General features: G+C 72.4%; 54 protein-coding genes and 1 riboswitch (1 of these 55 only partly in view). Of the genes, 22 read left to right on the top strand and 32 right to left on the bottom strand.

Annotation, left to right across the window (positions count from 1 at the left end; genetic code table 11):
- Positions 1-1038, bottom strand: the 5' portion of a protein-coding gene (locus AC1DQF_RS03440) for an MFS transporter (RefSeq protein WP_477523811.1). Its footprint begins 171 nt before the window's first position; only the first 1038 of its 1209 coding nucleotides appear in the window; it begins with the start codon at positions 1036-1038; its stop codon lies beyond the left edge, outside the window.
- Positions 1039-1195: 157 nt separating this feature from the next.
- The gene (locus tag AC1DQF_RS03435; protein ID WP_477523810.1) at positions 1196-3406 is read right to left on the bottom strand and encodes an NADP-dependent isocitrate dehydrogenase; all 2211 of its coding nucleotides are present in this window, start codon (positions 3404-3406) and stop codon (positions 1196-1198) included.
- 194 nt (positions 3407-3600) lie between these two features.
- Between AC1DQF_RS03435 and AC1DQF_RS03430 the strand changes: the two genes are divergently transcribed.
- Complete coding sequence (locus tag AC1DQF_RS03430; protein ID WP_477523809.1) at positions 3601-4680, top strand: MIP/aquaporin family protein; 1080 nt, start codon at positions 3601-3603, stop codon at positions 4678-4680.
- Positions 4681-4683: 3 nt separating this feature from the next.
- Here the strand turns inward: AC1DQF_RS03430 and AC1DQF_RS03425 are convergent, their stop codons facing one another.
- Entirely contained in the window at positions 4684-5406 is a 723-nt protein-coding gene (locus tag AC1DQF_RS03425; protein WP_477523808.1) for a hypothetical protein, read from the bottom strand.
- Between the two features lie 106 nt (positions 5407-5512).
- Here AC1DQF_RS03425 and AC1DQF_RS03420 point away from each other — a divergent pair, with 106 nt between their 5' ends.
- Positions 5513-6499 (top strand): malate dehydrogenase, encoded by a 987-nt coding sequence (locus tag AC1DQF_RS03420; protein ID WP_477523807.1) that lies wholly within the window; start codon positions 5513-5515, stop codon positions 6497-6499.
- Positions 6500-6566: 67 nt separating this feature from the next.
- On the opposite strand, the gene AC1DQF_RS03415 is transcribed toward AC1DQF_RS03420, so the two are convergent.
- The 5 genes from AC1DQF_RS03415 to AC1DQF_RS03395 all read right to left on the bottom strand — a co-directional run bounded on the left by AC1DQF_RS03415 (position 6567) and on the right by AC1DQF_RS03395 (position 11465).
- Entirely contained in the window at positions 6567-6974 is a 408-nt protein-coding gene (locus tag AC1DQF_RS03415) for a DUF3017 domain-containing protein (protein ID WP_477523806.1), read from the bottom strand.
- 1 nt (position 6975) lies between these two features.
- Positions 6976-7824 carry a bifunctional methylenetetrahydrofolate dehydrogenase/methenyltetrahydrofolate cyclohydrolase gene (locus AC1DQF_RS03410; RefSeq protein WP_477523805.1) on the bottom strand — a complete coding sequence of 283 codons (849 nt, stop codon included), beginning with the start codon at positions 7822-7824 and terminating at the stop codon, positions 6976-6978.
- 16 nt (positions 7825-7840) lie between these two features.
- On the bottom strand, positions 7841-9451 hold the full coding sequence (purH, locus tag AC1DQF_RS03405) for a bifunctional phosphoribosylaminoimidazolecarboxamide formyltransferase/IMP cyclohydrolase (RefSeq protein ID WP_477523804.1): 1611 nt from the start codon (positions 9449-9451) through the stop codon (positions 7841-7843).
- A 27-nt stretch (positions 9452-9478) separates the two neighbouring features.
- Positions 9479-9557, bottom strand: a riboswitch (ZMP/ZTP riboswitch).
- 22 nt (positions 9558-9579) lie between these two features.
- Positions 9580-10185, bottom strand: a complete 606-nt coding sequence (gene purN / locus AC1DQF_RS03400; RefSeq protein ID WP_477523803.1) for a phosphoribosylglycinamide formyltransferase — start codon at positions 10183-10185, stop codon at positions 9580-9582.
- Entirely contained in the window at positions 10182-11465 is a 1284-nt protein-coding gene (locus AC1DQF_RS03395) for a cell division protein PerM (protein WP_477523802.1), read from the bottom strand. The genes purN and AC1DQF_RS03395 overlap by 4 nt, the downstream gene beginning before the upstream one ends.
- Before the next feature lie 93 nt (positions 11466-11558).
- On the opposite strand from AC1DQF_RS03395, the gene AC1DQF_RS03390 reads away from it, so the two are divergent.
- Complete coding sequence (locus AC1DQF_RS03390; RefSeq protein ID WP_477523801.1) at positions 11559-13451, top strand: SigE family RNA polymerase sigma factor; 1893 nt, start codon at positions 11559-11561, stop codon at positions 13449-13451.
- Positions 13452-13542: 91 nt separating this feature from the next.
- A complete protein-coding gene (locus AC1DQF_RS03385; RefSeq protein ID WP_477523800.1) occupies positions 13543-14199 on the top strand; it encodes a hypothetical protein in 657 nt (218 codons plus the stop codon).
- Between the two features lie 72 nt (positions 14200-14271).
- Here the strand turns inward: AC1DQF_RS03385 and sucD are convergent, their stop codons facing one another.
- Both sucD and sucC read right to left on the bottom strand, forming a co-directional pair.
- The gene (sucD, locus tag AC1DQF_RS03380) at positions 14272-15153 is read right to left on the bottom strand and encodes a succinate--CoA ligase subunit alpha (RefSeq protein WP_477523799.1); all 882 of its coding nucleotides are present in this window, start codon (positions 15151-15153) and stop codon (positions 14272-14274) included.
- A 20-nt stretch (positions 15154-15173) separates the two neighbouring features.
- Positions 15174-16340 (bottom strand): ADP-forming succinate--CoA ligase subunit beta, encoded by a 1167-nt coding sequence (gene sucC / locus AC1DQF_RS03375; RefSeq protein WP_477523798.1) that lies wholly within the window; start codon positions 16338-16340, stop codon positions 15174-15176.
- A 126-nt stretch (positions 16341-16466) separates the two neighbouring features.
- Here sucC and AC1DQF_RS03370 point away from each other — a divergent pair, with 126 nt between their 5' ends.
- Both AC1DQF_RS03370 and AC1DQF_RS03365 read left to right on the top strand, forming a co-directional pair.
- Positions 16467-17816: a cryptochrome/photolyase family protein gene (locus tag AC1DQF_RS03370; protein WP_477523797.1), complete on the top strand. Its 1350-nt coding sequence runs from the start codon at positions 16467-16469 to the stop codon at positions 17814-17816.
- A gap of 213 nt (positions 17817-18029) precedes the next feature.
- Positions 18030-18878 carry a M23 family metallopeptidase gene (locus AC1DQF_RS03365; protein ID WP_477523796.1) on the top strand — a complete coding sequence of 283 codons (849 nt, stop codon included), beginning with the start codon at positions 18030-18032 and terminating at the stop codon, positions 18876-18878.
- Positions 18879-18887: 9 nt separating this feature from the next.
- On the opposite strand, the gene pcrA is transcribed toward AC1DQF_RS03365, so the two are convergent.
- The 6 genes from pcrA to AC1DQF_RS03335 all read right to left on the bottom strand — a co-directional run bounded on the left by pcrA (position 18888) and on the right by AC1DQF_RS03335 (position 25671).
- Entirely contained in the window at positions 18888-21317 is a 2430-nt protein-coding gene (gene pcrA / locus AC1DQF_RS03360) for a DNA helicase PcrA (protein WP_477523795.1), read from the bottom strand.
- 69 nt (positions 21318-21386) lie between these two features.
- Positions 21387-21746, bottom strand: a complete 360-nt coding sequence (locus tag AC1DQF_RS03355; RefSeq protein WP_477523794.1) for a hypothetical protein — start codon at positions 21744-21746, stop codon at positions 21387-21389.
- Between the two features lie 25 nt (positions 21747-21771).
- Entirely contained in the window at positions 21772-22227 is a 456-nt protein-coding gene (locus AC1DQF_RS03350; RefSeq protein ID WP_477523793.1) for a universal stress protein, read from the bottom strand.
- Position 22228: 1 nt separating this feature from the next.
- Complete coding sequence (locus AC1DQF_RS03345; RefSeq protein WP_477523792.1) at positions 22229-23665, bottom strand: APC family permease; 1437 nt, start codon at positions 23663-23665, stop codon at positions 22229-22231.
- A gap of 66 nt (positions 23666-23731) precedes the next feature.
- Positions 23732-24400, bottom strand: coding sequence for a LuxR C-terminal-related transcriptional regulator (locus AC1DQF_RS03340; RefSeq protein ID WP_477523791.1), 669 nt, complete (start codon positions 24398-24400; stop codon positions 23732-23734).
- Entirely contained in the window at positions 24397-25671 is a 1275-nt protein-coding gene (locus tag AC1DQF_RS03335) for an ATP-binding protein (protein ID WP_477523790.1), read from the bottom strand. Before AC1DQF_RS03335 ends, AC1DQF_RS03340 begins: the two co-directional genes overlap by 4 nt.
- 144 nt (positions 25672-25815) lie before the next feature.
- On the opposite strand from AC1DQF_RS03335, the gene AC1DQF_RS03330 reads away from it, so the two are divergent.
- Both AC1DQF_RS03330 and AC1DQF_RS03325 read left to right on the top strand, forming a co-directional pair.
- Positions 25816-27066, top strand: coding sequence for a PspC domain-containing protein (locus tag AC1DQF_RS03330; protein ID WP_477523789.1), 1251 nt, complete (start codon positions 25816-25818; stop codon positions 27064-27066).
- A gap of 10 nt (positions 27067-27076) precedes the next feature.
- A complete protein-coding gene (locus tag AC1DQF_RS03325) occupies positions 27077-27382 on the top strand; it encodes a hypothetical protein (RefSeq protein ID WP_477523788.1) in 306 nt (101 codons plus the stop codon).
- A gap of 1 nt (position 27383) precedes the next feature.
- On the opposite strand, the gene AC1DQF_RS03320 is transcribed toward AC1DQF_RS03325, so the two are convergent.
- A complete protein-coding gene (locus AC1DQF_RS03320; protein WP_477523787.1) occupies positions 27384-28433 on the bottom strand; it encodes a glycerophosphodiester phosphodiesterase family protein in 1050 nt (349 codons plus the stop codon).
- Between the two features lie 77 nt (positions 28434-28510).
- Here AC1DQF_RS03320 and AC1DQF_RS03315 point away from each other — a divergent pair, with 77 nt between their 5' ends.
- Genes AC1DQF_RS03315 through AC1DQF_RS03280 form a run of 8 tightly spaced genes read left to right on the top strand, consistent with a single transcriptional unit; the run spans position 28511 to position 37166 of the window.
- Complete coding sequence (locus AC1DQF_RS03315) at positions 28511-29053, top strand: YbaK/EbsC family protein (protein ID WP_477523786.1); 543 nt, start codon at positions 28511-28513, stop codon at positions 29051-29053.
- Position 29054: 1 nt separating this feature from the next.
- Complete coding sequence (locus AC1DQF_RS03310) at positions 29055-29774, top strand: alpha/beta hydrolase (RefSeq protein WP_477523785.1); 720 nt, start codon at positions 29055-29057, stop codon at positions 29772-29774.
- Between the two features lie 10 nt (positions 29775-29784).
- Positions 29785-31500: an ABC transporter ATP-binding protein gene (locus tag AC1DQF_RS03305; protein WP_477523784.1), complete on the top strand. Its 1716-nt coding sequence runs from the start codon at positions 29785-29787 to the stop codon at positions 31498-31500.
- Positions 31497-33245, top strand: coding sequence for an ABC transporter ATP-binding protein (locus AC1DQF_RS03300; protein ID WP_477523783.1), 1749 nt, complete (start codon positions 31497-31499; stop codon positions 33243-33245). Before AC1DQF_RS03305 ends, AC1DQF_RS03300 begins: the two co-directional genes overlap by 4 nt.
- 2 nt (positions 33246-33247) lie before the next feature.
- Positions 33248-33982 carry a YqjF family protein gene (locus tag AC1DQF_RS03295; protein ID WP_477523782.1) on the top strand — a complete coding sequence of 245 codons (735 nt, stop codon included), beginning with the start codon at positions 33248-33250 and terminating at the stop codon, positions 33980-33982.
- Positions 33983-34037: 55 nt separating this feature from the next.
- Positions 34038-35078, top strand: a complete 1041-nt coding sequence (locus tag AC1DQF_RS03290; protein WP_477523781.1) for an LLM class F420-dependent oxidoreductase — start codon at positions 34038-34040, stop codon at positions 35076-35078.
- Positions 35066-36025 (top strand): oxygenase MpaB family protein, encoded by a 960-nt coding sequence (locus AC1DQF_RS03285; protein WP_477523780.1) that lies wholly within the window; start codon positions 35066-35068, stop codon positions 36023-36025. Before AC1DQF_RS03290 ends, AC1DQF_RS03285 begins: the two co-directional genes overlap by 13 nt.
- Positions 36018-37166, top strand: coding sequence for an acyl-CoA dehydrogenase family protein (locus AC1DQF_RS03280; protein WP_477523779.1), 1149 nt, complete (start codon positions 36018-36020; stop codon positions 37164-37166). Before AC1DQF_RS03285 ends, AC1DQF_RS03280 begins: the two co-directional genes overlap by 8 nt.
- A gap of 13 nt (positions 37167-37179) precedes the next feature.
- Here AC1DQF_RS03280 and AC1DQF_RS03275 read toward each other — a convergent pair whose 3' ends face one another.
- Positions 37180-37455, bottom strand: a complete 276-nt coding sequence (locus tag AC1DQF_RS03275; RefSeq protein WP_477523778.1) for a hypothetical protein — start codon at positions 37453-37455, stop codon at positions 37180-37182.
- A 116-nt stretch (positions 37456-37571) separates the two neighbouring features.
- Between AC1DQF_RS03275 and AC1DQF_RS03270 the strand changes: the two genes are divergently transcribed.
- A complete protein-coding gene (locus AC1DQF_RS03270; RefSeq protein ID WP_477523777.1) occupies positions 37572-39032 on the top strand; it encodes a protein adenylyltransferase SelO in 1461 nt (486 codons plus the stop codon).
- 12 nt (positions 39033-39044) lie between these two features.
- On the opposite strand, the gene AC1DQF_RS03265 is transcribed toward AC1DQF_RS03270, so the two are convergent.
- The 10 genes from AC1DQF_RS03265 to AC1DQF_RS03220 form a co-directional block, all read right to left on the bottom strand.
- A complete protein-coding gene (locus tag AC1DQF_RS03265) occupies positions 39045-39653 on the bottom strand; it encodes a GDSL-type esterase/lipase family protein (RefSeq protein ID WP_477523776.1) in 609 nt (202 codons plus the stop codon).
- A gap of 48 nt (positions 39654-39701) precedes the next feature.
- On the bottom strand, positions 39702-41135 hold the full coding sequence (locus AC1DQF_RS03260; protein ID WP_477523775.1) for a DUF222 domain-containing protein: 1434 nt from the start codon (positions 41133-41135) through the stop codon (positions 39702-39704).
- Between the two features lie 51 nt (positions 41136-41186).
- A complete protein-coding gene (locus AC1DQF_RS03255) occupies positions 41187-41450 on the bottom strand; it encodes a hypothetical protein (RefSeq protein ID WP_477523774.1) in 264 nt (87 codons plus the stop codon).
- Between the two features lie 196 nt (positions 41451-41646).
- Positions 41647-42111 (bottom strand): SGNH/GDSL hydrolase family protein, encoded by a 465-nt coding sequence (locus tag AC1DQF_RS03250; protein ID WP_477523823.1) that lies wholly within the window; start codon positions 42109-42111, stop codon positions 41647-41649.
- 36 nt (positions 42112-42147) lie between these two features.
- Positions 42148-42993: a polyphosphate kinase 2 gene (gene ppk2, locus AC1DQF_RS03245; protein ID WP_477523773.1), complete on the bottom strand. Its 846-nt coding sequence runs from the start codon at positions 42991-42993 to the stop codon at positions 42148-42150.
- Positions 42994-43054: 61 nt separating this feature from the next.
- On the bottom strand, positions 43055-43291 hold the full coding sequence (locus AC1DQF_RS03240) for a hypothetical protein (protein ID WP_477523772.1): 237 nt from the start codon (positions 43289-43291) through the stop codon (positions 43055-43057).
- A gap of 77 nt (positions 43292-43368) precedes the next feature.
- Positions 43369-43605: a DUF3099 domain-containing protein gene (locus tag AC1DQF_RS03235; protein WP_477523771.1), complete on the bottom strand. Its 237-nt coding sequence runs from the start codon at positions 43603-43605 to the stop codon at positions 43369-43371.
- A 32-nt stretch (positions 43606-43637) separates the two neighbouring features.
- Positions 43638-44399, bottom strand: coding sequence for an alpha/beta hydrolase family protein (locus AC1DQF_RS03230; protein ID WP_477523770.1), 762 nt, complete (start codon positions 44397-44399; stop codon positions 43638-43640).
- Positions 44396-45358 carry an NAD(P)/FAD-dependent oxidoreductase gene (locus AC1DQF_RS03225; RefSeq protein ID WP_477523769.1) on the bottom strand — a complete coding sequence of 321 codons (963 nt, stop codon included), beginning with the start codon at positions 45356-45358 and terminating at the stop codon, positions 44396-44398. The genes AC1DQF_RS03230 and AC1DQF_RS03225 overlap by 4 nt, the downstream gene beginning before the upstream one ends.
- A gap of 107 nt (positions 45359-45465) precedes the next feature.
- Positions 45466-46701 (bottom strand): NAD(P)/FAD-dependent oxidoreductase, encoded by a 1236-nt coding sequence (locus tag AC1DQF_RS03220; RefSeq protein WP_477523768.1) that lies wholly within the window; start codon positions 46699-46701, stop codon positions 45466-45468.
- Between the two features lie 82 nt (positions 46702-46783).
- Here AC1DQF_RS03220 and AC1DQF_RS03215 point away from each other — a divergent pair, with 82 nt between their 5' ends.
- On the top strand, positions 46784-47119 hold the full coding sequence (locus AC1DQF_RS03215; RefSeq protein WP_477523767.1) for an antibiotic biosynthesis monooxygenase family protein: 336 nt from the start codon (positions 46784-46786) through the stop codon (positions 47117-47119).
- Between the two features lie 4 nt (positions 47120-47123).
- Here the strand turns inward: AC1DQF_RS03215 and AC1DQF_RS03210 are convergent, their stop codons facing one another.
- Together AC1DQF_RS03210 and AC1DQF_RS03205 are read right to left on the bottom strand one after the other, a co-directional pair.
- Complete coding sequence (locus AC1DQF_RS03210; protein WP_477523766.1) at positions 47124-47468, bottom strand: hypothetical protein; 345 nt, start codon at positions 47466-47468, stop codon at positions 47124-47126.
- Positions 47465-47785, bottom strand: coding sequence for a hypothetical protein (locus tag AC1DQF_RS03205; RefSeq protein ID WP_477523765.1), 321 nt, complete (start codon positions 47783-47785; stop codon positions 47465-47467). Before AC1DQF_RS03205 ends, AC1DQF_RS03210 begins: the two co-directional genes overlap by 4 nt.
- Before the next feature lie 144 nt (positions 47786-47929).
- Between AC1DQF_RS03205 and AC1DQF_RS03200 the strand changes: the two genes are divergently transcribed.
- The 4 genes from AC1DQF_RS03200 to AC1DQF_RS03185 all read left to right on the top strand — a co-directional run bounded on the left by AC1DQF_RS03200 (position 47930) and on the right by AC1DQF_RS03185 (position 53954).
- A complete protein-coding gene (locus AC1DQF_RS03200) occupies positions 47930-49792 on the top strand; it encodes an AMP-dependent synthetase/ligase (RefSeq protein ID WP_477523764.1) in 1863 nt (620 codons plus the stop codon).
- Positions 49789-50643 carry a glycerophosphodiester phosphodiesterase family protein gene (locus tag AC1DQF_RS03195; RefSeq protein ID WP_477523763.1) on the top strand — a complete coding sequence of 285 codons (855 nt, stop codon included), beginning with the start codon at positions 49789-49791 and terminating at the stop codon, positions 50641-50643. Before AC1DQF_RS03200 ends, AC1DQF_RS03195 begins: the two co-directional genes overlap by 4 nt.
- 44 nt (positions 50644-50687) lie before the next feature.
- Positions 50688-51728: a hypothetical protein gene (locus AC1DQF_RS03190; protein ID WP_477523762.1), complete on the top strand. Its 1041-nt coding sequence runs from the start codon at positions 50688-50690 to the stop codon at positions 51726-51728.
- A gap of 75 nt (positions 51729-51803) precedes the next feature.
- Positions 51804-53954, top strand: coding sequence for an MMPL family transporter (locus AC1DQF_RS03185; protein ID WP_477523761.1), 2151 nt, complete (start codon positions 51804-51806; stop codon positions 53952-53954).
- Between the two features lie 7 nt (positions 53955-53961).
- On the opposite strand, the gene AC1DQF_RS03180 is transcribed toward AC1DQF_RS03185, so the two are convergent.
- Both AC1DQF_RS03180 and AC1DQF_RS03175 read right to left on the bottom strand, forming a co-directional pair.
- Positions 53962-55263 (bottom strand): endonuclease/exonuclease/phosphatase family protein, encoded by a 1302-nt coding sequence (locus AC1DQF_RS03180; RefSeq protein WP_477523760.1) that lies wholly within the window; start codon positions 55261-55263, stop codon positions 53962-53964.
- A 75-nt stretch (positions 55264-55338) separates the two neighbouring features.
- Positions 55339-56616 (bottom strand): arylsulfotransferase family protein (locus AC1DQF_RS03175; protein WP_477523759.1); only part of this gene is annotated, 1278 nt, incomplete at its 5' end.

Raw genomic sequence — 56616 nt, 5'->3', positions numbered from 1 at the left:
CATCGCCGCCCCCAGCGTCTGGGCCTCGCCGGCCACGTCCATCAACCGGAGTTGGAGGTTGACGACCAGCACCGAGCCGAGCGCGGTGATCAGGAAGACCACGGGCAGCGAGGCGAAGCCGTAGGGCACCACCAGCCAGAACAGCAGCAGCGACAGCGCCATCCCGACCGAGCCGATCAGCAGCGAGCGGAAGATCGACCAGTCGGCCATCACCCCGGCCAGCCAGGTGCCCGCGACCATGCCCAGCCCGAAGGAGAGCAGGAAGAGCGGCACCGCGGCCTCGGACAGGCCGCCCACCTCGGTGACGGTGGGGGCGATGTAGGAGTAGACGGCGAACATCCCGCCGAAGCCGATGGCCCCGGCCAGCAGCGTCAGCCACACCTGCGGCAGCGCGAAGGCACGCAGCTCACGGCGACCCGACGCGTCCTTGTCACCGGCGACCGATGGCACGTAGAGCGCGACCAGCGCCAGGGTCACGACGCCGAGCGCGGTCACGGCCCAGAAGGCCGAGCGCCAGCCGAGGTGCTGGCCCATCCAGGTCGCGGCCGGCACGCCGACCACGTTGGCCACGCTCAGGCCGAGCATGACCGAGGCCACCGCGCGACCCTTGCGGGCGGGGCTCGCCAGGCTGGCCGCCACCAGCGACGCGACGCCGAAGTAGGCACCGTGGGGCAGGCCGGCGGCGAAGCGGGCGACCATCAGCCCGCCGTACGACGTCGCGAGCGCGCTCGCCGCGTTGCCCACGGCGAACGCCACCATCAGCGCCAGCAGCAGCGCCCGGCGCGGCAGCCTCGCGCCCAGGAAGGCCAGGAGCGGGGCGCCGACGACGACGCCGAGGGCGTAGGCGGAGATGACGTGGCCGCCGGTCGGGATGGAGACCCCGACACCGGCCGCGATCTGGGGCAGCAGGCCCATCGTCACGAACTCGGTGGTGCCGATCGCGAAGCCGCCCATGGCGAGGGCGAGCACGGCGAGCGCGAAGTGCTGGGCGCGGATCTCGGGCGTGTGGTCGACGGGGGCATCGGCGGTGGAGGTCATGGGTGGCACCTATCCTCCAAGGACGCGCCGCACCGACCTATTCCGCGGCACGGGCCCTGCCCCCCGTCGCGTGCCACACCTCACACCGCACGCGCCCGCACACCCCACGTGCCCGCGAGGGCGGTCCGCCCGCAGGCACGCAGGGTGTCGTCGAGCATCAGAGCGTCGCGAGCGCCTCGTTGAGCGTGGCCGACGGACGCATGACCTTCTCGGCCAGCGCGTCGTCGGGCTCGTAGTAGCCACCGATGTCGGCCGGGTGCCCCTGCACGGCGAGCAGCTCGTCGACGATCTTCTGCTCGTTGTCGCGCAGCGTGGACGCGAGCGCGCCGAAGGCGGCCGCGAGGTCCGCGTCGTCGGTCTGCTTGGCGAGCTCCTCGGCCCAGTAGAGGCCGAGGTAGAAGTGCGAGCCGCGGTTGTCGATGGTGCCGAGCCGGCGACCGGGCGAGCGGTCCTCGTTGAGGAACGTCTCGGTGGCCCGGTCGAGGGTCTCGCCCAGGATCCTGGCCCGCGGGTTGTCGTCGTAGCCCGCGAGGTGCTCGAGGCTGGCGGCCAGCGCGAAGAACTCGCCCAGGCTGTCCCAGCGCAGGTAGTTCTCCTTGACCAGCTGCTGCACGTGCTTGGGCGCCGAGCCGCCGGCGCCGGTCTCGAAGAGGCCTCCACCGTTCATCAGCGGGACGACCGAGAGCATCTTGGCGCTGGTGCCGAGCTCGAGGATCGGGAACAGGTCGGTGTTGTAGTCGCGCAGCACGTTGCCGGTCACCGAGATGGTGTCCTCGCCCTTGCGGATCCGCTCCAGGCTGTACGCCGTCGCGTCCGCCGGCGCCATGATCTCGATGGTCAGGCCCTCGGTGTCGTGCTCGGGGAGGTAGGCCTTGACCTTGGCGATCAGGTTGGCGTCGTGGGCGCGGCCCTCGTCGAGCCAGAAGATCGCGGGCACGCCGGTGGCGCGGGCACGGGTGACGGCCAGCTTGACCCAGTCGCGGATCGGGTCGTCCTTGGTCTGGCAGGCGCGCCAGATGTCGCCCGGCTCGACGTCGTGCGACAGGAGCACGTCGCCGGCGGCGTTGCGGACCTCCACCGTGCCGGCCGCGGGGACCTCGAAGGTCTTGTCGTGCGAGCCGTACTCCTCGGCCGCCTTGGCCATGAGGCCGACGTTGGGCACCGAGCCCATGGTCGAGGGGTCGAAGGCGCCGTGGGCGCGGCAGTCGTCGAGGACGGTCTGGTAGACCGAGGCGTACGACGAGTCGGGGATCACCGCGAGGGTGTCCTGCTCGGCGCCGGCGGCGTTCCACATGTGGCCCGACGTGCGGATCATGGCCGGCATCGAGGCGTCCACGATGACGTCGGACGGCACGTGCAGGTTGGTGATGCCCTTGTCGGAGTCGACCATGGCCAGGTCGGGACCGTCGGCGATGCCCTGCTCGACGGCCTTGCGGATGGCCTCGCCGTCGGGGAGCTTGTCGGCGGCGGCCAGCAGGGCGCCGAGGCCGTCATTGGGGCTGATGCCCGCGGCGGTCAGCTGCTCGCCGTACTGCTCGAAGAGGGTGGGGAAGAACGCCTGCACGACGTGGCCGAAGATGATCGGGTCGGAGACCTTCATCATGGTGGCCTTGAGGTGCACCGAGAACAGCACGTCCTCGGCCTTGGCGCGGGCGACCTGCTCGGTGAGGAAGCGGCGCAGCGCGGCGACGTGCATGACGGTGCCGTCGACGACCTCGCCGGCCAGGACCGGGATCGACTCCTTGAGGACCGTCTCGGTGCCGTCGGCGGCGACGTGCACGACCGAGAGGGTGTCGTCGGCGTCGAGGACGACCGACTTCTCGTTGGAGCGGAAGTCGTCGGCGCCCATGGTGGCGACGTTGGTGCGGCTGTCGCTGCTCCAGGCGCCCATCGAGTGCGGGTGGGCCTTGGCGTAGTTCTTGACGCTCGCCGGGGCGCGACGATCCGAGTTGCCCTCGCGCAGGACGGGGTTGACCGCGGAGCCCTTGACCTTGTCGTACTTCGCGCGGGCGGCCTTCTCCTCGTCGGTCTGCGGGTTCTCCGGGTAGTCGGGGAGGTCGTAGCCCTTGCCCTGCAGCTCGGTGACCGCGGCCTTGAGCTGCGGGATGGAGGCGGAGATGTTGGGCAGCTTGATGATGTTGGCCTCGGGCTTCGTGGCCAGCTCGCCGAGCTCGGCAAGGGCGTCCTCGAGCCGCTGCTCGTCGGTCAGCCGCTCGGGGAACTGCGCGATGATGCGCCCGGCGAGGGAGATGTCGCGCGTCTCGACCTCGACGCCGGCCGTGCGCGCGTAGGCGGACACGATGGGCAGCAGGGAGTACGTCGCCAGCATGGGCGCTTCGTCGGTGTGGGTGTAGATGATCTTGGCCATGGTGCGACGGCTCCTGGTGTGGTCGACAGCGGTGATCGGGTTGATCGACTGGGTACGACGATCAGGCAAACTAACTTGACGTCAAGATACCTGACCGCGACATCCGCCCAACCCTCGCACCCACCGGGCGCGGATCGCTAGAGTGCTCGGTGTTCCCACGGGGGTGGGCACGTCTCTTCTCTGGAAGGCCTGGCATGACCGAGATCGTCGAGGATGCGCCCACCACGGCCCAGAAGTTCTCCGCCGAGATGCTGGGGACCTTCGTGCTCGTCTTCTTCGGCGTGGGGGCCGCGCTGATGAGTGGGGGCGACTACCTCACCACCGGGCTGACGTTCGGGCTCACCGTGGTCGTGATGGCCTACGCCGTGGGCCGTGTGTCCGGAGGCCACTTCAACCCCGCGATCACCGTCGGCGCCGCGTTCGGTGGCCGTCTCCCGTGGAGCGCCACCCCGATCTACGTCGGCGCGCAGCTTCTCGGTGGCCTGGTCGCCGGCGCGCTGCTCTTCGCCCTGATGCACGGCTTCGAGGGCTACACGGCGGAGGGCAACATCGGCGCCAACTCGTTCGGCGACCAGGGCAGCGGCTACGCCATGTGGGCGGCCTTCCTGCTGGAGATGCTGCTCACGCTCATCTTCTTGTACGTCGTCCTCGGGGTCACCGACGCCCGCAACGACTTCCAGGCCCTGATGGGCCCGCTGGCCATCGGCCTCTCGCTGGCGATGATCCACTTCGCCTCCATGGGCGCCACCGGCACCTCGGTCAACCCGGCCCGCTCGATCGGCGTGGCCGTCTTCGGCGGCACCGACGCGATCCTCCAGCTGTGGCTGTTCATCGTCGCGCCGCTGGTCGGCGCGATCATCGCGGGCCTCACCTACCCGCTGGTCTTCGGCCACGGCAGCGAGCCGGTCCCCGGCTCGGGCGTCTCCTTCGGCGGTGGCCGCAGGCAGCAGGGCCAGTACGCCCCGCCGAGCGGCTACGAGCAGCAGTGGAACCAGGGCCAGCAGGGGACGTACGCCGCGCCGAGCGGCTACGAGCAGCAGTGGAACCAGGGCCAGCAGGTTCCCCCCGCCCACCCCGGACAGCCCGGACAGGTGCCGCCTCCGCAGCAGTGGGGCCCTCCTGCCCCGCAGCAGCCGCCGCCCGGCCAGTGGGGCCAGCCGGCCCCCCAGCAGCCGCAGCCCGGCGTCCCGCCGCAGGGCCAGCCCCAGCAGTGGGGGCAGCCGCTGCCCGACGACGGCGAGGACGGCCGCACCCAGGTGCGTCGTCCCGACTGAGGCTCACCCGCTGGTGAAGTCCACCAGCGCGAGGTCCCCGTCCTCCCCCTCCAGGAGCACCGGCCCGATCCCGCGGGCGTAGAACGCCTCGCTGGTGACACCCGGCCGCAGCGGGGAGCTGTCCTCGACCTGCACCAGCGCGTCGAAGGCGTCGTACGGCGTGGTGCGCCGCTCGTCGATCGACAGCACCCGCCGGGCGTCCTCCGCGACCCCCGGAGCCTGCTCGGTCGCGAAGCCGTCGCCCACCCGGGGCGTCGCGGGCATGGCGAGGCCGGCCTCGGCGCCGGACACGCCGGCCTCCCAGACCCCCCGGTCACCGAGGTGCCAGACGTTGCCGTCCCGGTCCTGGGCGTACCACGCGGTCGATTCCTCCTCGACCCGCCCGCGGTCGCTGCGCGCCACGGTCTCCACGGCGGTTGCCTCGACACCGGCCGCCCGGGTGGTCCCGGACACCGTCACCTCGACCGTGCCGCCGTCCTGCGCCCGGTAGGTCCATCCGCTCCCGGGCGCCAGGGGGAACCACGGGTTGTCGACTCCGCTGACGAAGTCGGTCGGCTCGGGACTCGGCGTGGGGACGACGAGCCCGTCGATCCCTGAGGGCGGCGCGGTCCGCGGCTCCCCGAACCCGCACCCGGTCGCCAGGAGAGCGAGGGACAGCAGGGTGACGGGCAGCAGCCGCACGGCCGGGACACGGCGTCGCAGTGCTGGGGAGGGGCCACCGGGCATGGCGCCAGCATGCCCGACCGTGGGTCAGCCCCTTGGCCGCGGGGGGAGGCCGCGCTGCTAGCGTCAGCCGCGGAACCAGCCTTCGTCGCACATCACAGGAGTCGTCGTGAGCACCACACCCCTCAAGGTCGCCGTCACCGGCGCCGCCGGCCAGATCGGCTACAGCCTGCTCTTCCGTCTCGCCAGCGGGTCGCTGCTCGGCGACCGGCCGATCGAGCTGCGCCTGCTCGAGATCGAGCCGGCCCTCAAGACCCTCGAGGGCGTCGTGATGGAGCTCGACGACTGCGCCTTCCCGCACCTGGCGGGCATCGAGATCGGCCACGAGCCGGAGAAGGTCTTCGACGGCGTCAACCTCGCCCTGCTGGTCGGCGCCCGCCCGCGCGGCCCCGGCATGGAGCGCGGCGACCTGCTCGAGGCCAACGGCGCGATCTTCACCGCCCAGGGCAAGGCGCTCAACGCCGTCGCCGCGGACGACGTACGCATCGGTGTCACCGGCAACCCGGCCAACACCAACGCGCTGATCGCGATGACCAACGCGCCCGACATCCCGCAGGAGCGCTTCTCCGCGCTCACCCGCCTGGACCACAACCGGGCGATCTCGCAGCTCGCGGCCCGGACCGGCGCCCCCGTCACCGACATCCACAAGATGACGATCTGGGGCAACCACTCGGCCACCCAGTACCCCGACCTGTTCCACGCCGAGGTCGGCGGCCGCAACGCCGCCGAGGTCGTGGGCGACCAGGCCTGGATCGAGAACGACTTCATCCCCACCGTCGCCAAGCGCGGCGCCGCCATCATCGAGGCTCGTGGCTCGTCCTCGGCAGCCTCGGCCGCCTCGGCGACCGTGGACGCCGCCCGTGACTGGCTGCTCGGCTCCGCCCAGGACGACTGGGTCTCCATGGCGGTCGTCTCCGACGGCTCCTACGGCGTGCCCGAGGGCCTCATCTCCTCCTTCCCCGTCACCACCAGGGACGGCGACTGGGAGATCGTCCAGGGCCTCGAGATCGACGACTTCTCGCGCGGACGCATCGACGCCTCCACGGCCGAGCTGGCCGAGGAGCGCGACGCCGTCAAGGAGCTCGGGCTCATCTGATCCCGCCCCTCGAGCACCGGAGCCCCGGCCCCGCGGACCCACGTCCGCAGGGCCGGGGCTGCGTCGTTCAGACGCCCGGCTGGTCGGGGATCGAGCCGGCGAGGAAGATCAGCGCCGACCCGAGGACCGCGAGCACCAGCACGTCGAGCGCCTTGAAGCGTACGGCGAGCATCCCGGCGTCGCGGTTGGACAGCAGCAGCCGCACCAGGCCGCCGAGGAGCAGCGCCCCGCCGAAGACCCGGATCCCGGTGCGCCACTCCCCCGTGACGACGATGCCGACGGCGACGACGCAGGTCGCGAGGACGACGAGGTAGAAGGCGCCCCCGATCGTCGAGGGGTAGCGCCGCTCCTCCTCCGGGCCGGGCTCGGGCGCGACGCCGTCGACGAGCTCCTCCGCCGACACCGGGGGCACGCTCTCCGGCGGGGCGATGCGCGGCTCCCGCGGGTCGTCGGTGTCGTCGGTGTCGTCGGTCATCTCAGGCCTCGAGGGACTTCTCGGCCATGGAGACGATGTTGGTGAGCAGCATCGCCCGGGTCATCGGCCCGACGCCGCCCGGGTTGGGCGAGACCCACCCGGCGGTCTCCCACACGTCGTCGGCCACGTCGCCGGCGATCTTGCCGTCGACCCGCGAGACCCCCACGTCGAGGACCGCGGCACCCGGCTTGACCATGTCGGCGGTGATGATGCCGGGGACCCCGGCGGCGGCGACCACGATGTCGGCGTTGCGCACGTGGGCGGCCAGGTCGCGCGTGCCGGTGTGGCACAAGGTGGCGGTGGCGTTCTCCGAGCGGCGGGTGAGCAGCAGCCCCAGCGGGCGCCCGACCGTGAGGCCGCGTCCGACCACGACGACCTCGGCACCGGCGATCTCCACGCCGTGGCGGCGCAGCAGCTCGAGGCAGCCGACGGGCGTGCAGGGCAGCGGGCCGTCCTCGCCGAGCACGAGCCGGCCGAGGTTCTCGGGGTGGAGGCCGTCGACGTCCTTGCGGGGGTCGACGCGCGACAGCAGGCGGAACTCGTCGAGCCCGGTCGGCTGCTGGACGATGAAGCCGGTCACGGCCGGGTCGGCGTTGAGCCGGTCGATCACCTCCTCCACCTCCTCCTGGGTCGCGGAGGCGGGCAGGTCGTGGCGGAAGGAGGCGATGCCGACCTTGGCGCAGTCCTTGTGCTTGGCCCCGACGTACCACCGGCTGCCGGGGTCGTCGCCGACCATCACGGTGGCCAGGCCGGGGGTGACACCGCGCTCCTCGAGGGCCCTCACCCGCTCGGCCAGCTCGGCCATGATCGCGGTGAGGGTCGCCGTTCCGTCGAGCGTCTGTGCAGTCACGGGGTCATCCAATCAGTCAGTGGAAGAAGTGCCGGGCGCCGGTGAGGTACATCGTCACGCCGGCCTTCTCGGCCGCCTCGATGACCTCGTCGTCCCGGACCGAGCCGCCGGGCTGGACGATGGCCGTCACCCCGGCATCGATCAGCACCTGGGCGCCGTCGGCGAAGGGGAAGAACGCGTCGGAGGCCGCCACCGAGCCGGCAGCCCGGTCCCCGGCCCGCTCCACCGCGAGGCGGCAGGAGTCGACCCGGTTGACCTGGCCCATGCCGACGCCGACCGAGGCGCCGTCGCGGGCGAGGAGGATGGCGTTGGACTTGACCGAACGGCAGGCCCGCCAGGCGAAGGCGAGGTCGGCGAGGAGCTCGGCCGAGGCCGCCTCGCCGGTCGCCAGCGTCCACGAGGCCGGGTCGTCGCCCCCACCGTCGACGTCGGCGTCGATGACGTCGCGCTGCTGGAGCAGCAGGCCCCCCGAGATCGCGCGGAGGTCGCTGCCGCCGCGCGCCAGCGGGGCCGCCTCCAGGATGCGGATGTTCTTCTTGGCGCTGAGGACGTCGATCGCGCCGTCCTCGTAGCCCGGGGCCACCACGACCTCGGTGAAGATCCCGGCCACCTGCTCGGCCATCGCGACCGACACGGGCACGTTGGTGGCGATCACGCCACCGAAGGCCGAGACGGGGTCGCAGTCGTGGGCCCGGCGGTGCGCCTCGGCGACGTCCGCGCCGACGGCGATGCCGCACGGGTTGGCGTGCTTGATGATCGCCACGGCCGGTCGGTCGAAGTCGTAGGCCGCCCGGCGGGCCGCGTCCGCGTCGACGTAGTTGTTGTAGGACATCTCCTTGCCGTGGTGCTGGGTCGCCTGGGCGAGCCCGGGGCCCTCGGGGAGGAAGCCGTTGGCGTAGAGCGCGGCCGACTGGTGGGGGTTCTCGCCGTAGCGCAGCACCGCCTGCTGGTCCCACGTGGCGCCCATCCAGGCCGGGAAGCCCGACCCGGCCGAGCTGTCGGTGAGGACGTTGCCCATCCAGCTGGCCACGTGCACGTCGTACGTCGCGGTGTGGACGAAGGCCTCGGCGGCGAGCGCCTTCCGCTCGGCCAGGGTGAAGCCGCCGGCGCCGACGGCTCGCAGGACGTCGTCGTAGCGCTCCGGCGAGGTGACGATGGCGACGCTGGGGTGGTTCTTGGCGGCGGCGCGGACCATCGAGGGCCCACCGATGTCGATCTGCTCGACGCACTCGTCGGGCGAGGCGCCCGACATGACGGTCTCGGTGAAGGGGTACAGGTTGGAGACGACGAGGTCGAACGGCTCGACCTCGAGCTCGGCGAGCTGCCGGACGTGGGACTCGAGGCGGCGGTCGGCCAGGATGCCGGCGTGCACACGCGGGTGCAGCGTCTTCACGCGGCCGTCCAGGCACTCGGGAAAGCCGGTGAGGTCGTCGACCCGGGTGACGGGCAGACCGAGGCCGGCGATCAGGGCGGCGGAGCCGCCGGTGGAGACGAGCTCGACCCCGGCGTCGTGGAGTCCCCGCACCAGGGCGTCGAGGCCGGTCTTGTCGTAGACCGAGACGAGGGCACGGCGCACCGGGACCTGGTCGCCGACGATCGAGGGGGCGGACGCGGAGAGATCGGACACGGGAGACTCCTGAGGTCGAGCGGTGGAGCCGAGCACCCAGGCGGTCGATGCTCTGCGCTGTTCACTCCCCGGTGGTCGCCCACCTGCGCCAGTCGTGTGTGGCCTCAGACTAGTGGAACCCGCGCGGGTCAGCCGAGTCGCACCCGACGGCCGTCGAGCTCCCACCCGTCGCGCGCCATCCGTCCGACGCTGTCGACCAGCATGGTCCGCTCGGCGACCTTGATCCGCTCGTGGAGCGTGGCGGTGGTGTCCTCGTCGAGGACCGGCACCACGGTCTGGGCGATGATCGGGCCGGTGTCGACCCCGTCGTCGACGACGAACAGGGTGGCGCCGGTGACCTTGACGCCGTACTCCAGCGCGTCGGCGGGCCCGGTCGTCCCGGGGAACGCGGGGCACAGCGCCGGGTGGGTGTTGACGACCCGGCCGGGGAAGCGGGCGAGGAACTCGGTGCCCACGAGCTTCATGAAGCCGGCCAGCACCACGACGTCGGGCTCGAACGCGGCGACGGTGTCGGCGAGGGCCCGGTCCCAGTGGTCGCGCGAGGAGAAGTGGCCGAGCTTCTTCACGAAGGTCGGGATGCCCGCCCGGTCGGCGCGGGCCAGCCCCTCGATGTCGTCGCGGTCGGCGCCGACCGCCACGATCCTGGCGCCGTACGACGCGTCGGTRCACGCGTCCACGAGGGCCTGGAGGTTGGTGCCGGAGCCGGAGACGAGGACGACGAGGCGGGCGGTCACCCGGCGGAGTCTAGATCGCCCTCCCGGGCGGCGTGGCGTCGCTGCCACCACGTCATGGCCAGCCCGCCGACGAGCCCACCGAGGCCGAAGGCGGTGATGGCGTGGACGAGCACGTCGGGGACGAACGGGCCGACGTACCGCATCCGGCCGGGACCGGCCGCTCCCCCGGCCACCGAGGCGAGGGCGGCGAAGGCCACGCCCGCGGCCATGCCTCCTCCGCAGCCCCGCAACGCACCGTGGTCCCAGCGCAGCGTGGGACGGCGTCGCTGCCACCAGGCCACCGCCAGGGCGGCGACGACCGGCGGGAGCGCGACGAGGGAGGCCACCCATCCCGCGGTCGTGCCGGCGCCCGGGAGCGCCGCCAGCATCGGGAGCAGGGGCAGCGGACCGAGCACGACCAGGCCCGGCGAGACCATCGTGCCGCCGCCCACCGCGAAGCCGGGGCCGAGAATGAAGGAGCCGGAGAACAGCACGGCGTTGGGGGCCAGGCCGACGTTGACGAGGGAGTAGACGATCGCGTCGCCGGCCGAGAGGTGCAGCTGCGACATCATCGTGGCCGCCTCGCCCGCCCCGAGGAGGAGCGCGGCGACGAAGGCGAGGGCGGAGGCCGCGAGGAACCAGCCGAGCACGGACAGGGCGGCGCCGACGCCGTCGCGCACGACCGCCGGCGCGAGGGCGGCCCAGATCGCCGCGCGGCCCGAGCCGATCGCGATCGCCGGGGCCGCGACCAGCACGCTCAGCAGCAGGCTCCACCACACGACGCGCGCCGTGGAGGGGGCGGCATCGACCGAGCCCGCCACGGAGGCGACCACCACGGCCACGACGGCGTACCCGACGAAGAAGAGGCCGACGGCGGTGGGGACGGTGAAGTCGCGCTCCCCGTCGGAGATGCGGTCGGCGTCCGGACCGTGCCCGGACACGGCGTCCCCGACGCGGTGACCGAGGCGCCACACGGCCCACGCGGACATCGCGGTCACGCCCAGCGGCACGACACCCACGGGTGCGCCCTGGACGGTCACGCCGGAGCCGTGACCCATCAGCCAGGCCATCGCACCGATCCGCATCCCCGCACTGGGGGTGCCGTGGGCGCCGGCGTCGGCGGTGAACCAGCCGATGATGCCGATCGCGGCCAGCACGAGCAGGGGCGCGAGCGCGGCCGCCACGCCGCCGAGGGAGGCCACCAGGGCCAGCGGCCGCTCGTGCCGCGCACCGCCGGGACGCGGCGTCGTGCGGGCGGTGGCACCGGGGCCCGAGGCGCGGGGCGGGAGCAGAGAGGTCATGGCCCGGCCATCATCACCCGGGCCCGGACGACGTCCGCGGAGGCCACGCCGGGTGTGCGTGATCGCCCTCCCCTCCCGTACCGTGGAGCGGCCATGAGGAGCCCTGATGCGTTCGACGCCTTCTACGCCGGCTCGCGCGACCGTCTCCTGCTCGAGACCTACGCGCTGACCGGTGACGTGCCGGCTGCGCGCACGGCGGTCCGCGACGCCTTCGCCGTCGCCTGGCAGCACTGGCGCACGGTGAGCCGCCTGGAGGACCAGGAGGGCTACGTCCGGCCGCTGGCCCACGGCCGCGCACAGCGGCGGCACACCGCCCGCCCGTGGCACCGCGAGAAGGGCCTCGACGACGACGTCCGGGCCACCCTCGAGGCCCTGTCCCGGCTGAGCACCCTGGAGCGCAAGGCGCTGGTGCTCACCACCCTGTCGCCGCTCCCCCTGGACGAGATCGCCCGGACCCTCGGCGTCCCGCGCCGCGAGGCCGAGCGGGCGCTGCAGAGCGGCACCTCGCAGTTCTCCGTGGCCCGCGAGGTGCCCAGCACCCACGTGCGCCACCTCCTCGAGGAGCTGCGCGGCCCGCTGGACGGCGAGCGCTGGCCACGGGCCACCATCGTCCGCCGTCAGGGCACCACACGCCGTCGCACCCACACCGTGGTCGGGGCCGGCGTCGCGGTCGCCGCCCTGCTGGTCTCCGGCACGGTCGTCGCGTCCGGCGGGGCCGAGCCGAGCACCCTGGAGCGCGAGACCAGCACGCCGTCGGGGGTGTCCACCACCGCCGTCGAGGACCCCGCCGCCGCCCCGGCCCTCGACGAGTCCGCGCTGCTCGGCGACGACCAGCTCGGCCGCTACGGCCGCCGGCTCTCGTGGACCKAGCAGTCCACCTCGACCAACCTCGACGGCGACGGGCTCGTCGTGCCGTGCCAGCGCGAGCGGTTCGCCGACCCGATGGGCGTGGGCGCCCTGGTGCGCACCTTCGAGGGCGCCGAACGCGTCGTACGCACCTCGAAGACCACGGGCAAGGCCCGCCGAACCCAGAAGCGGCGGGTCCGGCAGGTGCAGTCCACCGTCACGGAGTTCGTGGAGCTGTCGGCCGACAGCCGGCGCGCCACGGCGGCCTGGAACACCGCCCTGCGCTGGTACGCCGAGTGCCAGGACCCGCGCACGCAGCTCCTGGCGACGCACCGGGTCGCCCGCGTCGGCGACGAGGCCGTCGTGCTCTCGCTGCGCAGCTGGGCCGAGCAGCCCGGCGGCATCAGCGTCGCGCTGGCCCGCAGCGGACAGGCGCTGGTGACCACGGTCGTGGAGTCCCGCGGCACCGCCCCGGACGCCCGCACGGCCGCCACCGGACTCGCCGCGTCGGTCAACGCGCTGTGCGGCACCCCCGGCACCGGGCTGTGCGCCGGTCCCCCGCGGACCGCCGCCGTCTCGCCGTACCCCGTGGGTCGACCCGCCGGGATGCTGGCCGCCGTCGACCTCCCGCCGGTCACCCGTGCGGTGGGGCCCTGGGTCGGCACCGACCCCGAGAAGGCCCGGACCAACTTCGCGTCCACCCGGTGCGACAACACCCGCTTCGACGCCAAGGGCCTCAAGCACAACCTCACCCGCACGTTCCTCTTCCCGGCCAACCGCAACGTCGACACCTTCGGCCTCACCCAGACGGTCGCGACCATGGGCGAGAAGAAGGCCGCCCAGTTCGTCGACGAGGTCCGCGACCGGATCCGCCGGTGCGGTCAGGCCAACCTCGGCACCAGCGTCGACGCCCTCGTCCAGCGCTCGCGCGGCGACGAGGAGATCACCGTCTGGGACCTCGAGATCGAGATCTCCGACTCCCGCTCGGTGGAGTTCCTGATGGCGATCATGCGGGACGGAAAGGCCGTCTCCCAGCTCGGCTTCACCCCCGACGACGGGATGGCCATGACGCGCGCCGACTTCACCGCCGTGRCCGACCGGGCCCTCGACCGGCTCAGCGACCTGCCCAGCGCCGACTGAGAGCGGGGCCGACGGAGAGGGCCGACCGGGGCAACTCCACGGCTCCCGCCCGCGTCTACCCCTCGACACGTCCGTCGACGAGGGGGTACCCATGCCCAGCACCGTGGCCCAGGTCGCAGCCGGTCTGGCGATGGTGGCGCTCGCGGCCGGGGCGTGCGGGTCCCGCGCCGGGACCCCCGACGCCGACCCCGTGCGGCCGCTCGGGGACCCGGTCCCGGCTCCGACGATCCCGGCCGACTTCCCCCTGGACCTCGACCTGCCCGAGGCCGACGGCGACCACACCGTCACCCCTCCCTCCCCCGAGGCCGACGGCGTCGGCGAGGTCGAGGTGTGCGGCTCGACCGTCTGGCCGGCCGGGGCCGCCGTGGCGCGGCTCGCGACCAACGCCCACGGCCCCGAGCACGTGGACGCCCGCGAGCTGGTGGTGCTGCCCGACGCCGACGTCGCCTCCACCGTGCTGCCGCAGGTCAGGGGCGTGGTCCAGGCGTGCACCGACGCCCCCGCCCACCAGGTGTGGACCGTGCACGACGTCGACACCGGCCACGACTCGGTGACCTTCAGCCTCACCTGGGACGACGGCCCCGGGGCGTCGGTCTTCCAGCTCACCCGGGTGGGCAGCGGACTGCTCCTCACCCACGTGTACGGCGAGGGGATGCTCGACACCCTCGGGCCGACGCTGCGGGACCGGACCGCCCTGACCCGCGCCGTCGCCCCGGCGATGTGCGCGTTCACCGCCGACGGCTGCTGAGCGGCGTACCTGCCGCACCACGACGACGAACGGCCCGCCGGATCACCGGCGGGCCGTTCGAGGTGGATCGACTCAGAGAGCCTGCAGGATCTCCCGCATGAGCGCGGCGGTCTCGGACGGCGTCTTGCCGACCTTGACCCCGGCGGCCTCGAGGGCCTCCTTCTTGGCCTGCGCGGTGCCGGACGAGCCGGACACGATCGCGCCGGCGTGGCCCATCGTCTTGCCCTCGGGGGCGGTGAAGCCCGCGACGTAGCCGACGACCGGCTTGGTGACGTGGTCCTTGATGTAGGCCGCGGCCCGCTCCTCGGCGTCGCCACCGATCTCGCCGATCATCACGATCGCCTTGGTGTCGGGGTCGTTCTCGAACGCCTCGAGGGCGTCGATGTGGGTCGTGCCCACGATCGGGTCGCCACCGATCCCGATGGCGGTCGAGAAACCGAAGTCCTTGAGCTCGAACATCATCTGGTAGGTCAGGGTGCCCGACTTGGACACGAGACCGACCGGGCCCTTGCCCGCGATGGTGTGCGGCGTGATGCCGGCCAGCGACTCGCCGGGCGTGATGATGCCCGGGCAGTTGGGACCGATCATCCGGGTGGACTTGCCCTGCAGGTAGGACCACACCTCGGCGGTGTCCTGGACGGGCACGCCCTCGGTGATGACCACGAGCAGGCCGATGCCGGCGTCGATGGCCTCGATGCAGGCGTCCTTGGTGAAGGCCGGCGGCACGAAGACGACGCTGACGTCGGCACCGGTCTCGGCCATCGCCTCCTTGACGTTGCCGAAGACCGGCAGGTCCTTGCCGCCGAGCTCGACGGTGGTGCCGGCCTTGCGGGCGTTGACACCTCCGACGATCTGGGAGCCGGCGTCGAGCATGAGGGTGGTGTGCTTGGAGCCCATGCCACCGGTCATGCCCTGGACGATGATCTTGCTGTCCTTGTTCAGGTAGATCGACATTGCTTCTCTTTCTCCGTCTCTCAGGCCTGGTGGGCGAGCTCGGCGGCCTTGTCGGCCGCGCCGTCCATCGTGTCGACCATGGTGACCAGCGGGTGGTCGAGCTCGTTGAGGATGCGGCGGCCCTCCTCGACGTTGTTGCCGTCGAGGCGCACGACGAGCGGCTTGGTCGCCTCGTCGCCGAGGATCTCCAGCGCGCCCTTGATGCCGTTGGCGACCTCGTCGCAGGCGGTGATGCCGCCGAAGACGTTCACGAACACGCTCTTGACCTGCGCGTCGTGGATGATCACGTCGAGACCGTCCGCCATCACCTGGGCGTTGGCGCCGCCACCGATGTCGAGGAAGTTGGCGGGCTTGACCCCGCCGTGCGCCTCGCCGGCGTAGGCGACCACGTCGAGGGTGGACATGACCAGGCCCGCGCCGTTGCCGATGATGCCGACCTCGCCGTCGAGCTTGACGTAGTTGAGGCCCTTGTCCTTGGCCTTCGCCTCGAGCGGGTCGGCCTCCTCGCGGATCTCGAAGGCCTTGTGGTCCTCGTGGCGGAACTCGGCGTTCTCGTCGAGCGAGACCTTGCCGTCGAGCGCCTCGAGCTTGTCACCGGCGAGGCGGGCGAGGGGGTTGACCTCGACCAGCGTCGCGTCCTCCTCGACGAAGACGTTCCAGAGCTGCTGGATCATCGTCACGGCCTGCTCGAAGACGGGCTCGGGGAACGCCGCCTCGGTCGCGATCTCGCGGGCCTTGGCCTCGTCGACGCCGGTGCCCGGGTCGATGGCGATCTGCTTGACGGCGTCGGGGTTGGTCTTGGCGACCTCCTCGATCTCCACACCGCCCTCGACGCTCGCGATGCACAGGTAGGACCGGTTGGAGCGGTCGAGCAGGAAGGAGAAGTAGTACTCCTCCTCGATCGACGCACCGGGGACCACGAGCACCCGGTTGACCGGGAGCCCCTTGATCTCGAGCGCGAGGATCGCGCGGGCGGCCTCCTCGGCCTCCTCCGGCGACTTGGCCACCTTGACGCCGCCGGCCTTGCCGCGACCTCCGGCCTTGACCTGCGCCTTGACGACGACAACGCCACCGATCTCCTCCGCGGCCGCGCGAGCGTCCTCGGAGGTCTCGACGGTCTTGCCGAGCGCTCCGGCGACTCCGTGCTTGGCGAAGAGCTCCTTCGCCTGGTACTCCATCAAGTCCACGACGTACCCGTTCCTTCTCGTCTGCGTATGAGTCGGGATTTCCTCTCGGCACCCTAGACCTGTCAGGCGGGTCACATCGAGGTCGGGCGTCGTGGCCCTGCTCACTCCGCGGATACGTTGGACGACATGTCTTCGGTCATGTGGTTCCGACGCGACTTGCGGGTCCGCGACCAGCCGGCCCTGCGGGCAGCGCTCACCGACGGCCCCGCCACGGCGCTCTTCGTGGTCGATCCCCGGTTGTGGGAGCGGGCCGGGGACCCGCGGCGGGCCTGGCTGGCCGGCACGTTGCGGGCCCTCGACGAACGCCTCGGCGGCCGCCTGGTGGTCCGGTACGGCGACCCCGTCGAGGTCGTGCCGAAGGTGGCCCGCGAGGTGGAGGCCACCACCGTGCACGTGTCGGCCGAGACGACGCCGTACGGGCGGCGCCGCGACGCGGCGGTCGACGATGCCCTGGGCGACGTGACCCTCCAGCCCACCGGGTCGCCGTACGCCGTGGGGCCGGGGCGGGTCCTCAACGGCTCGGGCGGGCCCTACCAGGTGTTCACGCCCTTCGCGAAGGCCTGGCGCGCCCACGGCTGGGTCGAGCCGGCCCCCACGCCGCGCGACCCGGACCTGGTCGCCCTCGACTCCGACGAGCGGGCCACCCGGCTGCTCGAGAACGCGGCCGGCACCGGCCCGGAGGGCATGCCGACGCCGGGCGAGGACGCCGCGTGGCGCCGGTGGCGCCACTTCCGCGACGAGCTGCTGACCGACTACGACACCGATCGGGACCGGCCCGGCGTGGACGGGACCTCCCGCCTGTCCCCCTACCTCCACCTCGGCGTCGTCCACCCGCGCTCCCTGCTCGCCGACATCGCGGACCTGCGCGGTCGCGGGGCGCAGACCTTCGAGACCGAGATCGCGTGGCGCGAGTTCTACGCCGACGTGCTGTGGCACCACCCGGGGTCGTCGTGGGCCGACCTCAAGCCGGCCCTGTCGGGCATGCAGTACGACGAGCCGCAGGACGCGATCGAGGCCTGGCGGACCGGGACGACCGGCTTCCCGATCGTCGACGCCGGGATGCGGCAGCTCCTGCACGAGGGCTGGATGCACAACCGGGTGCGGATGATCACCGCCAGCTTCCTCACCAAGGACCTGCACGTGTGGTGGCCCGTCGGCGCGCGTCACTTCCTCGACCACCTCGTCGACGGCGACGTCGCCTCCAACAACCACGGCTGGCAGTGGGTGGCGGGCACGGGCACCGACGCGTCGCCGTACTTCCGCGTCTTCAACCCGATCACCCAGGGCACCAAGTTCGATCCCGACGGCGACTACGTGCGTCGGTGGGTCCCCGAGCTCGACCACCTGCCCGGCGCGCTCGCGCACGAGCCGTGGAAGTCCGACGTGGGCTACGAGAAGGACTACCCGCTGCGGATCGTCGACCACGCCGAGGAGCGCAAGGACGCCCTCGACCGGTACGCCGCGGTGCGCGGCTGACGGTCGGCCGGCACCCACGGACGTGATCCACCCCACACGGGAGTGGTCCGAACGGGCCATCTATCGTGAACCGCTGCGACCACCCGGAACCTCGTCCACAATCGAGTACGACGGAGATTTCGAGGGTCGTGACCCTTCCGTTACAGTCTGGGGTCGGTTCGCCCGAGGGCGATCGACCCCCTCCCCCCGGCACCGGCAGATTGAGGACGACCCATGGGCAACCACCGAGCGCAGCGCGGCGACCGCCGCAGCACCTCGGCAGCACCCGTCGTCGACAAGCCCGTCGCCGGACGACGCAGGGCCACCGCCCCCGCCCGTCGCAGCCCCTTCCTCCGCGTCCTCCCCTCGGCGCCGATCCTCCTCGGCGTCACCGCCCTCGCCGTCTCGGCCGGCGGAGCCCTCACCGCCGCCGACGCCGACCTCGCCGGCCAGGTCACCTCCAGCTCCAGCTCGCTGGCCACCGCCGGCACCGCGGGCATCGGCCAGGTCGCCCCCATCACCGGCCGCGACGCCGTCGTCTCGCGTGACTCTCGCCGCGACGCGCAGGCCGACGCGGCCAACCAGGAGCTCATCGAGGCCGCCGAGGCGCAGGCCAAGGAGCAGCACGCCGCTCTCCAGCAGTATGCGCAGGCCGCCGAGAAGCAGTCGGCCAAGATCAAGGAGAACCAGTGGGGTCTCCCGCTGGACAGCTACCACCTGACCGCCACGTTCGGCGCGTCCAGCTACCTGTGGTCCAGCGTGCACACGGGCCTCGACTTCTCCGCGCCCTCGGGCACTCCGATCCACGCGATCGCCAACGGCGTCGTGACCGAGACCGGCTACGACGGCTCCTACGGCAACAAGACCGTCCTCACCCTCGAGGACGGCACCGAGCTGTGGTTCTGCCACCAGACGTCGTTCCTGGTCTCCGTCGGTGACACGGTCCGCGGTGGCGAGGTCATCGGCACCGTGGGTGCGACGGGCAACGTCACCGGCCCGCACCTGCACCTCGAGGTCCGTCCCGGCGCCGGCGACCCGGTCGACCCCTTCACCGCGCTCCTCGAGCACGGCGTCACGCCGTAGCCGTCTCGGCTACAGCTTCTCGACCGGCGCGTATCGCAGCAGCAGGCGCTTGACGCCCTCGGACCCGAAGTCGATCGAGGCCACCGACTTGTCGCCGGCTCCCTCGAGCGTGACCACCGTGCCCAGCCCGAACGAGTCGTGCAGCACCCGGTCCCCGGGCTCCAGCGACGGGATCTCGCGCGCCGGCTTGGCCTTGGACATGGCGTCCGCGCGAGCCGCCGCGGAGGAGAAGTTGCGTCGGCCGGCCGCCGTGGGCGCACCGAGCCGGGCCGGTGAGTTGGCGGCGAGGTCGGGACGTCCCCAGCGGGTCTGCGCCTGCGCAGTGCGTCGCCAGTCGACGAGGTCGACCGGGAGCTCGTCGAGGAACCGGCTCGCCGGGTTGTGCGCGGGGGCGCCCCAGGCGGAGCGCACCATCGCACGCGAGACGTAGAGCCGCTCGCGCGCCCGGGTGACGCCCACGTAGGCCAGTCGCCGCTCCTCCTCCAGCTCGGGCTGGTCGCCCAGGGAGCGCTGGTGCGGGAAGACGCCGTCCTCGAGGCCGCTGAGGAAGACGACCGGGAACTCCAGCCCCTTGGCGGTGTGCAGGGTCATCAGCGTGACCACCCCGACGTCCTCGCCGTCGGGTGCGTCGGGGATCTGGTCGGCGTCGGCCACCAGGGCGACGCGCTCGAGGAAGTCGCCGAGCCCGACCGCGATGGTCCCGGCCTCGATGTCGGCGGGGTCGGCGCTGGGACCGGGCTGGGGGTCGTCGGAGAACTCCCGGGCCACGGCGACGAGCTCGGCGAGGTTCTCCACGCGGGTGGCGTCCTGCGGGTCGTCGCTGGCCTCGAGCTCGGCCAGGTAGCCCGAGCGCTCGAGCACGGACTCGAGCACCACGTCGGGCCGCTCCCCCGCGTCGACCATCGACTGCAGCTCCTGCACGATGGCGACGAAGCCCTGGATGTTCTTCAGGCTGCGGGTGGCGAGGCCGGGGGCCTGGTCGGCTCGGACCAGCGCGTCCCAGAAGGTGATCCGCTCGCGCTCGGCGAGGGCCTGCACGCACGCCTCGGCGCGCTCCCCGATGCCCCGCTTGGGGGTGTTGAGGACCCGTCGCACGGAGATCTGGTCGGCGGTGTTGACCAGCATGCGCAGGTAGGCGAGCGCGTCACGGACCTCACGCCGCTCGTAGAAGCGCACTCCGCCGACGACCTTGTAGGGCTGGCCGGTGCGGATGAACACCTCCTCGAAGACACGCGACTGGGCGTTGGTGCGATAGAAGATCGCCACGTCGGAGGGCTTGAGCCCGTCGTCGACGAGCCGGTCGACCTCCTCGCTGACGAAGCGGGCCTCGTCGTGCTCGTCGTCGGCGACGTAGCCCACGATCCGCTCGCCGTCGCCCGCCTCGGACCACAGCCGCTTGTCCTTGCGGCTCGCGTTGTTGGAGATCACCGAGTTGGCGGCGGTGAGGATGGTCTGGGTGGAGCGGTAGTTCTGCTCGAGCAGGATCGACACCGCGTCGGGGAAGTCCTGCTCGAAGTCCATGATGTTGCGGATGTTGGCGCCGCGGAACGCGTAGATGGACTGGTCGGCGTCGCCCACCACCATCAGCTCGCTGGGCTCGTCCCCCGGCCCGTCGCCACGCTCGAGGTCGTGGCCGCAGAGCTGGTGGATGAGGGCGTACTGCGCGTGGTTGGTGTCCTGGTACTCGTCGACGAGCACGTGGCGGAACCGGCGGCGGTAGTTCTGGCGGATGTCGGGGAAGGACTGGAACAGGTGCACCGTCAACATGATCAGGTCGTCGAAGTCGAGCGCGTTGGCCTCGCGCAGGCGCCGCTGATAGGCGGTGTACGCCGCGGCGTAGGCCTCCTCGAAGCCGTTGCGGGCGTCCTTGGTGGCCTCCTCCGGGTCGCGCAGCTCGTTCTTGTGGTTGCTCACCCAGTGCAGCACCGCACCCGGCTGGTGGCGCTTGGGGTCGAGCTCGAGGTCCTTGAGCACCAGGGTCATCAGCCGCTTGGAGTCGGCGGCGTCGTAGATGGAGAAGTTGGACTTGAAGCCCAGTCCGCCGGTGTTGAGCGCGGTGATCTCCTTGCGCAGGATCCGCACGCAGGCGGAGTGGAACGTGCTGACCCACATGATCCGGGCGCGCTTGCCGACGAGGTCCTCGACGCGCTCCTTCATCTCCGCGGCGGCCTTGTTGGTGAAGGTGATGGCCAGGATCGAGCCGGGGTGCGCCTTGCGCTCGGAGATGAGCCAGGCGATGCGCCGGGTGAGCACCCGGGTCTTGCCCGAGCCGGCTCCGGCGACCACCAGCAGGGGTGCCCCGGCGTGCATGACCGCCGCCGCCTGGGGCTCGTTGAGCCCGGCCAGCAGCTCGTCGCGGGAGGGGCCGCGGGGGGTGCTGCGCGGCTCCTCGGCGGGCGGGGCGGACTCGAAGCCGGGCAGCGGGAAGGGGATGCTCATCTCGGTCCCAACCCTACGTCCCGGAGGGGACAACGCCGGCCCCAGGAGCCGGCCGGCCGGCGATCTGCGTCAGGCCGCGTGGGCAGGCGCCCAGAAGATGGCCACCGCGATGTTGGCCACCGTCAGGAGCAGCAGCCCGGCCCACAGCCCCTGGGGGATGGTGGGCTTGCGCGCGTTGGCCATGACGAGCACGAGGAGCACCAGGGCGACGGCGAACTTCACCGCGATCTTCGCGTGGTCGACCGTGGTGTCACCGGACTCGAGGACCCCCACGAGGAGGAGGCCGGTCAGGAACGCGGTGCCGATGCCGTCACGCATGGCGGCGTTGACCGTCTTGTCGGCGTCACGCGCCTGGACCACGAGGCCGCCGAAGAGCGCGGCGAACCCGAGGACGTGCAGCAGCAGCAGGACCAGTCGGAGGGTCTCCATGGCGGCACCCTAGCGGCGGGGGCGCTCAGGCCTTGCGCGGCTTGCGGGGCTGGGGACGTACGACGAGCACCGGGCAGGGTGCGTAGTGCTGCACCCGCTGCGCCGTGCTGCCCACGAGCACGCTGTCGCTGAGGCCCCGGCCACCGGCGGCCACGACGACGAGACCGGCGCCGTACTGCGTGGCGGCCTTGATGATCTCGTTGGCCGCCGACCCGCTGCGGATCCGCTTGTGGACCGTGGGGCCCCAGCCGTCGAAGACGGCGGCGATGGTGTCGACGGCACTTTGGGCCGCGTCGCGGAACGAGCCCGCCGCCGGCCACGTGCCCTCCGAGAGGTCGTCGGCGAAGGCGACTGAGGCGAGTGGCCGGATGACCGCGACCACCGAGACGTCGGTGACCTTGGCCGGGTCGGCGAACGACTTGAGGTGCTTGGCAGCGGCCAGCGACTGCCTGGAGCCGTCCGTGGCGACGACGACGTGCATGTCAGACCTCCTTCTCGAGCGGCGCGGTGGTGGTCGCGGTGCCCTTGCTGCCGAAGAGCTTCTCCGCGACGTAGAGCACGACACCCACCGCGAGGAGGCCGGCACACCAGAACAACGACTGCGGGTCGTCGTAGATCGCGTAGTAGAGGATGGCCAGGTTGCCGAGCAGCCCCAGGACGAGCAGGGGCGTGTTGGCCCGGAACGCCCGCTCGTCCTCGTCCTGTCCGCGCAGCTTGAGGCAGGCGACGATCACCAGCGCGTAGATGGCGAGCAGGAAGACCACGGTCACGAGCGCCAGCCGGTTGACCAGGTCGATGCCACCACCGGCCGCGGTCACGGCGTAGCCGGTGACCAGCAGGGCGCCTACAACGAGACCGCTGAACAGCAGGCCGACCCACGGGCTGCGGCGGGTCGGGTGGATCTTGGCGAAGACGCCCGGCACGACGTCCTCGCGAGCCATGCCGTAGAGGATGCGCGGCTGCGTGACCAGGGTGACCAGGGTGGTGTTGGTGATCGCGACCAGGGCGATGATGGTGAAGACGGTCGTCATGGCGTCGGTGGAGAACGGCAGGATGCCCTGCTTGACCACCTCGAGCAGCGCGGCTGGGGACTCGGCCAGGGTGTCGACGGGGACCGTCAGCGCCGCGGCCATGGACACCAGCACGTAGACGATGCCGGCGACGACCATCCCGCCGATGAGGGACCGCGGGAACGCCTTGTAGGGGTCGATGGTCTCCTCGGCGACGTTGGCGGTGTTCTCGAAGCCCGTCATGGCGAAGAACGAGAACGCCACACCGGCGAGCACCGCGAGCGCCGGGTTGCCCGAGACGCTGATGTCGCCGAGGATCCCGAAGTCCGCTTTGCCCTGGGCCACGTAGTAGATGGCGATGCCGATGACGATGATCAGGCCGCTCAGCTCCACGAACGTCATCAGCATGTTCATCACCACCGACTCGGTGATGCCGATGTAGTTGACCAGCACCAGGGCTGCGACGAACACCAGCGACACCAGCAACGCGGGCGGACCACCCCACAGCTCAGCGAAGTACGACGCGAACCCGGTCGCGAGCGACCCGGTGGCGGCGAAGCTCGCGGAGAGGAACGAGACGGTGACCAGGAACGTGAGCGCCTTGTTGTTGAAGGCCTTCTGGACGTAGAGGGAGGAGCCCGCGGCCTGCGGGTACTTGGTGACCAGCTCGGCGTAGGCGGCACCGGTGATTGCGGCGACGGCGACGCCAACCGCGAAGGCGATCCAGAACGCTCCGCCGACCGCTGCGGCGACCAGGCCGATCAGGACATAGATGCCCGACCCGAGGACGTCCCCGAGCGTGTAGAAGAAGAGTTGCGCCCCGGTGATGGACCTCTTCAGGCCGTTGTCGTCATCGTTGTCGGTGGATCGCGTGCTGGTGACGGTGGAGTCGGCCACGAGGGCCCTCACTTCCCGAGTGGAGGGTGGAATGGCCTGACCCCACCGGACTCAGGTGCGGGTTGTCAATCGGGTCGGTCACAGGAGCCGGCGGTCCGACGCCCACCTGGTGAGCTCGTGACGGCTCGAGAGCTGGAGCTTGCGCAGCGTCGACGACATGTGGGTCTCGACGGTCTTGACCGAGATGAACAGCTCCCTGGCCACCTCCTTGTAGGCGTAGCCCCGCGCGATGAGGCGCATCACCTCGCGCTCGCGCTCGGTGAGCCGGTCGAGGTCCTCGTCGACCGCCGCAACGTCGATGGAACCGGCGAATGCATCGAGGACGAACCCCGCCAGACGGGGGGAGAAGACGGCGTCGCCGTCGGCCACGCGGGCGATCGCGTCGACCAGCTCGGGGCCGGTGATGGTCTTGGTGACGTAGCCGCGGGCTCCCCCGCGGATCGTGCCGATGACGTCCTCGGCGGCGTCGCTCACCGACAGCGCCAGGTAGCGCGCCTGGGGCGACGGGGCCTGGCGCATGACCTCCACGCCCCCACCCCCAGGGAGGTGCACGTCGAGCAGCACGACCAGCGGCTGCAGCTCGCGGATCGCGGCCACCGCCTCGGGGACGTCGGCGGCCTCGGCCACGACCTCGACCTCCCCCGCGCCGGCCGCCGCCAGCTCGGCGCGGACCCCCGCCCGGAACATCGCGTGGTCGTCGACGATCACGACGCGCACCGGGCGGACGGGACGGGCGGACTCGGTCATGACTCTCCTCGAGCTGGTGGGTTCGTGCGCAGGGGCATGTGCAGGCGGACCTCGGTGCCGGAACCGGGCGACGTACGGACCTCGGCACGACCGCCGTGGCGCGACATCCGGTCCATGATGCTGTTGCGGACGCCGTGCCGGTCGGACGCCACGGCGTCGAGGTCGAAGCCGGCGCCGCGGTCGCGGACGAACACCTCCACCGCGTCGTCGGTGACCTCGGCGTAGACGTCGACGCGGGCGACCCCCGCGTGCTTGGCGGCGTTGACGACGGCCTCGCGGGTGGCGTTGGCGACAGTGCGCACCGCCTCGGAGTCGGCACAGTCGCCGACGGTGACGACGTCGACCACCACCGGGTGCGTCTCCTCGACCGACGCCGCGAGGTCGCGCAGGGCCCCGGACAGGGTCGCGTCGTCGGCGGACTCCCCCTCGAAGAGCCAGGTGCGCAGGTCGCGCTCCTGGGCGCGGGCGAGGCGGGCGACCATGGTCGCGTCGCCGGAGTTCTTCTGGATCAGGGCCAGCGTCTGGAGCACCGAGTCGTGGAGGTGCGCCGCCATGTCGGCACGCTCCTGGGTGCGGATCCGCTCGGCGCGCTCGGCGCCGAGGTCGTTGACCAGGCGCAGCACCCAGGGACCGACCACCAGCGCGAGCCCCAGGATGCCGAGCAGCCCGGCCACCACGACCGGCCCGGCGAAGCGGACCGAGCCGGTGGTGACGCCGAAGACGACGAGGGCCACCACGACGAGGCCGAGGCCCGTCGCGACGCGGGCGTACGCCGCCCAGCCGCCGTTGCCGAAGACGGCACGGAAGGGGTCGATGCGACCCGACGAGTCGAGCCACCGCTCCCGCTGCGCCTCGTCGGCCTGGCGCCACAGCAGGGCGATGCCGGCCACGCCGAGGACCACCGGCCAGAAGAGCACGCCCTGGCCGAACACCGCCTCGAAGGCGAGCACGCCGCCGAAGAGCAGGGCACCGATGGCGATCGCCGGTCCCGCGCTGGCCAGGCGGCCGATGCGGCGCGGACGCCGCCCGCCGCGGCGGGCGCTCGCCAGTCCGGGTGCCTCGTCGGGGAAGGCGGTGTCGGCGGGCAGGAACACCCACAGCGCGGCGTACAGCAGGATGCCGAGGCCGTCGATGAGGGCGAGCACCACGAAGGCGATCCGCACCCACAGCACGTGGGCGCCGAGGTGGCGCGCCAGCCCGGCCGCGACACCGCCCGCGACGGGGGCGGACGTGTCGCGGTAGGCACGGCGTACGGGCGGTTGCAGGCTCATCGTGACACCATCGTCGCAGGCCAGGGCGATCCTTCCCATGAGGCACGACCCCGGCTCGACCCTGAGGTGCGACCCCTCGGGCACCAGCAGCTTTCAGGGTCGTCACCGATGGTCCGACGACGACGCAGCACCCACGCTGGAGACATGAACACCACCACTCCTCCACCCGACACCACCCCGGACCCGCCGGCGGACGAGGCCGCTCCGCCGGCGGACCAGGCCACCGTGCCGCCGGCCCACCCGCTGGCCGGCGGCCCCCGCGTGAGCACCGAGCAGATGCGCGACCTCGGCCGGCTGCGTCGCTCGGTCGACGACCGGCACGTCGCCGGCGTGGCCGGCGGCCTGGCCCGCCACCTCGACATCGACCCGATCATCGTGCGGGTGGCGCTGGTGGTGCTGGTGTTCTTCGGCGGCTCCGGCCTGCTGCTGTACGCCGCGGGCTGGCTGCTGGTGCCCGAGGAGGGGACCGAGGACCAGCCCCTCGGCCTCGACGAGCGCAGTCGCAGGATCGCGCTGATGGGTGCCGGGGTCCTCGCCGCCCTGGCGGCGCTCGGCGACTGGGCCGGAGCCTTCTGGTTCCCCTGGCCGGTCGTCGTGGTCGCCCTGCTGGTGCTGTGGTTCCTCAACCGCAACCAGCGGCACTCCGCGGCCGTGCCGGGCACGCCGCCGGGCGCCACCCCGACCGTCACGAGCGGCCCGACGTACACCGGCTCGACGTACACCGGCTCGACGTACACCGGCTCCACCTATGCGGGCTTCACACAGACCGGCCCCACGTACGTCCGCCCCCGCAACCCGCGCAAGCGCGGACCGATCCTCTTCTGGGCGACGCTCGCCCTCATCGCGATCGGCATCGGCACCCTGGGGGTGATCGACGGCGCCGGCACCGATGTGCCCGAGGCGGGCTACCCGGCCCTGGCCATGGCCATCACCGGCGCGATGCTCGTCCTGGGCGCCTTCTGGGGCCGCGCCGGCGGCCTGATCCTGGTCGGGTTGGTCGCCGGCGTCGCCACCCTGGGCGCGACGGCGTCGGGCGACTGGGACGGGACCAGCCTCGCCTACTCGCCCACCACCCCGGCCGAGGTGCGCGACAGCTACGACCTCGGGACCGGCGAGATGACCCTGGACCTCTCGGGCGTCACCGACGTGGAGGACCTCGACGGCCGACGCATCACCGTCGACGGCGGGGTGGGCGCGATCGAGGTCGTCCTCCCCCGCGGCATGGACGTCTCGGTCGACGCCTCGGCCGGGGTCGGCAACGTCGACGTCCTCGGGCAGGAGAGCGGCGGGCTCGACGTCCAGCAGGACGGCTTCGTCGACGGCGGCGACGAGGTGCCCGACATGACCATCGAGGTGGACCTGGGCATGGGCCAGGTCACCGTGCGCGAGCAGTGAGGACGAGGACATGGACGAGTTCACGAGGGACGACATGAACGACATGAACGACGACACCTACGGCGTGGCCCACGAGCCGGCCCTGCCTGCCGAGCCCGACCGCGACGCCAGCGGTCGGCACCCGGTCAACGTCGGGCACCTGGTGATGGGCGTGGCCTTCCTGGGCCTGACCGCGATCTGGGCGCTCTTCGCCTCGGACTCCATCGACTCGGGCGACCTGCGCTGGCTGATGCCGCTCCCCTGGCTCGCGGCCGGCGTGGCCGGACTGCTCGCGGTGGTGCTGACCGGCCGCCGCCGCGGGGGCTCGACGTACTGAGTCAGGCGCGGACGGCCCGCAGGGCCGCTTCGGGGTGGTCGGTGATGATCCCGTCCACCCCCGCGTCGAGCAGGGCCCGGACCTCGCCGCCCATGTCGCCGTGCGCGTCGGGGGCCGCACCGCGGCGCAGGTTCGTCGGCAGGAAGCGGTTCTCGGCCCGCAGCGTCCACACGTGGACGGTGAGCCACGCGCGGTGGGCGTCGCGGACCAGGGAGGACGGCTCGCCGATGGCGCCGTGGGCGTCCCGTGGCAGCACGAGCCCCTTGTGGGCCCCGATCCCGTCGGCGTAGTCGTCGATCCGGGCCAGCCCCTCGCGGGTGACCAGGTCGCCGTACGTCGTGGGGTCGCCGACCGCGGCCAGGTCCGCGGGCCGGCGGTGGCCCAGGTCCAGCAGCTGCACGACCGGCAGCCGGGTGCGCCCGGCCAGCCGCCGCAGGACGGTCGTCTCGAAGGACATCAGCGTGACCCGCGCCCACGGGTGGTCGAGACCGTGCCGGGCGAGGTCGGCCAGCAACGGCCGGTCCAGCGGAAGTCCGAGGGAGTCGAGGTACGCCGCGTGCTTGAGCTCGACCAGCACGCCGACGGGGCGCCCGCGGCGCACGGACTCGGCGCCGACCATGGCCAGCACCTCGGTGAACGTCGGCACCCCCTCCGCACCGTCCCAGGCGGTGTTGGCGAAGCGCGTCCGGGGCATCCGCTCGCGGGCCGTGAGGGTCTTGAGCTGGGCCAGGGTGAGGTCCTCGGCGAACCAGCCGGTCGTCTCGACGCCGTCGATCGTGCGGGTGGCGCGCATGTGCGCCAGCTCCGGGTGGTCCGCCACGTCCGTGGTGCGACTGATCTCGGACTCGTGGCGGGCGACGAGCACGCCGTCGCGGGTGATCACCAGGTCGAGCTCGATGTCGTCGACCCCCATCCGGATGGCCGTCCGGTAGGCGTCCAGGGTGTGCTCGGGGCGGTGCCCGCTGGCGCCGCGGTGGGCCACGACCGACGGGGTCAGCACGAGGCTGGAGGTCCGGCCGAGGACGGGCCCGGTGGTGTCCAGCACGGTCATGGACCCAGCGTCCGGTCCCCACGAGGCGCCGGCGGGACCGTGGCGCGACCTCAGGGTGAATGCCACATGATGGTCGGGTGACGCTGCCGACCTTCCCCCGCCTGGAGTCCCTGCCCGTGCTCGACCACCTCGACCTGGTGGCACCTCCCGTGGCCGCCGCCCTGGGTGCGTGGTCCGGCGCCGGGCGGGTCGCGGTGGTGGCGATCGACCCCGACCTCGCCGACACGGCCGCGATGACGGCCGAGTACGAGCTGCCGCTGGCGGGGTCGGGCAACTGCGTGGTCGTCTCGGGTCGTCGTAGCGGCGAGGAGAGGACCGCGGCCTGCGTCGTCCGCGCCGACACGAGGGCGGACGTCAACACCGTCGTCCGGCGGCTGCTGGACGTCCGCAAGGCGACCTTCCTGTCGATGGAGCGCGCCGTCGAGGAGTCCGGCATGGAGTACGGCGGCATCACCCCGGTGGGCCTGCCGCAGGACTGGCGGCTGATGGTCGACGAGCGCCTCCTGTCCGAGCCGGTCGTCATCGTGGGCTCGGGCGTACGCCGCTCCAAGCTGCTCGTCCCGGGCAGCAGCCTCGCGGACCTCCCCGGCGCCGAGGTCGTGCCGGACCTGGGCCGCTGACGTGCCGTCGACGCGTGCCCGGCTGGTCGCCACCCACGTGCCCCGCGACCCGGAGGGCGTGGTGCTCGTCCTGCACGGAGGCGCCAGCCGGGCCGAGCAGGCGACGGTCAGCCCCGCCCAGCTGTCCGTGCTGCGGATGGTCCCGGTGGCGGGACGGATCGCCCGTGCCGGGAGGAAGCGCCTGGCGGTCTACCGGCTGCTCAACTCGCACCGCGGTTGGGACGCCACGACCACCCCGGTGATGGACGTCGCACGGGCGCTCGACGAGGTGACGCGGTCGCTCGGCTCCCTGCCCACCGCCCTGGTGGGGCACTCGCTCGGTGGCCGGGCGGCCCTGCTCGCGGCGGACCGTCCCGGCGTCCGGAGCGCCGTCGCCCTCAACCCCTGGGTCTACCCCACCGACGACGCCGACCTGACCGGCCGCGACGTCCTCGTGGTGCACGGCACCGACGACCGGATCGCCTCCCCGGAGCGCGCCGCGACGGTCGCACGACGACTCTCCACCACGGCCCGCGTCGGCTACGTCACCGTGCTGGGAGGGCGCCACGCGATGCTGCGCCACGGCGGCATGTTCGAGCGGTACGCCGCGGAGTTCGTGACCGCCACCCTGCTGGGCACCGAGCCCACCTCGGCGGCCGTCTCCGCGGTGCTCGCCGGGGCCGGCTTCACCGAGGTCCGAGGGCCCGAAAAGGATTCGTCCGGGGGGCCTGTCCGAACGTAGGTTGGGGCGAGTGCGTGATCTCCCTGTCCTCGACCCCGGCACCGCCGACCACCGGTCCCCGCGACTCTTCCTGTGGTGGCTCGCGAAGGGCCAGTGGCCCACCCTGCTGGGCGGCATGGGATTCGGGATCGTGTGGATGTCGTGCCAGGCCGTGCTGCCCGCCGTGCTGGGCCTCGCGATCGACCGCGGGGTCGCCGCCAAGGACCAGCAGCAGCTGCTGCTGTGGGCCGGCGTCATGCTGGCCATCGGCCTCGTCCAGGCCTTCACCGGGATCATGCGCCACCGGTTCGCGGTCACCAACTGGCTCACCGCGTCGTACCGCGTCGTCCAGCTCGTCACCCGCCAGACGGTGCGGCTCGGCGGTGCGCTCCCCCGCAAGGTGAGCACCGGCGAGGTGATCGCGATCGGCACCAGCGACCTCGACCACATCGGCAACGTGATGGACGTGACCGCCCGCTTCGCCGGCGCGATCGTGTCGTTCCTGCTGGTCTGCGGCATCCTGCTGAGCACCTCGGTCCAGCTCGGCCTCGTGGTCCTCGTCGGCGTGCCGCTGCTGATGCTGGTCCTGGGTCCGCTGCTCCGGCCGCTCCAGGCCCGCAGCGCGACGGAGCGCCAGATGCGCAGCGAGCTGTCCAACACCGGCACCGACATCGTCGGCGGCCTGCGGGTGCTGCGGGGCATCGGCGGCGAGCAGGTCTTCTTGGCCCGCTACCGCCGCGAGTCGCAGGCCACCCGCACCGCGGCGGTCAACGTCGCCAAGCTCCAGTCGGTGCTGGACGCGCTGCAGGTCTTCCTGCCCGGCACCTTCGTGGTGCTCGTGGTCTGGCTGGGCGCGCGCTCGGCGGTCGCCGGCGAGATCTCGGCCGGCGAGCTGGTCGCGTTCTACGGCTACGCGGCGTTCCTGATGCTCCCGCTGCGCACCGCGACCGAGTTCGCCAACAAGGTCATCCGCGGCCTCGTCTCCTCCCGGCGGATCTGCAAGGTGCTGGCCCTCGAGCCCGACCTCGTCGAGCCCGCCCTCCCCGCCGACGCGCCCGCCCCCGGCTCCGCGCTGCACGACGCCCGCACYGGGCTGCGGGTCCGTCCCGGCCTGATCACCGCGATCGTGAGCGAGCGGCCAGACGACTCGGCCCTGCTCGCCGACCGCCTCGGCCTGGCCGCGCCCGAGCCCGACGACGACGTCACCTGGGGCGGCACGCCCCTCACGTCGCTGCGCCAGGCCGACGTGCGCGAGCGCATCCTCGTCTCCGACACCGGTGCATCCCTCTTCGCCGGTCGGCTCGGGGACCGTCTCGACGAGCGGGGCGGCGGCGACGTCGGCCGAGCGATCCACACCGCGTCGGCCGAGGACATCCTCGAGGCGCTCCCGGAGGGTCTCGACTCGGTCGTCACCGAGCGCGGCCGCAGCTTCTCCGGCGGCCAGCGCCAGCGGCTGGTGCTGGCGCGCGCCCTCGCCGCCGACCCGGAGGTGCTGGTGCTGGTCGAGCCGACCAGCGCGGTCGACGCCCACACCGAGGCGCGGATCGCGTCGCGCCTGCGCGACCACCGGGCCGGTCGCACCACCGTGGTCACCACGGTGAGCCCGCTGCTGCTCGACGCGGTCGACGAGGTCGCGTTCCTCGTCGACGGCCGTGTCGTGGCCGTCGGCCCGCACGCCGACCTGCTGGACAGCGAGCCCGCCTACCGCGCGGTCGTGGTCCGCGACGTGGAGGTGGCGGCACGATGAGCGTGACCACCCGACTCCCCGTCGCCGACGGCCGCGCCGTGCGCCGCTACGTCCGCCAGGTCGCGCAGCGACACCCCGCCCTGCTCTGGTCGGCGCTCGGCCTCCACGTGCTGGCCGCGCTCTCGGCGCTCGCCGCCCCGCGCCTGCTCGGCGACCTCGTGCAGGCCGTCGAGGACGGCACCACCGTGGACCGCGTCGACGAGATCGCGATCTGGCTGGCGGTCTTCCTGCTCGCCCAGTCGGTGCTGACCCGCTTCGCCCGCTACCGCTCCCAGGTGATGGGCGAGCTGGTGCTGGCCGAGCTCCGCGAGGACTTCGTCAAGAACACCCTCGCCCTCCCGGTCGGCACCGTCGAGGCAGCCGGCTCCGGGGACCTCCTCACCCGCACCAGCAGCGACATCGACCGGCTCGGCTGGTCGGTGCGCTGGGCCCTGCCGGAGTGGACGATCGCAGTCGTCACCGCGGTGCTGACCTTCGCCGCCGCGCTGAGCGTCGGCTGGTGGGTCTTCCTGCCCTGCCTGCTCGCGGTCCCGCCGCTGGTCACCGGGCTGCGCTGGTACCTCGCCCGCGCCAAGGACGGCTACCTGCGCGAGACGGCGTCGTACTCCCAGATCACCACCACCCTCTCGGAGACCGTCGACGGGGCGCGCACCGTCGAGGCCCTCGGCCTCGGCCGGCGGCGGGTGGAGACCGGCGACGCCGACTGCGCCGCGTCGTACGACGCCGAGAAGTACACGCTTCGGCTGCGCACCGTGTTCTTCCCGAGCATGGAGCTGGCCTACCTGCTGCCGGTGGTGGGGACGCTGCTCTTCGGCGGCTGGCTCTACACCCGTGGCCAGGTCTCGCTCGCGGAGGTGACCACGGCGACGCTCTACGTGCAGATGCTCATCGACCCGGTCGACCGGCTGGTCTCGATCCTCGACGAGCTCCAGCTCGGAGCCGCCTCCCTCGCCCGCCTGCTCGGCGTCGCCCAGGTCCCCGACGACCGGTCGGTCTCCGGGGAGCGGCCGACGAGCGAGAAGCTCGAGGCCAGCGACGTGCGCTTCTCCTACGTCGAGGGGCGCGACGTGCTGCACGGTGTGGACCTCGACGTCGGGGTCGGCGAGCGGATCGCCATGGTCGGTCCGTCCGGGGCCGGCAAGTCGACCCTGGGCCGGCTCCTCGCCGGCATCCACCCGCCGCGCACCGGCCAGGTGACTGTCGGCGACGTCGGGCTGGTCGAGCTGCCGCTCGACGAGCTGCGCGGGCACGTGGCGCTGGTGACCCAGGAGCACCACGTCTTCGTGGGCACCCTGAGGGAGAACCTCGTCCTGGCCCGTCCCGACGCCTCGGACGCGGAGATCCGTCAGGCGCTCGACGCCGTCGACGCGCTGGAGTGGGTCGACGTGCTCCCGTCGGGGCTCGACACGCTGGTCGGCTCCGGGGGCCGCGCCCTGACCGCCGCGCAGGCGCAGCAGGTCGCGCTGGGCCGGCTGGTGCTCGCCGACCCGCACACCCTCGTCCTCGACGAGGCGACCTCGCTCATCGACCCCCGCGCCGCTCGGCACCTCGAGCGGTCGCTGGCCGCCGTGCTCGACGGACGCACGGTCATCGCGATCGCGCACCGGCTCTTCTCCGCCCACGACGCCGACCGGGTGGCCGTGGTGGAGGACGGGGTCATCTCCGAGTTCGGCTCGCACGACGAGCTGGTCGCCGCCGGCGGGTCCTACGCCGCGCTGTGGGAGTCCTGGCACGGGAAGGCCTGAGCGTGGAGCCCGAGCCGATCACCGCGCTGTCGCCCCGGCCCGCCGGGCGCACGGTCTTCACCCAGCGCTGGTCGGAGCTGGCCTTCCTGCACTGGGCCGTCCCGCCTGAGCGGGTGCAGCCCCACCTCCCCGCCGGCACCCGGCCGGACACGATCGACGGGTCGACGTACGTCGGGCTCATCCCCTTCTGGATGCAGGGCATCGGGTTCCTCGGTTCGCCGGGACTGCCGTACGTCGGCTCGTTCCACGAGACCAACGTCCGGCTCTACTCGGTCGACGAGCAGGGTCGTCGGGGCGTGGTGTTCGTCAGCCTCGACGCGTCGAGGCTGGCCCCGGTCCTGGCCGCGCGCTGGGGCCCGCGGCTGCCCTACCTGTGGTCGCGGATGGACCGTCAGCGCACCGGCACGCGGGTGACCTACACCTGCTCGCGCCGCTGGCCGGGCCCACGGGGCACCCGGTCGCGCATCTCGCTGGACGTCGGCGACCCCTTCGAGGCCGGACCGCTCGAGCACTTCCTCACCGCGCGCTGGGGCCTGCACCTCTCCGACCGTGCCGGGCGGACCCGCTACTGGCCCAACGAGCACCCCACCTGGCCGCTCCGCCGGGCGGTCGTCGACGAGGTCGACGACGAGCTGCTGGGCGCGGCGGGGTTCGCCGACCTCGCCGCCCGAGCGCCGGACCACGCGATGTTCTCGCCGGGCGTCGACGTCGTCTTCGGTCCGCGGCTGCGTCGCTGACGCGCGGGACCCGATCTCCTTGCGATTGTGACAGTAACGGTGTCACAGTTGGGGCATGAAGCTCTCCATGCCGCTGATGTACGCCGGGAACCCGCGCGAGGCCGCCGACCAGGTCAGCGCGCTCGAGAAGGCGGGCCTCGACACCGTCTGGGTCGCGGAGGCCTACGGCTTCGACTCCCCCACGCTGATGGGCTACCTCGCGGCCAAGACCGAGACCATCGAGATCGGCGCGGCGATCCTCAACATCTACTCCCGCACCCCCGGCGCCCTGCTCCAGACCGCCGCCGGCCTCGACAACGTGTCGGGCGGGCGCGCCATCCTCGGCCTCGGGGCGAGCGGGCCGCAGGTCATCGAGGGCTTCCACGGCGTCCCCTACTCCAAGCCGCTGGGCCGCACCGCCGAGGTCATCGACATCGTGCGCCGCGGCCTCAGGCGCGAGCCGCTGACCAACGACGGCATCATCAAGCTGCCCCTCACCAAGGAGGACGGCGCTATCACCGGCCTCGGCAAGCCGCTGAAGATCCTCACCCACCCGGACCGTGACACCATCCCGATCTACATCGCCGGCCTCGGCCCCAAGAGTGTCGAGCAGGCCGCCGAGATCGCCGACGGGTGGATCCCGATCCTGTTCCACCCCGAGAAGGCGCACCTGGTCTGGGGCGACGCGCTGGCGGCCGGCAAGGCCAAGCGCTCAGCCGACCTGGGCCCGCTCGAGGTCAACGCCGGGGGCATGGTCGCCATCGGTGAGGGTCCGGAGACCAAGGCCCTGCTCGACCTCGCGCGCCCGACCTTCGCGCTGTACGTCGGCGGCATGGGCGCTCGCGGCAAGAACTTCTACAACGACGTCGCCTGCGCCTACGGCTACGAGAAGGAGGCCGCGGAGATCCAGGACCTCTACCTCTCGGGCAAGAAGAAGGAGGCGGAGGCCCTCATCCCCACCGACTGGCTGGAGGCGGCCAACCTCGTCGGCCCCGCGTCGTACGTCCAGGAGCGGATCGCGGCCTTCGGCGAGGCCGGCGTCACCAACCTCTCGCTCACCCCCGCCAGCGCCGACCCGGCCGCGACCATCGCCCAGGTGAAGGAATGGGTGTCCTGAGCCGGACGGCCCCGGGGCGGCGGCTGTCCCGGTTGCTGGCCCACCCCCGCCGCTTCGAGCACCTGCGCACGATCCGGGCCCTCGACCCGGAGCGCGACGCCGACGTGATCCTCGGCCTGACCGCGCGCCACGAGTTCCCGTGGGACTACTCGCAGGGCACTGGGATCGCGTTCATGCGCGACTACGGTGTGCCGTCGATCTCGCGGCTGCTGCACCGGACCGGCGAGTTCGAGCACGACGGGGTCAAGCGCTACGACGACACGATCCTCATCGGGCAGGAGGCCACGGTCGACGGGATCGACAGCGAGCGCGGCCACGCCGCCGTCCGCCGCCTCAACCGGATCCACGGCCACTACGACATCCCGCCGGAGGAGTACGCCTACGTCCTGGCCACCACGATCGTCGGCCCGGTCCGCTGGATCTCGCAGTACGGCTGGCGCCCCCTCGACCCGCACGAGCTCACCGCGATCACCCGGGTGACGACCCGTTTCGGTGAGCTGATGGGCCTCCGGGACCTGCCCACGACGTACGACGGCTACCTCGCCCTGCTGGTCGACTTCGAGCGCACCCACTTCGCGCAGGACCCGGCCAACACCGCGCTCGCCGAGGCGAGCATCGACATCGCCCGCACCGTCGCTCCCCCGCCGCTGCGCCCGCTCGTGCGGCGGGTCACCGTCGCCCTGATGGACGAGCCGCTGCGGGTCGTGCTCGGGATGCCGGCCCAGCCGGCCTGGTTCGTGCGCCTCGTGCGCCGCGGCCTGCGGCTTCGCGGGCTCCTGCTGCGCTTCGCGCCCCCACGCGCCGAACCGCTCCTCCACCGGGCGTCGACGTACCCCGGAGGTCACCGCCTCTCCGACCTCGGACCGCTCGCCATGCTCGACGCCCTCAACACCCGTCCCGACGTCACCCCACCCGCCTCACCACCCGCAAGGAGCACCCATGCCTGAGCGCCCGTCGATCCTGGAGCAGGAGCACGAGGACTTCCGCGCCACCGCCCGCGCGTTCTTCGAGCGGGAGGTCACGCCGTACCACGAGAAGTGGGAGGCCGACGGCATCGTCGACCGCGACGTCTGGCGCAAGGCGGGCGATGCCGGGCTGCTGTGCTTCGACGTCGAGGAGGCCTACGGCGGGCCGGGGATCAGCGACTTCCGCTACAACATGGTGCTGGCCGAGGAGGCCGCCCGGGCCGGTGCCTCCGGCCCGGGCTTCGCCGTGCACACCGACATCATCGTCCCCTACATCTCCTCGCTCGGGACCGAGGAGCAGAAGCAGCGCTGGCTGCCGGGGCTGGTCTCGGGTGAGCTGATCTCGGCGATCGCGATGACCGAGCCGGGGGCCGGATCGGACCTGCAGGGCATCCGTACGACGGCGGTCGACGCCGGCGACCACTACGTCCTCAACGGGTCCAAGACCTTCATCAGCAACGGGATCCTCTCCGACCTCGTGATCGTGGTCTGTCGAACGGATCCCGACGCCGGCCACCAGGGCATCAGCCTGCTCGTGGTCGAGCGCGACATGGAGGGCTTCGAGCGCGGCCGCAACCTCGACAAGATGGGGCTGCACGCGCAGGACACCGCCGAGCTGTCGTTCACCGACGTGCACGTGCCCAAGTCCAACCTGCTCGGCGCCCCGGGCTCGGGGTTCGTCTCGCTGATGGAGAACCTCCCCCAGGAGCGCATCTCCATCGCCTGCATCGCGGTCGCCGCGATCGAGCACGTCCTGGAGCTGTGCCTGGCCTACGCCAAGGAGCGCGAGGCGTTCGGCAAGCCGATCGGAAAGTTCCAGCACAACCGGTTCGTGCTCGCCGAGATGGCCACCGAGGCCCACATCGCGCGGGTCTTCGTCAACGACTGCGTGCTGCGGCTCAACGCCGGCACCGTCGACACCTCGCTGGCGTCGATGGCGAAGTGGTGGACGACCGAGCTGCAGAAGCGGGTCGTGGACGCGGGCGTGCAGCTGCACGGTGGCTACGGCTACATGAGCGAGTACCCGATCTCCAAGGCCTACACCGACTCGCGCATCCAGACCATCTACGGGGGCACGACCGAGATCCAGAAGGAGATCATCGGCCGGATGCTGGGGCTCTGACCGGGCTGCTCGCTCAGAGCGGCTCGTCGGCAGGCACGATCGACGTGACCACGACGGTGCCGTCGTCGTCCCCCACCACCAGCCGACTGCCGGCGAGGCCCCGCAGGCACTCCCGGACGGTGTCGAGATCGAGGCCGGTGTCGGTGGCGATGTCCGCCTCGGTGACGGGGACCGGGTTCTTCCACTCGTCCGGAGGCACCGAGTAGGGGTCGAAGTCCGTCTGGGCGGCGGCCCACAGCTGGAGGGCGGACTCGAGCACGATCTCCTGCGGCGACAGGTCTGAGGGCATGGCGTCGACCGTACTGGCTACTCGCTGTCCTGGTCCTCCTCGGGCTCGAACGTTGATCGACGCCGGTGGTCGTCGTCGACCCCGTACCTCGTCGTCGAGCGACGTACGCTCGAGGGGTGAGTGTCACTCCCGTCCACGTGGACCTCCTCGGCGGCTTCGCCCGCGACCTGGCCGACATGGCCGTCCCCTGGCAGGCCGAGAGCACCCCGGACCCGCAGCTGCTGGCCCTCAACACCCGGCTCGCCGCCGAGCTGGGTCTCGACCCCGACTGGCTGCGCACCCCCGCGGGGATCGGCCTGCTGACCGGCACGGCACTCCCCGTCGGCGCCACCCCGGTCGCGCAGGCCTACGCCGGCCACCAGTTCGGCGGCTTCTCGCCGCGTCTCGGCGACGGCCGCGCACTGCTGCTCGGGGAGGTCGTCRACACCGACGGAACGCTCCGCGACCTCCACCTCAAGGGGTCGGGTCGCACGCCGTTCTCCCGGGGCGGCGACGGGCTCGCCGCGGTCGGCCCGATGCTGCGCGAGTACGTCGTCAGCGAGGCCATGCACGCCCTCGGCATCCCCACGACCCGCGCGCTGTCCGTCGTGGCGACCGGTCGCCGGGTGCGACGCGAGGAGCTGCTGCCCGGCGCCGTGCTGGCGCGGGTCGCCAGCAGCCACCTGCGTGTGGGGAGCTTCCAGTACGCCGCCGCGACGGGCGACGTCGCGCTGCTGCGCCGCCTCGCCGACCACGCGATCGCGCGTCACCACCCGCAGGCAGCTGCGGCCGAGCGCCCCCACCTCGCCCTGTTCGACGCCGTGGTCGCCGTGCAGGCGAGGCTGGTGGCCGCGTGGATGACGGTGGGCTTCGTCCACGGAGTCATGAACACGGACAACATGACGATCTCGGGCGAGACCATCGACTACGGCCCGTGCGCCTTCCTGGACGCGTTCGATCCCAGCACGGTCTTCAGCTCCATCGACGAGGGTGGTCGCTACGCCTACGGCAACCAGCCCGTCGTGGCCGAGTGGAACCTCGCCAGGCTCGCCGAGGCCCTCCTTCCCCTCATCGACGACGACCAGGAGCGGGCGGTCGCGCACGCGGTCGAGTCGCTGGGCGCGTTCCGTCCGCAGTACTCCGCCGCGTGGTCGGTCTCCATGCGCGCCAAGCTCGGGCTGCCGGTCGGCCTCGACGACTCCGTGGCCACACCGCTGGCCGAGGAGCTCCTGGACCTGGCCGAGCGGGGCCATGTCGACCATACGTCGCTCTACCGAGCCCTGGCCGCGACCGCTCGGGGCGACGCCGAGGCCGCCCGCGGGCTCTTCCTGGACCTGCGAGCCTTCGACGACTGGTGCGCCCGGTGGCAGGCGACCGGCCCCGACCCGGACGCCATGGACCGGGTCAACCCCGTCCACATCCCACGCAACCACCTCGTCGAGGAGGCCCTGGACGCGGCGGTGCTCGGCGACCTCACGCCGTTCGAGCGGCTCCTCGAGGCCGTGACCGCGCCCTACGACACCCGTCCCGGTCTCGAGCGGTACGCCGCCCCGGCCCCGGACGACTTCGGCCGCTACCGGACCTTCTGCGGCACCTGACCACGCCGCTGGTCAAGACGCCGTCCGGAGGTTCTCCACCGCGAGGACAAGCGTCGGCAGGAGCGCGTCGGCGATGACGGCGTACCCCGCACTGGAGGGGTGGAAGCGGTCGGCGGAGAACAGCGACGGGTCGGTGGCGAAGGCCCGCGACGCACGCTGGTCGGGGTCCGCCACGTGGGCGCCCTCAGCCAGCACGGCCGCTGCCTGCTGAGCGCGGAGGGAGTCGCCCGCCGCACGCACGACCTCGCGCAGGAACTCGGGCACGTGCGGTACCGCGCTGAGGTCGGGTGCCGGCGCGACCACCACCTCGGCGCCTGCGATCCGCAGCCTGCGGACCGCCGCAGCCAGGGCCCTCGCCGCTGCGTCCACCGGCTCGCGATGGGTGAGGTCGTTGGCCCCGATCACCACCACCGCCAGGGCCGGGTCCCACGCGAGTGCCGCGCTCACCTGGGTGGCCAGACCGGAGCTGCGCGCGCCCCGCACGGCGAAGACCTCGACGTCCACCTCGAGGCCACGCACCGCCAGACCGTCGGCCAGCCGGGGCGCCAACCGCTCGCGCTTCCGTGCGGCACCCTGTCCCCAGGCGATCGAGTCCCCCAGCACTGCCAACCGAGTCGTCATCCCCCAAGGAGACCAAACGCACCAAGGGGTGACGATCCGTCGGGCAGGTCAGGCCGCCAGCCCGAGAAGCTCCCGGCTGACCCGCAGCTCGGCAGGACTGGCCGGCGACACACTGGTGCCGAGCCGCCGCGTGCCGGTGTGGTCGACGAGGTACATCGCGCCGTGGGGGTCGCGCCACACGTAGATCCCCGGGAAGGGTTGCTGCACCTGCCACGCACCGTGGGTCTTGATCCGGTGGTGGTGCCGGCTCATCGGGCCGTAGTTGCCCACCCTCGACTGCCCCGCGGGTCGGTCCGTGCCGTGCCGGAAGGCCACGGTGTGGTCGATCTGCTGGGTGCGGGAGGTGCTGGACCCCCAGGGGAAGGTGTCGGCCGGCGTCATGAGATGCACGGCCTGCCTATGTCGGTCAGGGATCTCGTAGGCGTCGACGGGGGCCAGCCCGGCGACGTCGAGGACGGGCTTGATCGTGAACGTGGCGTGCGGACCGAGGTGCGTCCTCAGCCAGGCCTCGGTGACGGGGCCGTGGCCCTCGACGCGGGCGACTCCGGTCTCCTCGTCGCTGGCGTAGAGGTGCAGCATCAGCACCACGCTGGGCATGAGGGCGTCCCACTCGACCACGGGCCGCTCCCCCGTGCGCGCGGGATCGTGACCCTCGGCGGGATCGGCGGGATCGGCGGGATCGGCGGGATCGGCGGGGCGGTCGCGCCACGCGGCATAGGCGGTCAGCAGGTCGACCGCGCGCTGCGGGTCGGTGAGGACGAGGACGGCCTTGACCCGGCGCTCGTCCTCGGGGTCGGTGTCGCCGAGGTCGGCCAGGACGCGTGCGAGGTGGGCCACGATCGCGTCGAGCCGGGCGATGACGTGGAGCGGCGCCCGGACGTAGAAGCCACGCATCCCCTCCTCCGTGGAGCGGGTGGCGTTGGCACACTGCCGTCGGGCCTGCTCCTCCTCGCGGGCGGCGGCCGCCTCGGGATCACTGGCCGCGACGGCACCGATGACGAGGTCCTCGAAGCGCGACCACGGGATGCGCCCGTCGGCGGCCTCGACGACCCGCGAGTCGACGTACGCCGCCTGCTCGATCGTGAGGTCGCGGGTGCGGCGCGCGACGAAGCGGGCATAGGACGCGCGGACCTCGAGCGCCTCGACGCGGCGCCACAGCTGTGGCAGACGGATCACCAGGTCGAGCGCGTCCGCCATCAGCGAGAAGGCGGACCATGACGTGATCGCGAGCCTCGCGCCCAGCGCGGCGCAGCAAAACTCCGCGACGTCCGGTGTCCCCACCCCACCGAACCGCTTGGCCCGCTCGCGGCCGGGGAGGCGCGTCCGGTCGGGATCAAGACGCTCCGGGTTGTTGATGATCGCGTGCTGGACCGCGATGCGAAGCACCTGGACCTCGCACTCGCGCTGGCTGCGCGACACCGCCTCGGCGTGATCGAGGAGGTCGGCCTCGGTCAGCTCGCGGAGGTCGGTGGTCAGGTCCATGTCTCCACTCAAGCACCAGCCACCGACAACGGCCGGGGCCGAGCCCGGCGGCTACGAGCCCTGGCGCCCGGCCAGCTCCCGCTCGGCGCGGGCGAGCCAGGTGAGTCCCCTGACGCTGTCCCAGGACCCGGCGGCCAAGCCTTCCGACGCTGCGCGAGCCGACTCGTAGAGGCTCGTCGCCTCGGAGCGTCCAGCGACCTCGATCGACAGCATCGCCAGCGACTCGACGCTCTCCCACGAGCCCGGCCGAAGCCCCGAGGCCGCGTCGAGGGCCCGGTCGAGCGGCGAACGGGTGTCACGGTTGCGTCCGAACACGGTGTCTCCTTCGACGATGTGCCGCGACCCTAGTGGCCGCGACCACGGGCTGCACGGCTCCACGCCCGTCGTCCGTCGTCCGTCGGGACAGGACCAGCGGGCAGGGGCGAGCCATCGCAGCCGCCGTTGTCGGTCAGCACGCGCTGGATGCTGACGTCTCGGTCGGCGACCCAGGGAGCCCGCAAGACGCGTGCGGCTACTCGGGCCGCTGTATCGCTGCCGCGATGGCGGGTAGCAGGACTCCGTAGCCGCTGCCGTTGAGGTGGACGCCATCACCGGTGAACGCCGTGGAACCCAACGGACCGAGCAAGAGGTCCGCCTGCACCACTCGGACGCCGTTCTCGGCGCAGGCGGCGACACCCGCGTGGCGGTACTCGTCCAGGAGAGCGTTGCTTCGATCTGCCGAGCCGGTCAACCGGGACTCGACGACGCCCGGCGGCGCGACGTACGCACAGCAGCCGGTGGGGACCAGTCGGAAGCATGACGACAGCGCTTGCCTGAAGTCGGGCAGCGCGACGCGCTTCCACGGTGCCGCGTCGTTGGTGCCCACGGAGACGACAAGGAAGTCATCCGCGCGCACCCCGCCAGATCCCGCCGAACGCGTGCGAGGTGGCTGTCTCCCAGAAGCACCGTGCGCACGACCCGAGGGTGACCGTCGCACCTGTGACGGCTCGATCGCATCCACTCATGCCGGCGACTAGAAGAGCGTCGGGACGAACGTCTGCTCCTGCATGGGCGGCCGGACGTACCCGAAGTCCCGGACCTCGGGGAGCTCGACGACCGGCGGCGCCACGTCCTCGTACTCGAACTGCGAGAGCAGGTGGCTGATGCAGTTGAGCCGGGCCGCCCGCTTGTCGTCGGACGGGACGACGTACCAGGGCGCCTGCTTGATGTCGGTGTACTGGAAGGTGGTGTCCTTGGCCATCGAGTAGCGGATGTAGAGCTCGCGCTCCGCGAGGTCCATGTCGGACAGCTTCCACCGCTTGAGCGGCTCGGCGTTGCGCGCCTCGAACCGCTTGCGCTGCTCCTCGACCCCCACCGAGAACCAGTACTTCAGCACCACGATCCCGGACCGGACCAGCATCCGCTCGAACTCCGGGCAGCTGCGCAGGAACTCCTGGTGCTCGTCCTCGGTGCAGAACTCCATCACCCACTCGACGTTCGAGCGGTTGTACCAGCTGCGGTCGAAGAGGACCATCTCCCCCTTGGCGGGCAGGTGCTCGACGTACCGCTGGAAGTACCACTGGGTCCGCTCGCGATCGGTCGGCTTGGGCAGCGCCACGATCCGCACCGTGCGCGGGCTGGTGCGCTCGGTGATGCGCTTGATCACCCCGCCCTTGCCGGCCGAGCCTCGTCCCTCGAAGATGACCAGCACCTTGAGGTCCTGCGACTGGATCCAGTACTGCAGCAGCACGAGCTGCTCCTGCAACCTCTCCATCTCGGCGTCGTAGACGGCGGACCGCAGGCGCCCCGAGCTCTTGTAGCGCGCGGAGTCGGTGCGATCGGGGTGGCTGCGGTGCGACGAGGTCGAACGGGCTGACATGGCGCCTCCTGTGCGCCTCATCGTCGCCCCGGGTGGGCCGTCCGGCAAGGGGCCGTCGTGCTCAGCCCTCGGGAAGGGCCGCGAACGAGCGCTTGACGTCGCGGTACCACCCCATGCCCGCGATCGGCCGCTTCCACCGACCCTTCATCGCGTCGCGGGCGGGCACGTGTGCCTCGTCGCCGTCCGAGACGAGAGTCTTGAGGTGGGCGTCCTGGGCCTTGATCACGTCGTCGGCGGTCGCTCCCCGCAGCTCGTGCTCGCACGGGCCGCCGAGCTGCTGGCAGGTCATGGTCTTCATGGATCGTCCCTTCTCTCCGGGCGGCCACCGTGGCCGACACCCCCTTGACGACGTACGACGTGGGGTTGTGACGGGAGTCAGCCGCGGAAGCCGTTGTTGCCCACGAAGGCGGCGATCGGCGGGATCACCGCCGCGACCGCCGACATCGCGACCGCCAGCGGTGTCGACCAGAAGCGCACCCACGTCCAGGCGAGCAGGATGAGGGTGAGGCACACGCCCATGAGCAGGAAGTAGCGCCGTTGACGCCGTCGTACCTGCTCGCTCGTCGACCACGGAACGTCCGTGAGGGACTCGACCCGGTGGTCGCGGCGCATGCCTCCACGGTAGTTCGTCAGGCCCTCACCCGTCAGCCGTCGGCGAGGTAGGGATCGCACCAGGCGCTGATGATGCGAGCAGCACGCTTGGCCTGGTTGCGGCCGGTGAGCAGGTGGTCGGCCCCCTCCAGGGACACGAAGCTGCGCGGGTGCCGCGCAGCACGGAAGATCTCGCTGGCGTTGGCGATGCCGACGGTGTTGTCCGTCGGCGAGTGCATGACCAGCAGGGCGCGCCGCAGGGTGCGGATCTGCTCACGCAGGTCCGCCTCGCGCACGTCCTCGATGAAGTGGCGGCGCAGGGTGAGCGCCTTGCCGCCGACGGGGAACGGCGCCTCGTCCTCCTCGAGGATCCGCTCGATGAGGGCGTCGTAGTTGTGCTCGACGTGCGCGGGCTCGTACGGCGCCCCGACGCTCGCCACGGCTCGCACGCCGTCGACCTCGTGGGCCGCCGCGATGACGGCGGCACCGCCGAACGAGTGCCCGACCAGCAGACGTACGTCGCGCCCCGCGTCGTTCATGAACCTCACCGCCTGCACGGTGTCGGCGATCTTGTGGGAGAAGGACCCGTCGCCCCAGTCGCCCTCCGAGTGACCGAGCCCCAGGTTGTCGAAGCGCAGCATCCCGATGCCCTCGGCAGCCAGCTGCTTGCACATCCGGCTGGCGGCCGGGCAGTCCTTGCCCAGCGTGAAGCCGTGGGAGAAGACCCCCCAGCCCCGGGTGGCACCCTCCGGGTGGTCGACGAGGCCGGCGAGCCGCGGGCCGCTGGAGCTGGCGAACCACACCTTCTCGCTCACGCCAGCCGCCCCACCAGCGCACGGCCCAGGTCCCGGCCGGAGAGCCACGCGGTCTCCACCTTGGGCGAGGCGCCCCAGCCGTCCCCGCACACGCCGACCAGCCCGGCCGGCCCGTCCACCAGCGCGTGCGTGGCGGTCCGCTCCCCCACCGGTCGCGCGAAGGTCCAGCGGTGCACGTGCACGTCCGCCGGCTCGGACAACGAGAGGGCCGAGCACAACGCCCGCACCATCTCCGGACCGGCGGCGGCCGGATCGTCGAGGTGCTTGCGTGCGAAGTCCGGCGTGGAGTGCACGACCAGGACCGGGGCGTCGTCGCCGCGCCGCCGACCGTCGTCGGCCACCCACGCCACGACCGGGTCGCCGTTGACGAAGGCCCCGTCGAACCGGCCCGTGGGGCTCAGGTCGTCCCAGGTGCGCTCGGGCCAGGTCGCGGCCAGGGCCAGCACCGGCTCGAACTCCCGGACCAGGTGCGGGGCCACCGGGTGGTCCTCGGCGACGAGGCGTCGGGCCTGGGGGTCGGGCATCGCCAGCACCACCGCCGCACCCGAGAGGCTCGCGACGTCCGCGACGTCGTACCGCTCCACCTCCAGGTCGCCGGCCAGGTCCTCGACGAGCGAGCGCAGCCCGCCCGGCGCACCCCAGCGCAGCGGACCGGTCTTGACGACCGGGTCCCCGTCGCCGAGCGCGCAGAACGTGTCGGTCCACGGGCGCGCGAGCCCCCGCTCGTGCCATCCCGTGACCACGGCGAGGAAGTCGTCGTCCGACGTCGTGAGGTACGACGCCCCGAGGTCGACCGGGCGGTCCCAGAGCCGCCGCGAGGCCATCCGCCCACCGGCCCGGTGGCCACGGTCGAGCACCCGCACGGGCACTTCCGCCGCGCGCAGCTCGCGCGCACAGGCCACCCCGGACAGACCGGCCCCGACCACCACGACGCCGTCGACACGCTCGTTCGCACTCATCGCGCCATCATCCCCCGGTGAGCACCGCTACCGGTCGATCATCAGCATGCGGGCGACGAGCCCGTCGTCGCGGTCCGTGAGCCGGCCGTGGGTGGGCGCGGCCGCGCTCACCGCAGCGCGGCGAGGACGGCGTCGGCGGCCCGCTGGCCGCTGACCAGCGCGCCCTGGATGGAGCCGGTGTCGCGGTGGTCGCCGCAGACCACGAGGTCACCGACCCGCACCGGACGCGTCGCGGAGTACGGCGCGGGCTGGGCGGGCAGCGCGTCAGGGACCTCGTGCCGGGCCACCACCTCCCACCGCGTCGGATCGATGCCCAACAGGTCGCCGGCGTGACGCCGCATGGCGGCCTCGACCGCCACCCGGCCGGGGCCGAGCAGCGCCGACCCCTGCACGAGGTGGCGGCCGGCCGGGGCGTAGGAGGGCGCGGCGCGCGAGACGACCGCGGCGTTGACCAGCGGCCCCCGCGGGTCGCGGCGCGCGTCGACGTGCAGGAGGTCGGAGTCGGGCGCCTCGGGCGCGGACCACCAGGTGGTGACGACGCCCTTGGTGGCCGGGGCCTCGACTCCGGTGAGCTCCCGTGCGCGAGGCCCGTCGGCGGCCACGACCACCTGCCGGGCCGTCCAGGTCCGGTCGGCGGTGGCGACCGAGGTGCCCGCCACCCGATCGACGTGGTGGCCGAGGCGGACCCGGTCCCCCAGCGGGGCCGCGACCTGCTCGGGCAGGGCCTGCATGCCGGAGACCGGCAGCGACGGAACGCCCCGCGCGAACATCCAGGCCAGCAGCAGCGCGAACCGGTCCGCCGTGCTGCCGTCGTCCTCGAGCAGGACCCCCGCGAGGAACCGGTCGACCACCCGACGCAGCAGGCCGTCGACACCGGCACGATCGAGGGCCTCCGCCCGGTCGACGTCGTCGCGCGACGCCAGCACGCGGGACAGGGACGTCCCCCGCCGCGGCCTCAGCAGCGGCGCGGCCCACCGCAGCACCGCGGTCACCTCGCGCGGACGGCCGATCGCCGTACCGAGCGTGCCGGGGATCAGCCCGGGGGCCCGCAGCGGGTGGCCCAGGACCGACGTGCCGGACTCGGTGACGGCCGCGACCCCGGCGCCGAAGCCCTGCAGCCCGAGCGCGTCGACGTCGACCCAGCGGCGTACGGCGGGATAGGCGGGATTGAGCAGCTGGAACCCGCGGTCGACCAGGAACCCGTCGACCCGGTCGGTGCGGATGCGGCCGCCGACGGCGTCTGCCGCCTCGAGCACGACGACGTCGTGCCCGGCCTCGTGCAGCACCCGCGCGCAGCGCAGTCCCGCCAGCCCCGCTCCCACGACCAGCACGTCGGCGTCCACGCCGTGACCCTAGTGCGCCGGTGGGCAGGGGCGGCCACGGTCGGGATCGGGCCCACCTGGCGACGGCTGGCAGGCTGGACCGGTGACCACCATCAAGATCAACGCCATCACCGTCCCCGCCGGCTCCGGGGACGAGCTCGCCCACCGCTTCGCCGCCCGGGCCGGCGCGGTCGACGGGGCTGACGGCTTCGAGGGCTTCGAGCTGCTCCGACCCACCGACGAACGCGAGCAGTGGCTCGTCATCACCCGGTGGCGCGACGAGGAGTCGTTCCAGGCCTGGGTGAGCTCCCCGGGCTTCGCCGAGGGGCACCGCTCGGCGGTGGAGCGTGCCGGCGGCGACGCGCCCCGACCGGTGTCGACGCACAGCGAGGTGTGGAGCTACGAGGTGGCCGGGGGCTCGTCCCCGACTACCGACTGAGCACTCAGGCGTGCTCGGCCCGGTAGCGCTGCAGGAGCCGGTCGAGGAGTGCGCCGAGGTCGGTGGCCAGCTCGTCGTCGAGCGAGGTGAAGGAGAACGTCGCGCGCCCGGTACGCCGCGCCAACAGCGTGGCCGACGACGCCGCCAGGTCGTCGGGGTAGCGGTCCGCGATGATCAGGTAGAGGCCGACCGCGGCCTTCCCCCGCTTGAGGGCCGCGAAGTAGTCGTGCCCCGTCGCGCCCGGCCAGACGAGGGACGGGACCCCGTAGATCGTCCCGTCGACCAGCTCGGGGCGGTAGCGGTCCAGCAGTCCCGTCAGCCGGGCCTCGACGGCCACCAGGTCCCTCACGACGCCGCCCCGGGCGGGGACCCCTCCCGCCGCTCGTGCAACCGCTGCTGCGCCTCACCCAGGAAGGCCAGGCACGGAGCCTCGACACCGGGGTGCTTCTCCACGAGGTGGAAGGTCCAGCGGTCCATCGCGGCCATGAAGCCGTTGTCCTCGCCGGGCCGGTACGTCGACCAGGCCCGGTGGCCCTTCGCCCGGCAGGTCGAGCAGCCGATCTTGTAGACGAACTGCTTCTCGGCGTCGAGGTCGATCGTGACCCGGGCCAGCGGGCCGCCCTGCTCGGCGGCCTTCCTTGCGCGGGCGGAGCGGCTCGCCACCATGTCGTCCTCCAGGGTCGGTCTCCGGGTGAGGGTCCAGTCTCTCCCACCGCCCGCGGCGACGGACTCCCCCTAGCCACCGGACCCCCGCGTGCGTGAGGATCGTGACCCCCGTCACACCCGCCCCACACCCCGAGGAGCCCCGCGATGCCCGACGTGCTGACCGATGCCGTGCAGGCCGACCGAGCACGGATCGAGGAGGCGGTCGCGGGCCGTACGCTCATCGACGCGCTCGCCGACACGGCAGCCGCCCACGCCGACGAGCCGGCGTACAGCGACAAGCACGGCGTGGCGGAGGGTGAGGCGTGGCGCACGCTCACGTGGGCACAGACCCGGGAGACGGCGCTGGACCTCGCCGCCGCCCTCATCCAGGCGGGGGTGCAGGTCGGCGACACCGTCGCGATCATGGCCACGAACCGGATCGAGCACCTGGTGGGCGACATGGGCGCGGTGCACGCCGCGGCCACCCCGATGTCGATCTACAACACCCTGTCCCCCGAGCAGGTGGCCTTCATCGCCGGCGAGTCCGAGCCGCGGGTCGTGATCCTCGAGGGCACCGACCAGCTCGAGCGCTGGCGAGACGCCCTCGACGCGGTCGGCACCGTGGTGGTGCTCGACCCGACCCAGCGCCCCGACGGCGAGCGCTACGTGACGTGGGACGACTTCGTCGCCCGCGGGGCTGCGTACCGCGGGGAGCACGCCGACGAGATCGAGCAGCGTCACCAGGCCCTCGAGCCCGACGCACCGGCGACGATCCTCTACACGTCCGGCACGACGGGCAACCCCAAGGGCGTCGTGCTCACCCACCACAACGTCCTGTACGAGGCGCTCAGCACCCTCGAGGCCGCCGGCCTCCAGGAGCCCCAGCGCCAGATCAGCTACCTGCCGCTCGCCCACATCGCCGAGCGGGTGCTCGGCCTCTACGGCCCGCAGGTGGTCAGCGGCCACGTGCACTGCATCGGCGACCCGGCCCAGCTTCTCGCGACCCTCGGCGAGGTCCACCCCACGGCGTTCTTCGGCGTCCCCCGCGTGTGGGAGAAGATCAAGACGGGCCTCTCCGCCAAGCTGGCCGCCGACCCGAACCCCGACAACGTCCGGCTCGTCCAGGACTCGATGGCCGCGGGCCTCGCGTGGGTCCAGGCCCAGGAGGTCGGCGGGGAGATGACGCCCCAGATCCAGGCGGCGTACGACGAGGCGGAGGCTGCGATCCTCGGCTTCCTCAAGCTGCTCCTCGGCCTCGACCAGGTGACCTGGGCGGGCTCTGCGGCGGCCCCGATGCCGCTGGAGGTCGCCAAGTTCATGGCCGGGCTCGGCCTCATCGTCTACGACGTCTACGGCATGACCGAGACGTCCGGCGCGGTCACCGCCAACGGTCCGGGCGGCTTCCGCCTCGGCACCGTCGGTCGCGCGACCCCGGGCATGGAGGTCCGGCTCGGCGAGGACAGCGAGGTGCTCGTCCGCGGTCCCGTCATCACCCCCGGCTACCACCGCCAGGAGCAGGCGACCCGCAACCTCGTCGACGCCGACGGCTGGGTGCACACCGGCGACATCGGCACCCTCGACGAGGAGGGCTTCTTCGCGATCGTGGACCGCAAGAAGGAGCTCATCATCACCTCCAACGGCAAGAACATCGCCCCGTCCAACATCGAGAACTACCTCAAGGAGTCGCCGATCGTCGGCCACGCGATGGCCATCGGCGACAACCGCTCGTACGTCGTCGCCATCCTCACCCTCGACGGCGAGGTCGCCCCGGCGCTCGCCGCGGCGCGCGGGATCGAGTTCGCCGACCTCGCCGAGCTGTCCGCCCACCCCGCGATCCGGGCGATGGCGCAGGACGCCGTCGACAAGGCCAACGCCCGCCTCTCGCGACCGGAGCAGGTGAAGGCGTGGGAGCTGCTCCCCGAGGAGTGGACGGCCGAGTCCGAGGAGCTCACCCCGACGCTCAAGCTCAAGCGTCGCGTCGTCAACCGCAAGTACGCCGACGTGGTCGAGCGGCTCTACGCCGGGTGACCTTCGACGCTGTGCCGTTGCCCGTCTTCGACGTCGAGGCCCACCGCGGCGGCGCCGGGCTCTGGCCCGAGAACACCCTCGAGGCGTTCGACCGTGCCCTGGCCCTCGGTGTGGCCACCCTCGAGCTCGACGTGCACCTGACGGCCGAGGACGACGTGGTGGTCTGCCACGACCCGGCCCTGGCCGACGCCCGGCTCATCCGCACCCTCACCCGCGCGGACCTGCCGCCGACCATGCCGCTGCTGCGACAGGTCGCGGCCCTGCTCACCGAACGGGGCGCAGACCCGGTCCGCGTCAACCTCGAGATCAAGTACGACGCCGTCGCGGCCGCGGAGCGGACCTCACGCACCGAGTTCGTCGAGGTCGTGGTCGAGGCGATCCGCATCGACGGGCTGGTCGGGCGCACCAGCATCCAGTGCTTCGACTGGGGCGTGCTGGGGCTGGTCGGTGACGTCGAGCCGGTGCTGGCCCGCACCCTGCTGGTCTCCCCCCGCTACCTGAAGGCGTCCACCGACGGCCCGTCCCCGTGGTTCGACGGGATCGAGGTGGAGGAGCACTTCGTGCGGACCGCGGCCGCCCAGGGCTTCGACGCGATCTCCCCGATGCACGGCAGTCCCTTCGCCGCCGGCGTCGACGACCCGGCGTACGTCGCCTTCGCGACCGCGGACCTCGTCGCCGAGGCCCACGACGTCGGGCTGCGCGTCGTCCCCTACGTCGTCGACGACCCGCCGACGATGCGGGCCCTGCTGGCGGCCGGCGTGGACGGGCTGATCACCAACCGGCCGGACGTGCTCCGCGAGGTGCTGGCCGCGCTGGGACGGCCCCTCCCCGCGGCCTTCCCGGGTCGGTGACCTCACCGATGCAACCTCCGGCGCGCCGATGGTGTCCTAGGAGCATGAACCGTCTCCTCGTCGCGCTGGCCGTCGCCCCACTGGCCCTCACCCTGCACGCCGCACCCGCCGCCGCCTCCGACGGGGCGGCCGCGCCCCGCCAGGTCCTCGATGTCTCCGACCTCGACACCGGGGCCGCTCCGCGGCTCGCGTGGTCCGAGCGGACCAGCGCCTCCCGCGTCACCATCCACGGTCCCGACGGCACCACCCCGGCCGCGGGCAACGTCCGCGTCTTCGCCCCGATGGGGTCGGGGTACGTCGTCCAGACCGGCGGCGCCCGACCCCCGCGGGTCCGCTGGATCGGCGCCGACGGCACCCCGGGTCCGCGGGAGTGGCGCACCGGCTACGGGCTTGCCGTCTCGAGCGGCGGCGAGGCGGTCGCCTTCACCGGCCGCCGGGGCCAGGTCCGGGTGATCGACTCGGAGGGGGACCGCGTCCTGCGGATGCCCTCGGTACCTGGTCGCGGCCTGCACACCCCCGCGGTGGTCCTCGGCGAGGACTGCAAGGAGAGCGACACGAGCAACGGCTGCGCGATCATGGTCAACTCCACGCGCCGCCCCCTCAGCTGGGTGACCTCCTCCCACGGCATCGTCGACAGCACCCCGTTCCAGACGGTGTCCACGGGCCGGGGCCGGTGGCTGGGCGGCATCGTCAGCCGCACCGACACCGGCACCTGCAACGCCATGCGTCGCGGTGCCCGCACGGCCTGGACGACCTGCCGCAACCAGCTGTCGGCCATCTCCCCCGACAACCAGCACCTCGTCGGCACCCCGGCGTACGCCGACGGCTTCGGCCCGACCCGTCTCGACCTCCTCGACCTGCGCTCGGGCGACCGGGTCCGCTCCTTCGTCGCCGACCGGAGGGGCCGCTCGGCGACGTACTTCGACCAGGTRTGGGAGGACGCCGAGCACCTGCTCGTCGTGACCTTCCAGGCCGACGAGTGGGCGATCGTCCGGATCGGGACCGACGGGTCGATGGAGTACGCCGTGGCGCCCCGTCGTGACGGCGGGGACATGGAGGCCCCGTTCCACCTCCAGGCGGGGTAGTGGTCTAGACCCCGACAGGCGGGTCAGGGTGAACCCGGATGCGCGATGTCGGTGGTCGGTGTTCCACTGGTCGACATGAACCGTCAGCTCGCCGGCACGCTCACCGGGCGCGTCACCAAGTGGGTCGTCCTCGTCGTGTGGCTGCTCGTCGCCGCCGGCGCCGCGATGTTCGCCAGCAAGCTGGCCGACGTGCAGAACAACGAGGCCTCCTCCTGGCTGCCGTCGTCGGCGGAGTCGACCCGCGCCTTCGAGAAGCTCGCGCCGTTCCAGGACCAGAACGCCATCCCCACCATCGTGGTCTACCACCGCGACGGCGGCCTGACGGACGCGGACCTCGCGGCCATCGAGGACCAGGCGGTCGAGATCGCCACCCTGGACGGCGTGGCCGAGGCCAAGCCCGGGCGTCCTCCGTCGGTCATCAGCCCGGCCACCGCCGAGCAGGTGGGGTTCCCGGCCGTCTCCCAGGACGGCCAGGTCGCGCAGACCTCGGTGACCTTCGACCTCGGTGCCGAGGGCTGGAACAAGATGCCCGGCATCGCCGACGACCTCCGGGACATCGCGACGCTGGACGGCGTCGACGTCTACGTGGCGGGCGCCGGCGGTCAGGCCGCGGACTCCGCCGAGGCGTTCGGGGGCATCGACACGACCCTCCTGGCGGGCACGCTCGGCGTCGTCATCCTGATCCTGCTGTTCACCTACCGCAGCCCGGTCCTGTGGATCCTCCCGATCTTCAGCGCGGTCGTGGCGCTGTTCGTCTCCCAGGCGCTCATCTACTTCCTCGCGAAGTACGCCGACCTGACCGTCAACGGCCAGTCCTACGCCATCTTGACCATCCTCGTGATCGGCGCGGGCACCGACTACGCCCTGCTGCTCGTGGCCCGCTACCGCGAGGAGCTGCGTCGCCACGAGGACCGGCACGAGGCGATGGCGTTCGCCCTGCACCGGGCCGCCCCGGCCCTCTTCGCCAGTGCCGCTACCGTCGCACTCGGCATGCTGTGCCTGCTCTTCGCCGAGATGAACTCCACCGCCGGCCTCGGGCCGATCGCCGCGATCGGCATCGCCGTGACGTTCCTCGTGATGATCACCCTGCTGCCCGCGCTGCTCGTGATCACCGGGCGCTGGATCTTCTGGCCGCGACGCCCGGGGTTCGGCTCGGCCGAGCCGACGCAGACCGGCATCTGGGCCAAGGTCGGACGCTGGATCGTCCCCCGGCCGCGCAAGGTGTGGGTGGTCACCTCCGTGATCCTGGCCATCGCCTGCATCGGCCTGCTGCGCCTCGACACCAACGGCCTGTCCACCGAGGACTCCTACACCCAGGAGTTCCAGTCGGTGAYCGGCCAGAAGGTCCTGGTGGACGCCGGACTGGTCGACCAGTCCAACACCGTGATGGTGGTGGCCAACGCCGGGAGCGAGGACGCGATCTCCGCGGCCATGGAGGGCCTCGACGACGTCGAGCCCCCCAAGCCCCCGGTGACCTCCGGGGACGTCGCGTTCGTGGAGGCCGCCATCGGCTCCGACCCCGCGTCCCCCGAAGCCTTCGCGACCGTCGAGCGGGTCCGGGACGCCGTCCACGCCGTCCCGGGCGCGGATGCCCTGGTGGGAGGCAACTCGGCGTTCTTCCTGGACACCAAGGACGCCTCCAACCGCGACAACCTCGTCATCATCCCGATCATCCTGGTCCTGGTGTTCCTGATCCTGATGGCCCTGCTGCGCGCGGTCGTCGCACCGCTGATCCTGATCGCCACCGTCGTGCTGTCCTTCGGCGGCGCGCTCGGCATCTCCGCGATGCTGTTCGAGTACGTCTTCGGCTTCGCCGGGTCCGACCCAGGCTTCCCCCTGTTCGCCTTCGTGTTCCTCGTGGCACTGGGCATCGACTACAACATCTTCCTGATGACGCGGGTGCGTGAGGAGACGATGCACTTCGGCACCCGCAAGGGCGCACTGGTGGCCCTCACCTCCACCGGCGGCGTCATCACCAGCGCCGGTCTGGTGCTGGCCGCCACGTTCCTGGTGCTGGGCACCATTCCCGTGGTGTTCCTCGCCGAGCTGGGCGTCGCCGTGGCCCTGGGCGTCATCCTGGACACCATGATCGTCCGATCCGTGCTGGTCACGGCGATCAACATGGACCTCGGCGGCAAGATCTGGTGGCCGAGCAGGCTCGACCGCGAGGACCACCACCTCACCCTCGACGAGATCGAGGCACCGATCGAGACCGTGCACTCCTGAGGCCTGATCAGTAGCGCACGTCCAGCCACACCTGGCGGTGGTCGGAGGTCGGCACCCCGGTGAAGGGGTACGCCGTGGTGCTGTAGTCGCCCGTCAGGTAGTAGAGCGGGTCGGAGTCGACCGGCCAGAAGATCCCCGATCCCACCACCCGGGTGCCCTTCGACGGCAGCACGTAGTCGACGCGCAGGTTGCCCGGGGCACCGTCCGCGAAGTCCGCCGTGTCCAGCGCCGGGTCGCCCTGCTGGGTCAGGTTGGCTCCGCCCTGGTCGACGGCCTCGGCGCCACCGGCCGCGGTGGGACGGGGGTCGCGGATCCGCGGGTGGTGCAGCAGCTGGTCGATCGCGTGGTCGACCGAGTCGCCGTCGACCGGGTCGGCGTTCTGGTCGCCGGCGATGACGAACCGCTCGCCGCGCGCCAGGCCGCCGTACCGGCCCTCGTCGTCGTAGACGTACGCCGCGCGCTTGCGGTCGGGCGCGACGTAGTCGGCCCAGAAGCGGATCTCGTCGTGGTTGCGCAGGCCGTTGCGGTCCTCGGGTCCGTCGAACGTGGGCGGCGTCGGGTGCGACACGAGGAAGTGCACGGTCTCGTCACCGATCTCGATCGGCACGTCCCAGTGCGACTTGGACGAGAGCCGGACGTCCTCGAGCTCGTCGGCGGAGTACCAGTCGGCCGGGGCCGGCGTGGCCGGGTCGTCGGGGAGCAGCGCGCCGGGCATGTCGGCCCAGCGGAAGGTCTGGAAGGTGCGCACCGCGTCGGTGTCGATCGGGTACCGGGAGTAGACGACCATGCCGTACTGGCCCGGGAACAGCCCGAAGCCGAACGCGTCGTCGCCCCCGCCGATCCGACCGTCGTTGTTGAGGTCGTGGCCGCTCGGCACCCCGGTGTTGACCGGCGCGACGTAGGCGTAGGGGTACTCGATCGGCGCGGCCCCGTGGTGGCCCACCTCGAGGAAGTTGTCGCGGAACAGGTCGACGGCGGCGGGGTCGTAGTCGAACTCGTTGACCAGGAGCACGTCGGGCCGGGTCCGCTGGACGGTCTCGGCGACGTTCTGCGCCTGGCGCACCGCGCCGGTGTCGGCATCCGGGTCGGACAGGTCGGCGACCAGCCCGCCGGCCGTCGCCCGGTTGAGCGAGGCATTGAAGGTGGAGAAGCGCACGGTCGTGCCCCCATCGTGCCCGTGCCCGTGCCCGTGCCCGTGCCCACGGTCTGGGTCGTGGCCGGCCTGGGCCGGCGAGACGGCGCCAAGCGCCAGGGACGCCGCCAGTCCGGCGCCGAGCAGGGTGGTGCGGGTCAGGGTTCTACGGCGCATCAGGGACCTCCGAGTCAGGTGATGGATGTCCGCACCCTAGGCAGCCTTGGTGAACGCCGCGTGTCCGGACTCGTGTCAGACCCGGACGGTGCGGGTCCGCCCGAGGACCCGGCCACCGGCGTCCAGCGCCTCGGCCCTCACGACCCGGGTGCCGGTCTCGAGCGCGACCGCCGTCTCGAAGCCCGCGCGTCGCGTCTCCCCGAGGGGCGCCAGCGCGGACGGCCGCGGACCGGCGAGCACCCGCCAGGCCGCCACCTCGGTGGCCCCGTTCCAGGAGAGGTGGGCCGAYCCGTCGGCGACGACGAGGTCGGGGGGCGTGACCGGCCGCCCGCGCCACGGGAACCGGTAGGACCGGTAGGAGCCGAGGCCGAGGCCGGAGAGCTCGAAGACCACCTCGCCGTCCGCGTCGAACTCGGTGGCGTAGGGGTCCATGCCCCACCCGACGAGCACGTGCCCGCCCTCGAGGTGGTGGGCGTTGCCCATCGCGTAGCCGTACCGGTCCTCGTGGCGCAGGGCCTGCACGAGCGTGGCGGTCATCGCCTTCTCGTCGAGCTCGAAGCGCAGCGCCGCCGACACCGCGTCGGTCTCCGTGGCGTTGTCGTGGTTGTCGAAGATCGTGATCGACCCGTCGGGCTGGCGGCGCAGGTCGTGCTGCCACCCGAACTCCCCGCCCTCCGGGACCTCGATGTCGCTCTTCTTCCCGCCGAAGCGCCAGAGCACCTCGCCGGTACGTCGGTCGATGCGGTAGAGCGCACTCGTGTGCCGCCCCGAGATCAGCAGCCCGTCACCGTCCTCCTCGATCGAGTTGACGTGGATGGGGTCGAAGGGCAGCGCCGCGGTGCCCGTGTCGTCCACCTCGCGGTAGGTCTCGGTGAGGTCGATGTGGTCGAGCCCCTCCCAGTCCAGCAGCACCTCCCCCGTCTCCACGTCGACCTCCTGGATGCGACCACCCCAGACGTAGCCGTCCACGGGCCCACCGATCGGGCTGAGGTCGTAGGGCATGGTCGGGTACGACGTGAGCAGCGCGGTGCCCCGCGACGTCAGCTGGAACTCGTGGATGTCGGCCAGCACCCCGTGTCCGCAGCGCACCTCGGCCACCGGCAGGTAGCGCTCGTCGAGGATGACGCCCTTGCCGTTGCCGGTGCCCTCCTTGATCTCCCCGGTCCAGTAGGTGAGGACGGGGCGACCGCGGTAGGTCTGGACCCGCAGGTCGGTGGCCGCGTTGCCGTCGGGCTCGATCCACACGGGCTGCGCGCGGTCGTCGTACACGACACCACGGAAGACGGGGGTGCGCGGAGTGGTGAAGAGCAGACCGGCCGCCGGGGTCGCCCCCGGCTTCGTCCAGGCCTCCGC

It is taken from the genome of Nocardioides sp. P4_G4 (assembly GCF_056401085.1).
Note: the sequence above shows the minus strand (reverse complement) of the source record. Positions and strands in the feature narration are given on the sequence as shown.

Coding starts and splice junctions, on each gene's coding strand:
- AC1DQF_RS03435 (WP_477523810.1), bottom strand. CDS start 3,406: ATGGCCAAGATCATCTACACCCACACCGACGAAGCGCCCATGCTGGCG.
- AC1DQF_RS03430 (WP_477523809.1), top strand. CDS start 3,601: ATGACCGAGATCGTCGAGGATGCGCCCACCACGGCCCAGAAGTTCTCC.
- AC1DQF_RS03425 (WP_477523808.1), bottom strand. CDS start 5,406: ATGCCCGGTGGCCCCTCCCCAGCACTGCGACGCCGTGTCCCGGCCGTG.
- AC1DQF_RS03415 (WP_477523806.1), bottom strand. CDS start 6,974: ATGACCGACGACACCGACGACACCGACGACCCGCGGGAGCCGCGCATC.
- AC1DQF_RS03395 (WP_477523802.1), bottom strand. CDS start 11,465: ATGACCTCTCTGCTCCCGCCCCGCGCCTCGGGCCCCGGTGCCACCGCC.
- AC1DQF_RS03385 (WP_477523800.1), top strand. CDS start 13,543: ATGCCCAGCACCGTGGCCCAGGTCGCAGCCGGTCTGGCGATGGTGGCG.
- sucD (WP_477523799.1), bottom strand. CDS start 15,153: ATGTCGATCTACCTGAACAAGGACAGCAAGATCATCGTCCAGGGCATG.
- AC1DQF_RS03370 (WP_477523797.1), top strand. CDS start 16,467: ATGTCTTCGGTCATGTGGTTCCGACGCGACTTGCGGGTCCGCGACCAG.
- AC1DQF_RS03365 (WP_477523796.1), top strand. CDS start 18,030: ATGGGCAACCACCGAGCGCAGCGCGGCGACCGCCGCAGCACCTCGGCA.
- pcrA (WP_477523795.1), bottom strand. CDS start 21,317: ATGAGCATCCCCTTCCCGCTGCCCGGCTTCGAGTCCGCCCCGCCCGCC.
- AC1DQF_RS03355 (WP_477523794.1), bottom strand. CDS start 21,746: ATGGAGACCCTCCGACTGGTCCTGCTGCTGCTGCACGTCCTCGGGTTC.
- AC1DQF_RS03350 (WP_477523793.1), bottom strand. CDS start 22,227: ATGCACGTCGTCGTCGCCACGGACGGCTCCAGGCAGTCGCTGGCCGCT.
- AC1DQF_RS03340 (WP_477523791.1), bottom strand. CDS start 24,400: ATGACCGAGTCCGCCCGTCCCGTCCGCCCGGTGCGCGTCGTGATCGTC.
- AC1DQF_RS03335 (WP_477523790.1), bottom strand. CDS start 25,671: ATGAGCCTGCAACCGCCCGTACGCCGTGCCTACCGCGACACGTCCGCC.
- AC1DQF_RS03330 (WP_477523789.1), top strand. CDS start 25,816: ATGAACACCACCACTCCTCCACCCGACACCACCCCGGACCCGCCGGCG.
- AC1DQF_RS03325 (WP_477523788.1), top strand. CDS start 27,077: ATGGACGAGTTCACGAGGGACGACATGAACGACATGAACGACGACACC.
- AC1DQF_RS03320 (WP_477523787.1), bottom strand. CDS start 28,433: ATGACCGTGCTGGACACCACCGGGCCCGTCCTCGGCCGGACCTCCAGC.
- AC1DQF_RS03300 (WP_477523783.1), top strand. CDS start 31,497: ATGAGCGTGACCACCCGACTCCCCGTCGCCGACGGCCGCGCCGTGCGC.
- AC1DQF_RS03290 (WP_477523781.1), top strand. CDS start 34,038: ATGAAGCTCTCCATGCCGCTGATGTACGCCGGGAACCCGCGCGAGGCC.
- AC1DQF_RS03285 (WP_477523780.1), top strand. CDS start 35,066: ATGGGTGTCCTGAGCCGGACGGCCCCGGGGCGGCGGCTGTCCCGGTTG.
- AC1DQF_RS03280 (WP_477523779.1), top strand. CDS start 36,018: ATGCCTGAGCGCCCGTCGATCCTGGAGCAGGAGCACGAGGACTTCCGC.
- AC1DQF_RS03275 (WP_477523778.1), bottom strand. CDS start 37,455: ATGCCCTCAGACCTGTCGCCGCAGGAGATCGTGCTCGAGTCCGCCCTC.
- AC1DQF_RS03265 (WP_477523776.1), bottom strand. CDS start 39,653: ATGACGACTCGGTTGGCAGTGCTGGGGGACTCGATCGCCTGGGGACAG.
- AC1DQF_RS03260 (WP_477523775.1), bottom strand. CDS start 41,135: ATGGACCTGACCACCGACCTCCGCGAGCTGACCGAGGCCGACCTCCTC.
- ppk2 (WP_477523773.1), bottom strand. CDS start 42,993: ATGTCAGCCCGTTCGACCTCGTCGCACCGCAGCCACCCCGATCGCACC.
- AC1DQF_RS03240 (WP_477523772.1), bottom strand. CDS start 43,291: ATGAAGACCATGACCTGCCAGCAGCTCGGCGGCCCGTGCGAGCACGAG.
- AC1DQF_RS03235 (WP_477523771.1), bottom strand. CDS start 43,605: ATGCGCCGCGACCACCGGGTCGAGTCCCTCACGGACGTTCCGTGGTCG.
- AC1DQF_RS03225 (WP_477523769.1), bottom strand. CDS start 45,358: ATGAGTGCGAACGAGCGTGTCGACGGCGTCGTGGTGGTCGGGGCCGGT.
- AC1DQF_RS03205 (WP_477523765.1), bottom strand. CDS start 47,785: ATGGTGGCGAGCCGCTCCGCCCGCGCAAGGAAGGCCGCCGAGCAGGGC.
- AC1DQF_RS03200 (WP_477523764.1), top strand. CDS start 47,930: ATGCCCGACGTGCTGACCGATGCCGTGCAGGCCGACCGAGCACGGATC.
- AC1DQF_RS03180 (WP_477523760.1), bottom strand. CDS start 55,263: ATGCGCCGTAGAACCCTGACCCGCACCACCCTGCTCGGCGCCGGACTG.